This is a genomic window from Methylorubrum sp. POS3 (genome assembly GCF_043352485.1).
GTDB lineage: Bacteria > Pseudomonadota > Alphaproteobacteria > Rhizobiales > Beijerinckiaceae > Methylobacterium > Methylobacterium suomiense.
In genome coordinates this window covers 3,910,410-3,966,630 of the sequence record NZ_JAPRBT010000001.1, presented here as the reverse complement: position 1 = coordinate 3,966,630, position 56,221 = coordinate 3,910,410, and the positions used below count along the sequence as shown (strand labels likewise).

Sequence of the window (56,221 nt, the reverse complement as noted above, 5' to 3'; positions counted from 1 at the left end):
GTTGGTTAGGGGTGATGAGTTGAGTTGAGACGTGAAAATGAAGACGCATACGGCCGGTTCGTTCGAGGACCGCATGGCGACTTCATGGGGTTGTAGGGGACAATTCGATATTCAAGTCTGATCGCCCGCCTTCGAGTAGCGCGGCGAAGCCCCTAAACCCCTGTGCTGCATGATCTTTTGACTGGCGACTCGACCGCTCGCATCACGATTGCAACCGATCCGCTGCATCTGCAACCTTCATCAGGCGGCTAGACACGAGGGATGAGTGCCCGTCATGTTTTTGTGTGGGACAAATCGCGTCGCCTCACGGCACCCAGAATCGCGTTCTGTCATACAGTTGTAGGGGACAAATCAGTTCCTATTTGCCGAGCCCTGGGGGCACCAAGAACGGCCGAGGCGACATTTGGCTAGGGGTACAGCCACCTCAGCCGTTAAGCCCGTCAGCGGCGCTCTAATGCAAAAATCGTTATGCCTATGCCGTACAGGGGTGAGCCTCAACGGACCTTTGCACCCCGACTTCTGCATCGAGAGACCGTCTGGCGTCTTCGCCGATCTTATTCAGGAGGTTCAACGACGCCAAACGAAGGTCCAACAGGAAGTTGATAAGATCCAATCCCACCAAGTCGGTTGAGATTTTGATTCCAGAATGATTTGCGTCTTTGTGCCAACCAGTGACGACGGCACATGCTGTGTTGTTGACGACGATATGCATTGGTTCAGCCCCAAAGCCTCTATTGGAGGTGTTTCGCCCGGTTGATCCCGGCGACAGGAGCAATCTCACAAAATGAACTGCTTCGCCAGTGATTAAACTAAATAAACGAAGCTAACTGTTACTTCTGTATCGTAACTGTAGCGATCATCGTAGTAGTTACGCCACCGTATCAAACCATATCCCTAGTCAAAATTTCTTTCACACCGACATGACTGATTGAGATGCCTGTCTCCTGCACGGCCTCAGCGATCCCCCTTAGCGACTTACCCTCACCCTTCAACTCTCTGATCAAGGCAACGGCCTTCTGCTCAGCCTCGTGTTCAACAAGGTCACCCTGCTCCCCTACTCGGTACCCAAACGGCACCTTCCCACCGAGGTATCGCTTCCTGGCCTTCTGATCCTTCTTCACGTCGCTGATCCGCTCACGGATACGATCACGTTCAGCCTCAGCCACGGCACTCAGGATCGTGAAAACCATCTTGGCGATACCGTTGCCGGTCACGTCTCCACCGAGGTCGATCATGTGGAGCGATACGCCCATCTCCCGAAGCTGATGGAGGACGTTGAGGGCATCCCGTGCAGACCGGAACATGCGGTCCAACTTGGGGGTGATCACCGTGTCACCGGGCTTCAGGGCAGCTAGGAGTGCGGCGCCTTCCTGCCTCTCGCCTACAGGGACAGACCCGGACACACCCCGCTCAACGAAATGCCGATCCACGGTCATCCCGTTCATCATCGCGTAGCCTTCTACTCTCCGCTGTTGGGCACCAAGGCTTTCACCTTCGTCAGCCTGCCGATCCGTGGAGACCCTGGTGTAGCTGTAGACGGCCATGACACCCTCGACCCGTGTAAGGTTGTAAGCTTGTGGCATGGTCTAAGCTGTCTGTAAAGTCGTATTAGCAAGCTTACGGAATGAAGTGGCTTTGCTGGAGGAGAGACGATCCGCCTATCGTTGATGCGTGGGACAGCAGTCGAGGCAGGTGAGACCACAGGGAGCAGCATGGGGTGCGACCCTGGGCAGACGGTAGGAGAACGGCCCTGCCCTCTGAACCCCCCTCAATAGGACAGCAGAACCTCATTCCGAGCATGGTCGCTCCCCCGCCCCCTGCCCTTCGAATCAGGAGGTCCGTAGGGGGGCAGAGGGGGGAAGTCGCCGGAACCAGGTGTAAGGTAGGGCTCTCAGATTTTTGCGATAAATTCGGCCGACCTTCTGCGAGGCCGGTCATGCACAGCCTGCCCTCAAGGTCGTGAACATCCTTGACCGAACCATCTAAGCCGTGGCGTGTTCGCTATTCGTTCTTTTGTGGGAATCGCACACCATGCACCAGAGGGCATCTACCGAGCCACCCGACACGCTCTCTGGCTCCGTCGAAGAGATTGCCCTCTCTTACCTCCAGACCACCGAGGGTGATGCTGGGCTCGCACTCCGTTGCGCCATTTCTGATGCCCTAGCCGACCTCTGTGAAGCCGACCGTCGATCCCTTCAACGAGACCGACTTATCTCGCGTGGCTATGTAAGGGCTGCCCTTCACGAGGCTGTTCAGTAGTAGGTGCGACACAACCATAGGCGAGTTCCGCTTGCCCGGCTGCGCTCACCCGACCGCCTCAGCCGACCGAGCTGCCCGTGGTGCAGAGGCCGACACTGGGCTAACTTTGAACCTGGACTACCGCATGGGGGCCCATCAGATACTGAGCTGCCGACGCCTTGCCCGAGATCAAATCCAGACGATTGCACGACGGAACGGGCTGAGATAGCTTATAGGTAGATCGATAATGTTTTCGCACACAGACGTTGCTAAAATAATCGAGGAGTTGGAGAAGGATTGGTCAGCTACCGGGCCAATTAGGTGTATATCATTTAGATGTAGGTTTCAAAATTATACCTGGGAAGACGAGGACTTTGACTCTGAAAAAGAGGCGTTGGAATTAGAAAGATTCGCTATTCAAAATGGGTTCAAGGTTGTGCGTGGTCGTGGCTGTGGTGAGCAGATAGTGATATCATCGAGATACATGCAGCCCATAGCAAAAGATATTTCAGCTTGGTGTGACGCATTTCAGGAGAAAGCGAAAGGAGCGGGGTCGTCTTTCGATGGATGGAGTTACCCTGATCGGGAGACAATCGATTTCTGGCCTGACGATCCTGTTGGTTATCGCAGGGCAACGGTGAACAGAGCGAGAGTTCTTTTTGGTGAAACATTGCTGCGAGATCCGCTCGAGAAATCAACGAATGCTGATTTTCATCTTGTCCCGAGCGCTTTCCTGCACAAAGCGGCGCGTTGCCAACCAAGGAATCCGCAAGCGAACGCGTCTGCCTTCGCGCAATGGGTCTATTCACTCTATGCGAATGCCTCCGGTAGTGAGGATGACCAGCAACGTGGAAAAGATATCGAAAAGGATATATGGAGCTTAAAAATCAAGGCAGTGCGTTCGCTCGACAGTGATGTGCTTCGGAGGAGCTTCAGCATCTGGAATTTAATGCACAACGGACTTCATGTTGAAAAAAGAAATGAAGGGGCGTACTTCGACATATCTTCACTGAGAGTAAATGGGGTGCCGCTGAGAGCGTCGCCCGACCTGATATACAAAAACAAGAAAACTGGGGAGGTGCTTATCGTAGAGATAAAGAATTCCTACCTTGATTTGCCAAGGAACCTTTGGCCCAATGTTTGGGCACAGCTCTGGTGCTATTCGAAAGTCGACGTAGCAGCGCGGGCGGAAAAGGTGACTGCCGTCGCGGAAGTATGGGCTGATCGGTATGTTCGCATTCGTCGAGATAGCAAAAAGGTGGTTTCACTGCGTGCCTTAGTTAGGCGTGACCCACGAGCACCTGCTTACGATAAGTTCTTTCAGGAGTTATTTGATATATATTGTGGAAACCTGAAAAATTAATCATCGTAACTCGCTATAACAAAATTGGTAAATAAGTCAAAATATAATAAAATTTTTCCTCGGCATTTCACGGGCATTGATGTTAGTCTTCTACGGAAAAATCGGTCGGGCTCCACGTGGCGGGTCCAAGTCAGGTTTCAGCTCCCTTCTAGAATCGCTGCAATCCGGACCACTCAGCCCCTTCAGGCCCTTATCGGACATGTTATGAGGCACGCTCAGGCCGACATTCTACTTGACCATTCAAGCATCTGAATGTTCAATATCCCTGTACAACAGTCTCAGCGGACCCGCAGAAAATTCCCTTTAATTTCAATGCTTGAATGCCCTTAGGCCAAAGTCCTTTCCTGGGCACCATCAGCTGGCTAAGCCGCTGAGTTACCAAAGCAAACAACAGTATCAGCGATTTAGGGCTGCCCGAGTAGTACTAACGGGTGGTGCAAATGGCGTTGGTGACGACGCGTTCTTGGTAGCATCCTAAAAATGGCGTCTACCATCTGCGGCGGGCTGTGCCAGCGGATTGTATAACGCGCGTCGGCAAGCATCAGGGCGTGCGTGACGTGCCCCTACTCTCACAGCTTGTCGAATTGGGGTTTCCGACATTCTCGGAGGCCACACCGAATGAGCGGCTGTTCTTCGTCCCATACGTAGAGGGCGGGATCGCTGGCTTGAGCGAACCTTAGCCGTTCAGATGCGTTACCGGCCGACGCCTGAGTTCGTGGGCGGTTGGACGATCGTGCGACGATGCCCTGGATCGAGTTGATGACGACCGTGCGTGCCGAGATTGCGGCTGCAGAGCACAGGGCATCCATACAAGCCGGGACGGTGCGGACCTTGTTGGTGACCGAAAGCGACACCGCAAGGGCCGAGCAAGCGTTGTTCCACGAATTGGACGGCTTGGCGCGCCTACGCGGGCGGCTACAGACCCTTGAGGCCTTGAGGGGTCGCCCTCTCAACGCCCGGAAGGTCGTTTCACCGGATGGCGTCGGCGCCGTGAGATCTTCATGATGGGGTGGAAAATGGTCAAGCGCTCCTCACCTGTCTGCGAGGTCAAGGTCGAGGGCACGTGGCTCCGCGTCCCTGCCGATGAGGCGCATCGAAATCATCGGGAAAGGCCGAAGCGGTGTCCGTGTTGCCACGGCATGGTCATCACCGCCGGCAGCTACACGAGCGAGCCCAGGATCAGCCTGCAGCATCGCAAGCTGCATGACGGTTGCCGCCTGATACCGCGCCGTTTCAACGGGACGGAGGCTCTGCACCCTGAAGCTTTGGCATAGGGCGTGTACGGCTCCTTGGACAGATTGGGCATCCTCGAGATGATGACGGCCGCGGGGTAGAAATGGGACGCGCGGGTTGGGGCAGGGTTGATCCCCGGCTAACCCATCCTCGGCATGGTGGCACCGAGCCACGTCGCGTATCGGCTCAGCGTCGTGCGGACACGACACGCCCCGCCAGCCCGTGAGCGGATCGGGCGGCGGGGCTGGGGCTTCCATAAGGCGCAGTTAGAAGGCAGCGGCCTGCTTCACCCGATCGTCGGCGGCCGGAACCTTCCACTGGACGGCGCCGGGAAGGGCGTAGCCACCCTGACGGTGCACCGAGCCGGTGTCAGTGGCGAGCCCCTGGGTCTCCAGGGTGAGGGCACCAACCGTCTTGGTGTTGTCGACGCTCGCCGGCTCGCCCGCCAAGGCGCCGGTGGCGAGGAGGGTCAGCGCCAGGCCGGCGGCGGCCCGCGTAATGATCTGCTTGGTCATGACATTCAGCCTCTTCATTTTCTTGCGGCGGGGCGCCGTCGCTTCGTGAAGAGGAATGTGCTGACAGTAGCCTCATGAATCAAATTGGCAGTTTTCATAATATGGATCGATATGCTGCATAATCAGCGGTCGATAAGGTCCATAGAGTCGAATGGGATGCGGTTCGGCCCGTGTCGTTGAGACCGCCCACGAAAAAAGGGCCAGCCTCTCGGCTAGCCCTTTGCGCGCTGACGCGGTGCGACGCCTTATTCGGCGGCGGTCATCTCGGGGGTGTAGTGCCCGCACCAGTCAGACGAGCCGACCACTGGCCACAGGCCGTGGGCATCCGGGCCAGGCTGGTTGACCGGCGGGTTGAAGCGGCACAAGCCCTCATCGTGCTGTGCGACCGCGCCGTTGACCTTGTGCTCGTCGAAAAACTTGCAGCTCTCACACTTGGCGTTCGCCATGGGGATGCTCCGGGAGTTGGTGGGCGGACCTGCCGCCGCAATGCGAATTAGAACAGATCCAATCTGCAGATTTAACCGACAAGCCGTCGGTCGGTTCCCGCGCCTGTCCTTGCGAAGCGAACAGAAGATCGGCCTAGGACCGATCCGCTCCCGGTGCGTGGTCCGCCCTTGCGGCATGGCTGCTGGGCCAGGACGAGAGCGGACGGATGGGAATGCGGCAGCATAAGCCTGAAGGTGTCATCGCCAAGCTGCGGCAGGCACACGTGCGGATCGCGCAGGGTCGGAGCGTCGTGGGAGAATGGCTACGACGAAAGCATAACGCGCGTCAGCGGAATGGAATCTCAGGTGGCGAAGTGTTCTGCACCCTGATGGAGGCGCAGATCCTGACCGAGATTTGGCGGCATCACGACAACACAGTCAGGCCGTACGGCGCGCTGTGTTGCCGCCCGCCGGCCCCGGAGAGATTGCTGCCCGCTTCCACGCCTTGGCCGGCTGCGCTCACCCCATCGGCTCCGCCGGCCAAGCGGCCCGTGGAGCACGGACCAGCCCTGTTTTAGCTCTGTGACACGGATGGCCCCGAGGGGACCGATCACGGCCGCTCCTCAACGCGTCTCGAGGCGACTGGCAACCGTAATATTTGCCGAAATACCGCGATCGTCTCGATGAATATCGCGCAGCATGCCTGTCGTCACTTTGGCGCCGACGTGATTGTGATAGAGCCATATCCCGTCCAGCCGCCGCCGGTAGCTCGGTTCTCCGCCGACTTCGGTGCCGATGCTCATGCCGGAGCCGAGGCCGAAGGCAAACAGACCGTGGATGACGCGTCCGTCGTCGCGCATCGGGCGCCCGACATCATCGGTCGTCAGGCCGTGCTCATCCTCCGCCAGCCGCAACGGCGCGCCGGCAGAGTCCCATAGCAGCGGGAGCCGCGGCCGGTAGCCGAAGCAGGTGATGATGGCCGCCACGTCGCTGAGATCGCCTGTGGCGCCGGGGTCGCTGCGTCCGATGGCGACGTGCCTGGGCTCGATCGCGATGCGGTGCCGGTCCAACCGCTGCGTTTCGAAGACTTGGCGCGCCACGTCGGCGGTGCGGAAGCGTAGGCCGCCGAGTCGGTTCACCCGGCCGCTGAGGGGGCAGACGTCCTGCTGGACATCGATGTGCTCGCCGAAGGCCTGCGCCTGCGCGACATCCCGGTAGTAGAAGCGCGGGGGCGAGCGATGGGCGAGGACGATGCGCCTGAGGCCCAACCTCTCGGAGACCGGCGCCAGCCGCTCGATCACCGAGAAGGCGCTGTGCGAGCTTCCGGCGACGACAAGGGTGCGCCGCGCCCCGATATGGGGTGAGAGACGTGCGAGCAGATCGGCTTCGGAATACTGCAAAATCGGGTCGGAATGCAGGACCGGCACGTTGCCGGGCGGGACGCCGTGGAGAAGATCCCGCAGACTCGCGCCGCTCTCGTCGGCCTGCGTCCCACCGAGGTTTAAGACGAGGGTAGCGACCCGCGCGCTGACTTGCTCGCCGGAGCGCGACCGCAGCACGAGATCGAACATTCCATCATCGCGCACGGTGACGGCCTCGATGCGATGCTCGCGCCGCAGGGCGATCCGGTGGCGCTGCGAGAGGTCGGAGACGAGCAATTCGGCCGCGTCCGACAGACACTCGGAAACGAGATCGAGGTCCGGTGCCTCTCCCCTCATGCGTTCGAGCCGCGCGATGGTGGAGGATCGCTGTCGCAGCCGCGTCATGGCCGCCGGAAGGCGCTCATCGCAGACGCATTCCAGGATGACGTCCGCGAGCGTGTTCGACGGGATCTTGTAGCGTGACAGGCTCCCGCTGCCGAGCGAGCGACCGCGCTCGATGATCAGGACGCCCCGAGGGGCGACAGCGGTGAGAGTGCCGCACTTCGCCAAGCTGAAGAGCAATCCCGAATTCGCCGGCCCGAAACCGCACAACGCCAGGGAAAAGTCTATGGGCTGCATGGCTGGCCCTCTGTCGAGAGATGGATTTGGCGTGGAACCGGTGTTCGGTTGGGGCGAAGTCAGGACCAAGCGATATTGCTCCCGGTCCGGGGCGTAGCATGCGATCGTTATTGTTATTATGGGAACAGGTTCTTCAAAGTGGCATCTTTTACAATGCCTACAGACAGTTTGGTGTCTGACCTGAACTCTACGATCGCTCACTGCGCGATACGAAATCGATAAATCATTAGTCCGGTATGTGGGGGTAAATATTGGATATCAGTCGCGCAAATTGGTTGTAGCCAGAATTTCCACCGAGCCTAGGGCGATGCCCTCTCGCTGGTGCGCCCAGTGTTGGCCGCTATGGCGCTGACGATCCGAACACCAACGGATTCCCGTTCTGAAAGCATTAGTACGCAATGGTACATTTCCAGAGCAGTAGCATCCTGAAGCATCCATTGCAGCTTGAACGATCATCACTAAAAATCGATCGAAGTCGAGGTGGCTGATCTCTGGATCGCGCATCGTTGATCGGGCTGCTTGCGAGTAATCTCGATATCGAAAATCGATCTGCATTTGAGGATCATTCTCGATCGGCTTCAAAGCTGGGAGACTGGTTATGGCGAAGCGTGTTCTCGTGACAGGTGGTGCGGGGTTCATCGGCTCGCATCTGTGCGAGCGGCTCCTGAGGGAGAAAAACGAGGTACTCTGCGTCGATAATTTCTATACGGGCTCGCGCAGCAACGTTGCGGAGCTTCTCAAAAATCCTTCCTTTGAAATTCTCCGGCATGACGTGACTTTTCCCCTCTACGTCGAGGTGGACGAAATATACAATCTCGCCTGTCCGGCATCTCCAATTCACTACCAGCGCGATCCGGTCCAAACGACGAAGACGAGCGTGATGGGCGCCATCAACATGCTCGGGCTGGCCAAGCGCCTCCGCGTGCGGATCCTTCAGACTTCTACAAGCGAGGTCTACGGCGATCCCGACGTCCATCCGCAGCCTGAGGAATACCACGGCCGAGTGAACATCACCGGCCCACGGGCCTGCTACGATGAGGGCAAGCGCTGCGCCGAGACCTTGTTCTTCGACTATCAGCGGCAGCACCGGCTGCCGATCCGGGTCGCCCGCATCTTCAACACCTACGGACCGAACATGCATCCGCAAGACGGGCGCGTGGTGTCCAATTTCATCATCCAGGCGCTCACCGGGCAGCCGATCACCCTGTACGGCACTGGTCGCCAGACCCGCTCGTTCTGCTACGTCGACGATCTGGTCGAGGGGCTCGTTCGATTGATGGCGATGGAGTGCCAGACGGCTGCGCCGATCAATCTCGGCAACCCGATCGAGATCACCGTCGAGGAACTGGCGCAACGCATCATCGCGCTGTGCAACTCGCGTTCGGTCGTGGAATATCACCCCCTCCCCCAGGACGACCCGATGCAGCGGCGCCCCGACATCGCGCGGGCGACCGAGCTGCTGCAGTGGAAACCCAGGGTGCCGCTGGACCGGGGATTGCAGCGCACGATCGCCTATTTCGAAGCCTTGCTGACGCGTGGCCGGTCGGCCGTACTCCCGCTCCAGCAGGCCAGCTGATGAGCGCGTCGATCTCGTCCATACGCGTCAACATCCTCGGCGTCGGCATCAGCGCGATCGACATGGGGGATGCGGTCGCCACCATCGATCGCTGGATCGATCAGCGGCAGCGACAGTTCGTCTGCATCACCGGCGTGCACGGCGTCATGGAATGCCGGCGCGACATCGAGCTGAGGGGTATCCTGCGCGCGGCCGGGCTGGTCACTCCGGATGGGATGCCCTTGGTCTGGATGGCGCACCGGCTCGGGTTCGATCGGGTCCGCCGGGTCTACGGGCCGGACCTGATGCGGGAGGTCAGCAGGCTCTCTCCGGAGCGCGGGTACCGGCACTTCTACTTCGGGGGCGGGCCCGGGCTGGCCGACGCACTCGCGGTGCAGCAGCGCGCGGCCTATCCCGGCATCCAAGTCGTCGGGACTTTGAGCCCCCCTTTCCGGCCCGCGAGCGAGGCGGAGGACGAGGCGATGGTGCAGGCGATCAACGCGGTCAAGCCCGACATCGTCTGGGTGGGTCTCAGTACCCCGAAGCAGGAGCGGTGGATGAGCGCCCACCGCGACCGCATCGAGGCTCCCGTCATGATCGGCGTCGGGGCCGCCTTCGACTTCCTCGCCGGAACCAAACGGCAGGCGCCCCTCTGGATGCAGAGGAGCGGTCTGGAATGGGCCTTCCGGCTCGCCTCCGAGCCGCGGCGGCTTTGGCGCCGCTACGCCACGATCGTTCCGAGCTTCCTCGTTTTGGCCGGGGCGCAACTGGCCCACCGGCGTGGCGCGGTCCGCATCAGAGGTTAGGCAGCGGTGCCGGCAAGGCGACGTCGGCTGCCCGCCGGAGGGTCGCGCGCCCTTCCACCACGGGGTTTCTGGGGGAATTGCGATTCCCGTCCAACGTGGCACCCAAACCTGTCTTCCGTAGAGCAGGCGTACCACCCCAAAAGCCGACGGTATTACGCTCAGGTGCGGAGAGTAGCGAAAATGGCTTACTACCCCTAATCCATAGCAAGGCGCCAATGATTATAGATACATAGTCTTGTTATTTGAGCCCGAGGAGATGCCAAATGTCTGATAGGCGAGCACTCGTAACCGGCGCTGGTGGATTTATTGGGCACCACCTAGTGAAATTTCTCAAGAGCAAGAATATCTGGGTTCGAGGTGTCGATATTAAGCGACCTGAATACGAAGATTCGGCCGCGGACGAGTTTTGGGTCATGGACCTTCGCCAAGCGGAATCCTGCGCCATGGCGGTTGCCGGTGTCCAAGACGTCTATCACCTCGCCGCCGACATGGGGGGCATCGGCTACATCACCGGCTCTCACGCCGACATCACTCTCAACAACACCAAGATCAACGTTCATATGATCGATGCGGCGTGGCGGTCAGGCGCCGAGCGGTTCCTGTTCTCGTCCTCAGCCTGCATCTACCCCCAATACCTGCAGCGCGATGCCGATGTGACGCCGCTGAAGGAAGACGATGCCTTTCCGGCCGATCCAGAGGAGGGATACGGTTTGGAGAAGCTGTTCATGGAGAAGATCTGCCAGTACGTCACTGAAGATCACGGCTTCGAGACGCGGGTGGTGCGCTTCCACAACGTCTACGGCTCGCTCGGGACCTATGACGGCGGCAAGGAGAAGGCGCCCGCCGCGATCTGCCGCAAGGTCGCCCTGAGCCCGGACGGTGGCGAGATCGAGATCTGGGGCGACGGCCTTCAGACACGCTCGTTCATGCATGTCGACGATTGCGTTGAGGGCATCTATCGGATCATGGAATCCGGCTACCATAAACCGCTGAACCTCGGGACGGACGAGCTGATCTCCGTCGACGGCCTCGTCGATCTCGTCAGCGACATCGCCGGCAAGCACCTCTCCAAGCGCCATGACCTGTCGCGCCCCCAGGGCGTGCGTGGGCGCAACAGCGACAATGGACGGCTGCGGGAAGTCCTGGGGTGGGAGCCGCGCATCCTGCTCGCGGAAGGGCTTGTGCCGACCTACCGCTGGATCGCGTCGGAACTCGGCGTACCGTCCGAGCCCGCCCAGGCGATCTCGGCCGTCGCGGCGGAGTAGCCGCGCCCGCATCGTTCGGCGCGGCCTCATGCACGAAGCTGGCGCCCAGGTCCGGGATTCCGGTTCCGGGCCGCCCGCCACGAACGCCGCACGCGTACGGAGATGTCGTGACATGAGCACGTCCGCCGCGAAGTCGCAGATGGACGCCGTCGTCCGCCCATTCATCGTGCCGGATCGGCAGGCTCTCGCTGCGCGGGCACCGCCAGGATTCGCGCGGCGCCTTAAGGTGATCGCCGTCCTGGCGGCCACCGACGCCGCGGCTGCCGCGGTCGCCGTCCTCGCCGGGTCCGTCCTGACGGGAATGGACTGCTTCGGCGGGTGGGACGTCGTTGCAATGCCTGTTCTCGCCTGCGTAGCCTTCGCAGCCGTCGGGCTCTACGACGGCTACGGGCCTGGTCCCGCCGAACGGCTGCGCCTTCGCACCCGCTGCGTGTTCGCCCTGACGATGGGCTGCCTCGTTTTCTCGGCTGGGCTCGGAGCGACATCGGCGTCGGTCGCAGGCCTCGCTCTGACCGGGCTTCTCCTTCTCGTCGCCGGCTTCTACGCCGAGGTCGCGGCCCGGACGTTCCTGATCCGGCGCGGGCTGTGGGGCGGTCGGACCGCGATCCTCGGCACCGATGCCTGCGGCGTCGTCCTCGCCGATACGCTGCTATCGCAGCCTGAACTCGGTTTGAAGCCGATCGGCTTCGTCCTCGATGCGTCGGGCGACCCGGGTGAGGCGGCGCGGACGAGATTGCCGATCCTGGGATCGATCGGCGACGCGACGCAGCGCGACGACATCGAGGTCGCGGTCGTGTGCTCCTGCACCGAACTCGTCCTGAACGATCTCGCCGGCTCCGGCCCATTGCCGTTCCCCCGAGTCGTCGTCGCTCAACAGACGCAGGATCTCCAGAGCCTCTGGATACAGACGCGGACGCTGGGCAGCGGGCTCGGGCTCGAATTGCGACGCGATCTCTATCGGCACCGCAACCGGCGCATCAAGCGGATCGTCGACCTGATGCTGGCCTGGCCCGCCCTTCTGATCGCTGCACCCGTGATCGCGGCGGTCGCGGTGACGATCCGGATCGTCGATCCCGGTCCGGCCTTCTTCACGCATCAGCGGGTGGGGCGGCAGGGCCGTCTGATCCAGGTTCTGAAGCTTCGCAGCATGTACGGTGATGCGGAACATAGGCTGCGGGACCATCTCGCCGCCGACCCCGAGGCGCGCAGCGAGTGGCAGCGCTACTTCAAGCTCACCCGCGATCCTCGGATCCTCCCCGGCATCGGCCATTTCATCCGCCGCACAAGCCTCGACGAGCTCCCGCAGCTCTGGAACGTCGTGCGCGGCGAATTGAGCCTCGTCGGACCGAGGCCCTTCCCGTCCTACCACTACGAGGGCTTCGACGCCCCTTTCCAAGCGCTCCGGCAGAGCGTCCCGCCGGGCCTGACCGGACTATGGCAAGTGTCCTCGCGCAGCAATGGCGACCTTTCCGTACAGAAGAACCAAGACAAGTTCTACATTCACAACTGGTCGATTTGGCTCGACTTATACATCCTTCTCGAGACGATCCCCGCCGTCATCGGCGGCTCCGGCGCGCGATGAATCGGTTCGCGCAAGGCGCGGCCTCTCTCCTGGGAGACGGTGATGAAGATCCTGATGAGCGCCTTCTCGTGTGGCCCGGGCCAGGGTTCGGAGGCCGGCATCGGCTGGAACTGGGCCCTTGAGACGGCGCGGTTGGGCCACGCGGTGACGGTCGTCACGAGCACCGAATTCAAACCGCTGATCCGGGCCGAGATCGCCTCGGGCCGGCTGCCGCCGAACCTCACATTCGAGATTTTCATGCCGGGCTGGCTCACGCGATTGCGCGACCTCGGCCTGCGGAGCCGCTTCAAGCCGATGGCGTGGTTCTTCACCAATCTCCTATGGCAATGCGCCCTGCCGTCCCACATCCGGAAAACCTATCCGACCCTCGACTTCAACCTCGTGCATCACGTGACCTTCGGGACGATCCGGCATCCGACGCGCCTCGGCGGCCTGGGGTTGCCCCTGATCTTGGGGCCGCTCGGAGGCGGCGAATCCGGGCCTCCCAACCTGCGGCGCGGCCTCGCCTTCCTCGATCGCTGGGCGGAGCGGATACGCGCGACCCACACATGGACGACGCGCTTCGACCCGATCTCGCGCGGCGCGTTCGCCTGCGCCTCCCTGATTTTGGTCCGCACCGACGAGACGAGGGCCGTGCTACCGGCCCACCTTTGGTCCCGGGTCGTGTGCAATCTGGGGATCGGCGTCGAGTCGAGGCGCGGAGTCGAGCCCGTCGCCCGCCGCGACGGCGAGCCGTTTCGCGTTGTCTTCGCGGGCCGGCTCCTTGCCTGGAAGGGCCTGCATCTCGGCCTCGAAGCCCTTGCCGGAGCGCGCCGGGACGGGGTCGATATCCGACTGACGGTCGTCGGCGACGGGCCTCAGCGGCAGCGGCTCCAGGAGCAGGCCGACCGGTTGGGCCTGGGCTCGGCGGTCGAGTGGCGCGGCGAGGTTTCCCGCGGCGACTTGCTGGCGATCTACGAGCGGCAACACGCTGTGTTGATCCCGAGCTTGCATGATTCTGGCGGCATGGCCGTTCTGGAGGGGCTGTCCCGGGGGCTTCCGGTGATCTGCCTCGCGCTGGGAGGACCGGCAGTCGTCGTCACGGACGCCTGCGGTCGGGCGGTCCGTGCGGACGGTCCGCAGGCCGCGGTCGTCGAGCGGCTCCGGTATGCCCTTCTCGAACTTGCACGCTCCGAGAGCCTGCGCCTGCGCCTGAGCCGGGCCGCGCTGGAGCGCGCCGACGAGCTATCCTGGTCGAATCTCGTGACGAAGGCTTACGACGAGATCGCGGCGAGGCTGGCGTCCCGTCCGCCGCGGCCGACCTCCGCGCACGGGTGACGGAGACGCCCCTCACGCTTCGAGCGGAGCGTAACGCCGAGGCTGGCAGCTCTCGCTCCGTTTCACGGCGGAACCACCCCGAAGGTCAGGCGCCCCTTCCTCTCCTGCCCAAGGCTCTGAAACGCCGCGAAGGTGAGCGCGTCGCGGCCCCAGACGAAGCCCGGCAGCGCGTCGAGCGGTGCAGTGTAGGTGTTCGCCTCGAAGCTGTTGGCGCCGGCCTCGATGATCGATCCGTTGGGTGAGAGGCGATCCGTATCCGTGACGCCGCCCGCGTCGCCCGACCCCGTGAAGACGATCCGGTTGCCGTGAACGCGGTTGCCCGTCGTGCGATAGAGGCTGCCGTCCTCCTTCCGCCGACCTTGATCAATCAACATGATCGCCCGCCCGCCCGGCCGCACCGCGATGTCGTTGTCGGCGACCTCGACACCTTGCGATGCCGCGACCTGGATGTCGGCGTCCCAGTACCACGGCGCGTTGTTGACGCCGTTGAAGCGGAGTGTGTTGCGACGGACGAGCGCGTCGAATGAGATCTCGTAGAAGATGCCGGCGCCGCGATTGAATTCGACCGTGTTGTCTTCGATCACGGCGTCGCGACAATCGATGTCGCACCAGATCCCAGGACCATCGTTGCGATAGACATGGTTGCCCCGCACCGTGACGCCGCGACTCTCGGTGATCTTCAGGCCGCCGGCCTCCCAGCCAGAATCGAAGGCGGCGGTGTTGTTTTCGAAGATGCGGTTGTTTTCGAACCGGACCCTCAGGCCGTGCGCGGCCCCGCCAAGCTGGCCGTTGTGATGGATCACGCTCTCGCGCACGACACCGTCGGTGCCGACCGAGACGCCAAGCCCCATGTTGAAGCGGATTTCCGTTCGCTCGACGCGCCAGCCGACCGCCTGATCGCCCCGGATCGCCCCGATTTGGGGGGGCGAGGAGTATTTCTCGATGACGAGGCCGCGGATTCGCACGTCGGGTGACCGACTCTGGAACGCCGTGGCCAGGGTGCTCGCCTCCACCGTGCGGCCTGTCGGATCGTCCGCGATGACGAGGCGCGAGGACATCGGCTCGAACCAGAAGCGCCCGGGGCCGAGACCGTCCCGCGACCCCACCCGGCGCAGCGGCTCACCGTCGAGGAACAGCCACGGCAGGGGCGAGCACAGCGCGCCCGCGCGGCACGTCCCGGTCGCCGTCCAACGCGGCAGGGTGACCGAAGCCGACCAGACCGTCCCCCGGCGCTCGAACGGGCCAACGATCTGCGCGCCGTTGAGGACGCTGCCGGGCTCACCGAGGAAAGTCTGTCCTGCCAACGGTGCGATCTGCTGCAGCCGGTGCAGGCCCGCTTCGATGCAGATCGTCCCGCCGGGGCCCGCACGGAACGCTGCGCGCTGGATCGACTCCCCCGGCGATACGCGGATCGCCGTGGCGGGGCAGAGAGCGTCGTCGACAGTGTCGGCGTTGGCGCAAGGAGGATGGGCGGCGACGAGGACGGCGACGAGGCCGGACAGCGCGCCCAGAACCGTCTCTATCTGAAACGTCATGTTCGATCGGGCCGCTCGCGCGGGCGCTCCGCAGAAAGCTCCGGATCCGGTCAAACTGCGTCAGAGCCTGGGTCCGCCCAAGCCTTAACATGGTGCTAACACCTTTTTCCCGCGTGACCGCAGGATCGGCCGGCACCCCTTCGAACGACCTTCGTGCCGTACTCCGCCCTTGGTGACACCGTTGGGCGGAGCAACCTGCGAAAGGTCGATGAGCCACACGCGATGATCCACCCGAACATTGGGGGATAGAAATCGACTACTCTGTTCGGAAGGGCGCCGCTGTCGGGCTAGTCCCGAATCGCCCGTTCCCATCGGATGCAAACTCAGTTCGAATGCAGTCTCGATCGTATGACCGGCGGTTTACTTGACCGATTTCGTCGCGGCCAGTTCAGGCGCTGACGTTGAAGGGCTCGCCCGGCGCCTGATCAGGACGATACGCGGATGAACCGGACCGTGGAGCAACCGAGCCGTGGCGTCAGCCTCCTGCTCCGCCAGACATACGAACACCATACGCTCGGGCTCCTCACCGCGCTCAGACGGCGCTGGCTCCTGATCGGAGCTATCATCGCGGCGGCGGCCGCCGTATCGGCCGGGGTGAGCCTTCTGCTTTCCGACAAATATACCGCCGAGGCGCTGGTCCAGGTCGAACTCGGCAGGCCCGGTCCGCAACCATCGGCTCAGGCAGGCACGGCGACGCTCGAAGGCTCCGTGATCGTCGAGAGTGAGGCGCGGGTGCTCCGCTCCGCTTTCATCGCCCAACGGGTTGCCCAGGATCTCGGCCTCGAACGGGATGCGGCCTTCGCGCCCCGTCCGTCGATGCTGTCGCGCCTGTGGTCGTACTGGGTATCCCGGCGGGAGGTCATCGAGACGGGAACAAGCGCCGAGAGGATCGCCCGGGAGCTTTCGCGCAACCTCAAAGTCACCAACGACGCGCGCGCCTACCTGATCTCCGTCGCGTACACATCGGGTGACCCCGACCGTTCGGCGCGGATCGCGAACGCCTTCGTCGATGCCTACATGCGCAACCGCCTCGAGATCGGCGTCGCATCTGCCGAGCGGACCAGCGCCTGGCTTCAGGAGCAGGTGACGGCGACCCGCGCGTCCCTCGACGAGGCCGAGGCCGCGATAGAGCGTTTCCGCCAGCGGACGGGTACCGTCGAGGGGAGTGCGGGGGCTCCGAACCTCGCCCAGCAGGAGTTGCGGGACGCCACGACCCGTCTTGGGACGGCCGTCCAGAACCGCCTCGCCGCGGAGGCCCGGCTGGCACGGGCCCGCGACGCTTTCGCCGCGGGCAGCGTCCCGTCCGCCCAGGATCTCGCCGGGGCGCCGGTGATCCAGCGGCTGCTCGAAGCGGTCGAGACGGCCAATCGCGACCTCCAGACCGTGTCTGCGACGGGGCCGCGTCACCCCGGCTACCTCACGGCCAAGGCGAGCCTCGAAGGCGTGCAGGAGCGCCTTCGCCGAGAGATCGAGCAGGCGATCGGCAACCTGGAGGGCGACCGCCGCACGGCGCTCCAGGAGGAAGCCCTTCTCGCAGCCCAGGTGGAGACGCTGAAGAAGAGCGTGATCGAAGCGATGGGGCACGAGACCCAGTTGCAGGGTCTGCAAGCTGGTGCCGCGGCGATCCGCGAGCGCCTGAAGCTGTTGAACGACAGTTTCGCCCAAGCGGTCGCGCTCGCTGGGATGAGGTCCTCGACGACGCAGGCCATCATGCCCGCTCAGCCCGATACCGTACCGAGTGGTCCCAACCGCGCTTTCATCGTCGGCCTGTCAGTCCTGGCCGCGAGCGGCGCCGGACTCTGCGCGGCGATCATGCTGGAGCGACACAGCACGGGGTTCCGCTCGCCCGGGGATCTCGTCGAGGATACGGGTACGCGCTGTCTCGGCATGCTGCCGAAGATCCACCGACGCTCGACCGCGGGCGAGCGTCGGATGTTCGACGAGGCGATCGGGCTGGTTGGCGCGTCACTCGGGTGGTCGCGCACCTCCCCTACCCCGCAGATCCTGCTGGTGGCTTCCGCGGTTCCGGGCGAAGGCAAGTCGCTGCTGTGCGGTGCGTTGGCGAACGCCCTGACGGAGCGCGGGCTGCGCGTCCTCCTCATCGATGGCAATGCCGACGCGGATCCGCCGGACGATCGGCCCGACCTCGGCAGCGTTGTCTTGGGCGATGTCTCGATGTTCCTGAGCGCGTGCCCCGCTGCGGGACAGACGGTGCTGCGCGGCCGAGTCGCCGGCAGCCGGTGCGACCTCTACGCCACGCCGGCCTTCGCGCGCTTCATCGATCTCGCCCGGGAGGCGTTCGATCTCGTGCTGATCGAAGCGCCGCCGGTGCTGCTGTTCCAAGAGGCGGTCACCCTCGCCCACCATGCCGACGCGACGCTTCTGGCCGCGCGCTGGAAACGGACCCCGCGCGAGGTCGTCCTCACCGCGCTCCAGCGCCTGCAGGACCAGACGGTCCGGGTGCGCGGGATCGTCCTGACTGAGGTCGACCTGAAGGACCACCGCCGCGACCGGATCATCGATCAGTGCACCCTGTACGGCCGGTACCGCCAGCTGTTCGAGACCCGTGCCGCGGTCTCGCCGCTGCAGCGGGAGACGTGCCCGCGGCTCGACGCCAAGGCTTCCTGACCGCAAGCGTCCCGACCGGAGAGGCGTGGCCGGATGAGAGCCTGTGGTCGATCCGCTCGTGCGCGAGACAGATCACTCCTGAAACTGGGATGGTTCGATGGGAAGGACAGCGCGCGCCACCGCTGCGAATGACAATCCGGCCCGGCGGATGACGGCGGAGGCGGGGCGCATCCTGTGGCCGGTCATCGATCAAGGGATCGCCAGCCTCGGCGGCTTCCTTCTCACGATCGCGCTCGCGAGGACGCTGGCACCCAGCGAATACGGCGTGTTCGCTCTCTTCGCCGGCATCCAGATGCTCCTCTACACGGCGATCGCGTCGCTGCTGTTCTATCCGATGGTCGTTCTATCGAATGTCTCCGGCCCGGAGCGCGGTGCACAGCTCATGCGGGCCAGTCTCGTCATGCTGGTCGTGCTCTGCGTCCCGGCCGTGCTCTGCCTCGGCCTGATCGGGCTCCTGATGGGGCGTACCGACGCGATCCTTCCCGTGGTGACTTACTTCGTCGTCTGGCAGATCCAGGAGACCTTCCGGCGCTGCCTGTTCGCGGAGCTGCGCTTCGCCGCGGCGGTGCCAGGCGAAATCATCAGCTATCTGGGCCAGATTCTCGTCCTGTTCTGGCTGTACCGGCATGACGGCATCACTCTCTCCAGCGCGCTCTATGCCATGGCGGCGACCTCCGGGCTGGCCGCGATCCTCCAAGCCGTCCAATCCGGCGTCGTCCGGCCCGGCGCGCTCGATCTCCAGGGGACCGTAGGAAGCTTCTTCGCCCTCGGGCGATGGTCGCTCGCCGGAAACCTCGCGGCGGCCCTGCGCCAGCAGGCCGTGTTCTGGTTCCTCGCGATCCTGTCGGGCGAGGCGTTCCCCGGCCTGCTTCTGGCCGCGATCAACATCGTCAACATCCTCAACCCGCTCATCATCGGGCTCAGCAACGTCATCCCGCAGGTGACCGCGCGCGCACATCTGCGGGGCAAGATCGCGGCCCTGCGCGCGGCCCGCCCCTTCGCCCTAGCGGGGCTCCTGACGGCGGTCGCCTTCCTGGCGGTCATCGCTGCCGTACCGGAGCGGGTGCTCGGCGTCATCTACGGGTCGGACTCGGTCTATGCCGATCTCGCGACGCCGGTGCGGTTGCTCACCGTCGGCGCGGTGATCTCCTACGTCGCCGACATGACCTGCTCGTACTTCCACGGCGTCTCAGCGGTCCGGCAGGCCATGATTGCCAACCTCGCCGGGATGGCCGCCTCCGTCATCACCGCCGCACCGCTGATCGTCGGCTTCGGGCTGAACGGGGCCTGCGCCGGCCTCTGCATCGCGAACGCTGCGCGGGTCGCCGTCTCGCTGCTTCTCCTGCACCGTCTTGTCGGCGACGAGGTGGACGCGGTCGAGCGTGGGACAGCCGAGCCGGGCGTCGAAGCCGTGACGTGATTCGCCGGGCTGTGGCCCTCACGACATCCGATTCCTACGACCGTTCGGGAAGGCCGAAGGATCCGTCGAGGACGGTTGCGGGAAACAACCCTGAGCGAAACATCATACTGGCCGCGATCCCCAGGCCGAAGAGGCACCAGAACCAGATGCCCACCATCGGCCCCTCCAGCGTCACGTTGAAGGATGCCTCGATCAGGATCGCGGCGCCGTAGCAGGCGATCCAGACGAGGATCTTCGCCCAGCGCGCCTCTTTGCGCCGCCGCGCCAGCAGCATGCTGTGGACGAGCATTGCGAACCATGCGGCGAACAGCGTGACCCAGAGGGCGAGACCGGGCACGCCGGCGCGGGCCAGTACCGTCATGCTGGCGTTGTGGGGGCTGCGCAATCCCTCGGAGATGGCCCAGAGCTGGTAGCCGTCCTCCATGGCGATATTGACGCCGAACCCCTTGCCTGACCAGAAGTAAGGGCCTGCGAAGGTGTAATCCTGGATCGTCGCCCACCAGCGGGTCCGGAATTCCTTCGTTGCCTCGAAGTTCGACGCGTCGCTCACGCCGAGGATGCTCTTGAAGCCCTCGATGATCTGATCTGGCCCGATAACACGGCTGTCGGGCGTGAACTGAACCTTCACGCCAATGAGCGACACGACCAGCAGCGCGACGACGCCGAGAGCGATGACGGGCGCGACCTGCCGGACGCGGCCGCCCAGAACGGTGGCGGCCAGGATGGCGAAGACGCAGGCCAGCATCGCCCCCCGGCTCGAGGTGACGGCGACCATGCCGACGAGGAGCGCCGCCATCCAGAGCCGTGAGAACCGGCCGAGCCCGAGGACGGCGAACGCCGCTGCGCCCGCCAGATGGGTCGCGATCGCCCCGGGGCTGAGGTCGACCACCTGAAGCGACGTCCCCGGTATCATGACCTTGGAAAGGGCCAAGGCCGCGCAGCCGCCGCCAATGAACCCGTAGACGCGGGCGAAGGCGTGATAGGAGGCGAGCACGCGCTCGAGGCGGGCGGGCTCCTCGATCACCAGCGCGACGACGATGAAGCAGAAAGCCCCATAAGTGACGATGACGCTGTCGCGCAGCGCGTCGGCGCCCCAGAGCCCGAGATACGGCAGCGTGCGCGCGACGACCCAGGCGATCAGCACGAGGAGCAGGCGAGAGGGGAGCGTCGCCATGGCGGCCAGCCCGCAACCCGATCGGCCGAGGGCGACGAGGCCGGCGGCGAGGAGGATCTCGCCAATATACAGGGGTGGGACACCGATCGACGCGAAGGTCTTGCCCAGGATAGCGTATCCCGCGAGCGACAGGCAGACCGCCCCCACATAGACGTCGCCGAACACCCGCGGGGCGGGAGGCGCAAGCGGGCGGATTCCGACGGCGGATCGTGTCACGGCCTGGTCCTCCTGCGCATGTCTGCCCCGGAAGCCGCCCTGCGCGGCGCCCCATCCGGATCGGCTTCCCCTTCCGGGGCCAGGCGGAACGGCGGGTGCCTCGCGAAGAGCCTTCAGGCGAGGGTCAATTCCGGGGCGCACGCGCCGGCTGAGGCAGCCCGCGTCGTCGCGTGCGAGGCGACGGCCTCGTCGTAGATCGCCAGGAGTTGGCGCGTGGTCGTAGCCTCGCTCCAATCCCGCTCGTATTTCCGCCTCGCCGCCTCGCCCATCCGGCGCGCCGCGACCGGATCGCCGAGCATGCGATCCATGACCCGCGCCAGGTCGGCCGCGTCGCCCGGTTCGGCATGGAGGCCGGTCACGCCGTCCTCGATGACTTCGGCGAGGGAGCCGATGCGCGAGGCGATCACGGGCGTTCCGGCGGAGAAGGCCTCGACGATCACCATCGGCAATCCTTCGTACCAGACCGAAGGAACGACGATCGCGACGGCCTGGGCGATGGCCGCGCGGACGGTGCGCGGTGTCTGATGGCCGAGGGAGACGAGCCCGGCGGAAGCCTCGACGAGCGGCTGCAGCGGCCCTTCGCCGAGCACCTCGACCGTATGGCCCGCCCTTTCCGCGGCCTGCGCCAGGACATGGACACCCTTTTCACGGGTCAGCCGACCGACGAACAGCAGACCTCGGCACCGGGCGGGACCGGGGCCGTTGTCGGACAATCCGTTGGGCTTCAGCTTGATGCGCTCCGCCGGGAGGCCCGCTGCGACGAAGCGCGAGCGCTCGAACTCGGTCAGCACGATGAACCGGTCGACATGTTTGGACCACGTGCCGAGGCGCCGGTGCTGCCGGACCGAGTGCGCGACGGCCAGCGATCCGAGGAGCGAGCCGCGATAGCACCGGTGCACCACCGCATGGTAGGGCGAGCGGGTGATGCAGATCTCGCAAGGCGAGCCGTTGCGGTTCAGCGTCGCCCCGGCGCAGATCACACGGTAATTGTGCAGGGTCTGCACGGTCGGGACGCCGATCCGCTGCAGGGCCGCGTGCACCATCGGCGAGATCATCGGGAAGAAATTGTGGATGTGGACGAGGTCCGGCTCGAATGCCCGGACCGCGTCGAGGACGAGGCCGATGTTTCCCGGCGCGTTCGACGCCGTGAGCGCTGCGCGCATCTTGTCCGAGAAAGACGTGATCGTGGTGTTGCTGAGCGTAAACAGCTGCACCTCGCATCCGGCCCGCCGCAGCGCCGCCTCCTCCTGGGCGACGACCGTGTCCTCGCCTCCGTACTTGCGATACGCGTTATGGACGAGGAGTACTTTCCGTATCATCCCGAAAGCCTCGTTTGATCCGCGCCCATCTCCGGCCGTTCGGGCCGCCCGCCTCGGACCGGCCCGGCGCATGAACGCCGCCACCGTTGCGCGCCGTCCCCCCGCGCCGTCCCGCCCGTGATGAAACGGCGTTCGAGCCGGTAGTGCGGCCCGCACCGGGCCGTGGACGCGCGACCCGCCGGAACGCGGGCACACCCGTCACCCGCGCCCCGTGCCGACCCAAGGCCAGTGTCTGACGCAGCTCACACTGGCCGGCTTTCATGCATGGCAAATTCGCACACCACCCGCACTACGATCTTCTGGACTACGACTTTGGTATGCGGCCAAGCGATCTGTGTTGTCTAATGTTAGAAATCATCATTTCTGATTAATGCCATCGATTGTTTGTTATTGATCTTACAACGCGCTTAATAAATCGTCTTGAGTTGTCGCATCGTGATTTGCCTGGGATCACCTTGCAAATCGGCATGTATCTTCGAACCGTGGGCGAGATTTATGCGCGAGAAGATCGCTGTGACTGGATCGGGCGGCTATATTGGCTCAGTCTTGATCAGGGACCTGCTGAAGAGCGGCTATCGCGTCAGGGCGATCGATACGTTCTTCTTTGGCGACGAGCCGCTGGCGCGATGCGCCCGGCATCCCCGACTGGAGATCCTGAAGCGGGACATCCGGTCGCTCACCCCCTCGGACCTTGAATCGTGCGACGCCGTCATCGACGTCGCTGCCCTGTCCAACGATCCCTCGGGCGATCTCGACCCCACCCTGACGAAATCGATCAACGAGACGGGCCGGATCCGGGTCGTGACGGCGGCCAAGCGGGCCGGCGTCCGGAAATACTTGTTTGCGAGTTCCTGTGCTGTCTACGGTGCCGGCCAGGACATGTTCCTTGCCGAAAACGCGCCGCTGCGTCCGCTGACGATCTACGCGCAGACCTGCGCGCGGGCAGAGGAGGCGGTGCTCGCCCTCAATGATCGCCACTTCGCCACCACCGCGCTGCGCAACGCCACGGTGTTCGGCCTGTCGCCGCGGATGCGCTTCGATCTCGTCGTCAACCAGATGACGCTCGACGCGACGAAGCACCGCCGCATCAGCATCGGCGGCGACGGATCGCAGTGGCGTCCCTTCGTGCATGTGCGCGATGTCGCCAAGGTCGTCCTCGGCCTGCTGCGCGCACCGCGTCCGGACGTCGCCGGCGAGGTCTTCAACGTCGGCTGGGACAACCGCCAGATCCTCGATGTCGCCCTGGCGATCAAGGACCGCTTCGCGGGGGAATGCGCAGTCGAGTTCCTCGATACCAGGAACGACAAGCGGGACTATCACGTCGACTTTTCGAAGATCAGGAACGTCCTGCACGGCGGCCCCGAGAAGACCATCGAGCACGGGATCGCCGAGGTCGCGGCGGCGCTCGGCAGCGGTCGGGTGGTCGAGACGCCGACCTGCTACACCGTCAAGTGGTACGCGCGGTTGATGCAGGAGGCTCCCCACCTGCTGCGGGCGCCGGTCGAGGAGGTGCAGGCCCTGACCCCGATGAAGGAGGTGACGGCGCGCGCCCCCCTCGGCGCAGTCGTTGCGAATGCCGGCCTTCGATAGGGCGCATCCGGGCGAAGCGACCGCAGGGTTCGCCGGTTGCAGGCGGGCCGACCAAGACCCCGGCGCCCCGGTCGCCGGGCGCGGCATCCGCTCTCAGATCGGACAATCAGGAGGTGATGAATGGCCGTCCCGTTCTATCGCCACGGCCTCACTCCTGAGGCCGGCGCGCGCATCGCCGAGGTGTTGGCAAGCCCGTTCTTGACGAGCGGCCCGCAGGGGGCCCGGGTCGAGGAGCGGCTGCGCGCCTTCTTCGGCGTCACCCACGCCAAGCTGACGTCGAGTTGGACGCAAGGGGCGATCGCGACACTCCTCGCCTACGGCATCGGTCCGGGCGACGAGGTCATCGTGCCTGCCATGACTTTCGCCGCGACGGCCAATGTGGTGCGACTCGTCGGGGCGACGCCCGTCTTCGTCGATGTCGATCCGGCGACCTTGCTCATCAGCCAGCCCCTCGTCGCCGCGGCGCTCACCCCACGGACGCGCGCCGTCATTCCGGTCCATCTCTACGGCCAGATGGTCGACATCCCCGCCCTGCGGCAGGTGCTCCCGCCCGCGGTGCGCATCATCGAGGACGCTGCGCATTGCTTCGAAGGGAGCCTGTTCGGGCGTCGCCCGGGGCAGGACGGTGATGCCGCGATCTTCTCGTTCTACGCGACGAAGAACGTGACCTGCGGCGAGGGCGGTGCCGTGGTCACAAACGACTCCGATCTCGCGGCGCTGCTGACGCAGACGGTTCTCCACGGCATGTCCGCGGGCGCCGCCCAGCGCTTCCAGGGCGGCACCTACCGGCACTGGGACATCGACCGCCTGGGGACCAAGGCCAACCTTCCGGATCTCCTGGCGGTGCTGCTCGAACCACAGATCGATACCGTGGAAGAGCGGCTCGCCCAACGGGAGGCCCTCAGTCTGCGGTACGAGCGGGCGCTCGCCAGCACGCCCTTCACGTGGCCGACGATCGCTCGGGGGGCCGTCTCGGCGCGCCACCTTTTCCCGATTCATGTTCCGGACAACCGCCGCGACGCGGTGCTGGCCGCGCTGGGCCAAGCCGGTATCGGCGCGACCGTGAACTACCGCTGCGTCCCCTCGCTCACCTACTACCGCAAGGCCGTCGAGACGCCGCTGGTCCCCGTCTCGCGCGCATGGGGCGAGGGAACCCTGTCGCTGCCGCTGTTCCCCGATCTGCGCGAGCACGAGCAGGACGAGGTTCTGGCCGTGCTGCTCGCCGAGGCCGACGCGACACGCAGGTATGAAGAGGATCACAGGGCCGCAGCTCCCTGAGCGGCGCGCCCACACGCCGCTTCCCCGAAGATCCCCCTGACCGATCGCTCGGTCAGGGGGCCGTCGCCAGGGGGCATCCGTCGCGACGAAGGCGGGCACCGACATCGCGACCGGCCGCTCGCAACACACTCAGTCTCCCGGCAACCGTCAGACGTTGCAATTCCTCTTCCGAGCTAATCACAACGCCGTACGGAGCCTCGACGGGCAGGCCGGAGGTCGGGCGGGGCCAGGCCGAACCCGGTCTCCCGTAAGCGCCAGCCTCGGTCGTCAACGTTGCTTCGCGCCTGGGCGGGCATCCATCGGCTCGCGATAGGACGGCGGATCCGACGGAGCCGATCCGCCGGCCTGGCTGCGCCTGACTTGGCTCGGCGGCATGCCGGTCCATCGGCGAAAGGCCGCGACGATGGCGCTCGCCTCCCGGTAGCCCAGGTGCCAGGCGATCTCCGAAATCGGGAGCCCCCTGATCCTGATGTAGTGGATAGCGAGTTCCGCCCGCAGCTCGTCCAGGATCCCGCTGAAGGTCTTCCGCTCGTCCCGCAGCCGGCGCGACAGGGTGCGCGTACTCATCCCGAGATCCCTGGCGATGTTGGCCAACGTCACCGTCCGGTGCGGCAGGCGCGGCGCCATCGCTTTCTTCACCCGTGCCCACACGACCGCCGGCTCCCAGCGCATGGCCTCGACCGCGCGCTCGAAATGCGGGAGCAGGGAGGCGTGAAGGTAGGGTTCGGCGGTGGGAAGCCGGATGTCGGCCAAGCGGACCTCGAAATCGATCCGGTCCTCCGAGGCTGCGAACGCGACGGGCGCGGCGAAGGCGCCCTGCGTCACCTCGGCCGTATCCCGCTGCGGCTGGCTGACGCTCACGCCGATCGGCACCGCGTCCCCGGCGGCGAGTTCGGTAACGAGGCGCGCGATCGACACGAGCCAGAACTCGGCCAGATGGCGGTCGAGGCACCGCCCGGCCTCCGCAGACCCGACCGCGACCGTCACGGCGATATCGGAGATCCGGTACGAGCCATAGATGCTCGGATCGTCGAGGGAGCTGAAACGCTCGAAGCAGCTCAATGCCTCGCCGACCGTCTCGGACGAGCCCATCAGGTAGAACAGCAGGCCGAGTTTGCGCAGGTCGTAATCCTGACCCAGGTGTAGGCCGAAGGATGGATCCTGCAGCATCTCGGCCGCGAGGTTCAGGAACGCGGCTTGGCCTTCGGCGCCCGGCAGATCGAGGTCGGCGGTCGCGACATCCGCCAATCCGGCCTCTCGCAGCAGCGGCTCGGGACTGAGCCCCGCCTGCGCCAGACGCTCGACCGTGAGTCGGACGACGGTGCTCTGTCCCGAGAGGCGCGGCGGGAGAATCGGGGTGGGCAGCGTCATCGCCGCCCCCTCTCTGACCGCGGGCTGCCGCCGTCTCGGCGCCAGGCACCTGAGCGTTGGCGGGGGGCCGCAAGGGGGCGAGGCTGAGCCGGATCGGGGCGGCGCGCTGGCGCGAGCATCTGGCGGGCCGGAGCAAGACAGCGCACGCGAAGTACGCGTATCAAATCAGCCGGCCGCATTCAGGCTTATCCCTATCAAACCTCAGTCCAATAGAGCGCTTTAGGCAGCATAAAATCCCAATACGGATTTGATCCTGCCGACAAATTAAGCGGCAATCTTACTCGGAGTACAATGGTGGCAACTCAGTCATTTGGTACTAAGCCGATCAGTAAGCCTGTGGACGCGATTCCGGTCGCCGTCGGCGCGGATCTTCAGTCGCTAGTCGACGCTGCGCCTGCGGGATCGACGTTCTGGATCGAGGCCGGCGTGCACCGCATGCAGTCAGTGACGCCGAAGGACGGCGACCATTTCATCGGCGAGCACGGTGCGGTGCTCAACGGCGCGCGGCTGATCACCGAATTCGACCGCGAGGGCCACAACTGGGTCGCGACCGGACAAAACCAGGAAGGCTTCCGGAGCGGGACGGAATTCGGCGCCCGGGGCGCCGAACGCCCCGGCTATCCGGAGACCTTCTTCATCGACAACAAGCCGCTGACGCCGGTCGACTCACTCGACAAGGTCGCCCCGGGCAAGTTCTATTTCGACTATGGACACGACAAGATCTACTTCCGTGACGATCCTGCGGGTCACCGGGTCGAGGCCGGTGTCAGTCCATTCGCCATTGCCGGGCAGGCGAAGGATGTCCATGTCGAGAACCTCGTCGTCGAGAAGTATAACGTCCCTACTCAGGCCGGCGCGATCGGCTACAATTCCTCGGCCGAGGGTTGGACGATCCAGAACAACGAAGTGCGCCTGAACTACGGGGTCGGCGTCTATGCCGGCTCGAACAGCCATGTGACAGGCAACTATGTTCACGACAACGGGCAGATGGGCCTCGGAGCCAGCGGCGACAACGTGCGCGTCGAGGGCAACGAGATCGCTCACAACGGCTACTTCTCCGGCATCGACCGGGGTTGGGAGGGCGGCGGCACCAAGTTCGCCGAGACCGAAAACCTGATCGTCCGCGACAATTACTCCCACGACAACAATGGCTACGGATTGTGGACGGATATCAATAACATCAACACGCTCTATGAGGGTAACACCGTCGCCAACAATCTATCCGGCGGGATCAACCACGAAATCAGCTACGCCGCCACGATCCGCGACAACGTCCTCACAGGCAACGGCGGCGAGGGCGTCGGTTGGCTCTGGAACGGCGGAATCCAGATCCAGAACTCGAAGAATGTCGACGTCTACCGCAACTACGTCGATGCGTCCGAGGGTGGCAATGCGATCACGATGATCCAGCAGGATCGCGGGACCGGGAGCCACGGAGCGTGGACGACCACCGGCAACAGCGTGCATGACAATGTCATCGTCGACCGGACGCCTGGCGAGGGGGCCTCGGGCGCCATCGCCGACTACAATCAGGCCGGACTGGCCGCGGGCGGCAACAGCTTCGACCACAACCACTATCACAATTCCCATCCGTCCGACGAGCGATGGGCCTGGACGGACGGCTTCTACAGTTGGGACGCGTACCGACACGCCTCCGGTCAGGATGCCCACAGCACGATCTCGACGGATATTCCGGACGCCCCGGCGATTCCGGTCTCGGCCGCCCTGGCTGCGGTGGCAACGCATGTCGGCGCGGAGCAGTCGGAGGCGAGGCCGGTCGTGACGCACACCGACGAGGCCACGCCGCACGAAACCGCTGCGCCGAGGGAGCCGGCGGTTCCGTCGGAACCCGCCGGCGTGGCGAGGCCGGTCGCAACCGCGCCGGAGGCTGCCGGGTCGGATGTGCCCACCGTGGCCGAGCCCGGCGTATCCAAGCCCGTGACTTCCGCGGCGCCCGACGTCCCTTCGCCGCATGCCCCGATCGCCCCGGTCGCGAGCGCGCCCAGCCCCGTGGCATCGGAACCGGAGCCCTCAACCGCCGGATCCGGGAGGGCGGAAGGCCACGCGCCCGCCATCGAAGGCGCAAACCCCTGGAGCGATCTCCTCGGCGGGCATTCCGGGGCGTGGATCCTGGACGCGCTCACGGAGCCTCGCTCTCCCGGTTCTCATCCCGATCTCGCCTCGCCATCGATCGAGAACGCCCTCCAGCACTACGTCGATCTGGCCGAGCAGCATTGTGCTGGACAGATTGCCCTCGACGCCGGGGTGATCGGCGACTGGCTCGATCAGTTCCATCACGCGAAAACCGGTGAGCATACCGGCTTGGCGCTCTGAGCAGCGCCGCGCCTCCCTCCTCTCGGACCGGGGCGGCGTGGCCTTGACTCTCTCCTCTGACGGCCGGCGACGACCGCCCTATCGCCGGCCGGCCCCCCTCCCCTGCGGGACCATCGCACGCGCGGCGTAGGCGTACCCCCGTGGCGCGACGATGCGCACAACCTCCCCGTTTTCCCAGGATCCGAACGCCCGTGCTGGCCCCCCATCGCGCTTCAGGATTGGCGCCGATCCTCGGCGGCTGCCGTCGAGCGATCGTCGGGCTCGCTCTCATGAGCGGCCTCGTCAATCTTCTCTACCTCACCGGCTCGTTCTTCATGCTTCAGGTCTATGACCGGGTCATCCCGAGCCGCAGCGTCCCGACCCTGATCGGATTGTCGGTTCTCGCCCTGGCCCTCTACGCCTTCCAGGGCGGGCTCGAGATCCTGCGGGCCCGGACCCTCGTCCGGGTCGGCGGGATCGTCGACGAAGCGCTCGGCCCCCGCGTCTTCGACGCTGCGGTCCGCGCCCCCCTCGTCGGAACGATGCCCGGCGACGGCCTCCTGCCGGTGCGGGATCTCGATGCCCTGCGCAGCTTCCTGAGCGGACCGGCGCCGGGCGCCCTGTTCGATCTGCCGTGGATCCCATTCTACGTCGGCATCTGCTGCGTCTTCCATCCGCTGATCGGCATCGCCGCCCTCCTCGGCGGCGCGGCGCTCGTGGCGCTGACGCTTCTCACCGAACGCCTGACCCGCGCACCGACCCGCGAGGCGAGCGGTCTCATGGCGCGTCGCAACGGCCTGATCGAGGCCGGACGACGCAACGCCGAGAGCTTGGCGGCGCTCGGCATGCGAACGGTCTTCATGAATCGCTGGTCAGCGGCCGGCCGCGACTACCGCGCGTTGCAACAGGTCTTGGCCGATGTGGGCGGTGGGTTCGGAGCCGCGTCGAAGGTCTTCCGCCTTGCGCTGCAATCCGGGGTCCTGGCCCTCGGGGCCTATCTCGTCATCGAGGGCGAGGCCTCGTCGGGCGTCATCATCGCCGGCTCGATCCTCGTCTCGCGCGCGCTCGCGCCGATCGAGCTGGCAATCGCCAATTGGCGCAGCTTCGTCGGCGCCCGGCAAAGCTGGACCCGCCTCGAAAGCCTCTTCGCCGCGCTGCCGCCGCAGCCGGAGCGTCAGGAATTGCCGCCACCGTGCCGGACGCTGCGCGTGCAATCCCTCAGCCTCGCCCCTCCTTCGATTCAGCGCGTCGTGCTGCACGACATCGGTTTCGCGCTCGAAGCGGGTGATTCTCTCGGCATCATCGGGCCGAGCGCCTCGGGCAAGTCGTCGCTGATGCGTGCCGTTGTCGGCGTCTGGGCGCCGATGCGGGGCTCTGTCCGGCTCGACGGCGCGACGCTCGACCAATGGTCGAGTACGGCTCTCGGTCGGCACATCGGATATCTGCCGCAGGACGTCGAGCTGTTCGACGGGACGATCGCCGAGAACATCGCGAGATTTCAGCCGGACGCCGCACCGGAAGCGATCATCGCGGCGGCGCAGGCGGCCGGCTTCCACGAAGCGATCCTCGGCCTGCCGGATGGCTACAATGCCCTTATCGGCGACCGCGGCGCCCGGCTGTCCGCAGGTCAGCGCCAGCGCGTCGGGCTGGCCCGGGCGCTCTACGATGATCCATTCCTCGTCGTACTCGACGAGCCCAACGCCAACCTCGACAGCGCGGGCGAAGCCGCCCTGGCAGCGGCAATGCTCGGCGTGCGCCGGCGCGGCGGGATCGTCGTGGTGGCGACCCACCGACCCAACGTGCTGTCGAGCGTCGATCTGATCCTCGCGCTGGCGGATGGGCACACCGCCGATTTCGGCCCGAAGGACGAGGTTCTGCGGCGCCTGCTGCGCACAGCCTCCGTGCCGCCGGCGGCGGACGCTGCCGGCACGGCGAAGATCAGACAGGTGCGCGTATGACCGCTTTTCGCCGCCTCACCGGGCCCGAGACGCGGTGGCGGTGGCCCGTCGGCCTGGGGATCGAGCGGATCTGGACCGCCCGGGTGCCGGCACCCTCCCCTCGCGGTGTACCGCCTGCGGCCCCTCGCGCCGACGCGAGTGCCTTGTATGCCTCCCTGGACCGCCAAATCCGCGGCGCTGCCATCCTGGCCGGCATCCTGGTGTTCGGGATGGGCGGCTGGGCCTGCCTGACCTCGATTGCAGGCGCCGTGATCGCGCCGGGACGCATCGTCGTCCAATCCGAGGTCAAGAAGGTTCAGCACCCGGTCGGTGGGGTCGTGGGCGCCCTGTTCGTGCACGAGGGGGACAGAGTGAAGGCGCAGCAGGTGCTGGTGCGACTCGACGACACCCAGATCCGCGCCAATCTCGAGATCGTCCTGAAATCCCTCGACGAGCTGACGGCCCGGCGCGCGCGGGGCGAGGCGGAGCAGCAGGGGGGCGATCATCTCGCCTTTCCATCCGACTTCCTGGCCCGGGTGAAGACCGACGCGACCGTCGCCCATCTCGTTGAGGGGGAGACGACGTATTTCAAGGTCCGGCTCGCCACGCGCGAGGGGCAGAAAGCCCAGCTCCGCGAGCGGATCGCACAGCATCACCTGGAGGTCTCTGGGCTGGAGACACAGAGTGCCGCCAAGGAACAGGAAAGGGCGCTGATCCAGGACGAACTCGTCGGCCTGCGCGAACTGCGCCAGAAGAATCTTGTCCCCCTCTCCCGCCTCACGGCGCTGGAGCGAGAGGCCGCCCGGCTGCAGGGCGAGTGCGGTCAGCTCCTGGCCTCGACCGCCCTGGCGAGGGCCAAGATCAGCGAGACGGAACTGCAGATCCTTCAGATCGAGCAGGACATGCGCGCCGAGGTCACCAAGGATCTTGCCGAGATCCGCGCCAAAACGTCGGAACTCGTCGAGAAGCGCGTCGTCGCCGAGGATCAGCTCCGGCATATCGACATGCGCGCGCCGCAGGACGGCGTGATCCATCAGATGAACGTGCACACGGTCGGCGGCTTGGTGACGCCGAGCGAGCCGGCCATGTTGATCGTGCCGCAGGCCGACACTCTCGCGATTGAAGTCCGGATCCAACCCCAGGACATCGATCATGTTCATCCTGGGCAACAGGCGCGGTTGCGCTTTTCGGCCTTCAACCAGCGCACGACGCCGGAGGCCAACGGGGTCGTCGACCGCGTCTCGCCCGATGTCGTGCAGGACGGCAAGACCGGATCGTCGTTCTACACCGCACGCATCGCACTGTCGGACTCCCAGCGTCGGAGGCTCGGCGACGTGAGCCTGCTACCTGGAATGCCGGTCGAAGCGTTCATTCAGACCGGCGAACGCACGGTCCTGTCTTATCTGACGAAACCGCTGGCCGATCAGGTCGCCAAGGCGTGGCGCGAGAACTGATACCCAGGTCCGGTCAGGAAAGTTGGAGCGCGGTGCCCGCCTGCTTCGATAGCCACAGATGCGTGGGCGCGACGTCATTTTCTGACCATGCGTGGGACGGCTCGACCACCTCGTCCAGCCCAACTTCGGCCAAGTGGTTGAGCGCCCAGATCGCCGCTTGGGTCCGATTTTGCACTCGGATCTTACGCAGGATCGCTTTGACATGAACCTTGACCGTTGCTTCGGCAATGTCGAGGTTTAGTGCGATGATCTTGTTGGCCTCGCCATTGAGCAGGCATCGCAGGATCGCGAGTTCGCGCTCAGAGAGGTGGCTGCCACCGTTGCCGTTGCACGGTGGCGATCGGGGCTGCGGCTTGGGCTCCGACGAGGGTGGGTTCCGGCGCACGGGCGAGATCGGCTCTGCGTGATGACCGAGGTTCATCGTTGCGGCCGGGATTACACGTTCTCCGAGCATCACCAGCTCGAGCGATTTGATGAAGGTGTCTGCGCTGATATTTCGGAGCAAAATACCGTCAGCCCCTGCCCGGAGCAATTCGATGACCTCCTCGGAACTGTAGCTCGGCCCGCTACAAATGACCCGACAGTCAGCGCATCTCTCTTTCAAGCTCTTGATATCCAGTTGTACCGATTTGTCGCCGCTGGTTGTGCAAAGCACGACCATATTAAGCCGCTTGTGTTCCAGCGAGCGACTTTTGATTTCGTCGACGGTATCGGCCTCGTTCATGACGCTAAACCGCGTCTGAGATAGGATGTACTTCAGGCCTTCGCGAAACAGGACATTCGGCTCGATCAACGCGGTCGGAATCTTGGGTCTTGACCTGTGGCGATGGCTGGGCCGGCCCTTCGATGCGGGAGTTCTCGCTTTGATGCTTCGGGTCCTCATCGGAGCCCCCTCAATGCTTGTTCATCCGTCATCCTAACCGCTTCGAATCAGATGCGTCTTTCTCATCCGATCGATCGAATTGTATATAAAGTATTAACATCGATACCAAATCAGAGTTAGTTATTCAACCTTAGATTGCAAAACCGGTGGTATTGATCCGACAGGATACGGTGATTTTTTTTATCGCTAGCTTTTGGAGTTGCTGTTCTGCCCGTAACATAAGAAGAAAGATGCTGCTTTGATATAAATACGCTCCATGAAAGTATCATTGTCCGTTGCTCAGACTATCCCCAACGGACTGAGGCCATATTTGCACCATCGCCGTAGTCGTCGCTGCATTACGATCGATGCGTAGTCCAAGTTCGTTTCGAGCGCGGCACTGAGAAGGATTAGTACCGGAGCGAGTTCGCATAATCCATAAGCAGATTACTCCCCGTGAGCAAGCCTCGGCTACAGTCGCTCATCACTTAACAACCGATATCCCGGTGAGTCGATGTGCGGTACGACCGGACTGGCTTCTCGATCACGTCCGCGAAGCCTTAGGCGTCTCACTGGCGTGCTTGTTGCCATCGCGGGCCTTACGGGCAGCGTCGCGGCGCAGGACGCGGAGTATCGGCTGGCGCCGGGCGACCGTGTGGCCCTGTCCGTCTATGGACAGGCCGAATTGTCGGGCGAATTCGGGATCGGCGGCGGTGGCAGCCTTCTGCTTCCCCTCGTGGGAGAGGTGCCGATTTCAGCATTGACCCTCTCGGAGGCGCAGAGGGCGATCACCCAACGCCTAGCGGACGGGTTTCTGCAAAAGCCCCTCGTCAGTCTCCGCATCACCGAGATGCGGCCGATCTACGTGCTCGGTGATGTGCGTAACCCCGGAAGCTATCCCTTCCGTTACGGAGCCTCAGTCCTCAGCGGCATCGCCCTGGCCGGAGGCTATGGCGTTCCGGAGCAGGCTCAAACTTCTCTGCGGACGGAGTTTCTCGCGGCCGAAGAGCGGGTGCGGGTGTTGGAGGCCAGCCGACGGCTGTTTCTGATCCGGCGGGCACGGCTTGAGGCGCAGCAGGGCGACCGCGCGACCTTCGAGCCGCCTTTCGATCTGCAGAACGGACCCGAACTCGTTCGCCTCATCAAGGAGGAGCGTTCGATCCTAGCCATCCAGCGGGACGCTCTGGCGCAGGCGGTGGAACAATTGCGTGCGCAGAAGCCGCGGATCGAGGCCGAAATCGCTGGCGTGCGCGCGCAACGCACCGCGGAGGAAACCCAACTTCAGCTCATCCAGGATCATATCGAGGATTATAAGACTCTGATGAGCAACGGGCTTGCCCGCCGCTACCAGGGCATCGAGTTCCAGCGTGAGGAAGCACGCAACAAGGGCGCGATCGCCCGCATGAACTCGGACCTCGCTCGCCTCGACCTCGCCCTCGGCGATCTCGAACTGCGCATTCAGGAAGCCAGGAGTACCTATCTCCGCAAGGTCATGGCTGACCTTCAGGATGTGACGACCCGACTGATCGAGATCGAAACTCAGCTTCCCGCCGCGCGCGAGATCCGCGAGGCCCGCCTGCAGAGCGGCGGTGCGCTGACTGGGTTTGGCAACAGAGTTCGGCGAAAGGTTTTCATCACCCGCGTTCGAAACGGTACCACGGAGATCTTCGAGGCTGCCGACGGCACGTCCCTGGCGCCGGGCGACATCGTCGATATTCGGCGGGAGGTCGCGGACCGGATCGCGCAAGCCGATATCTCGTCTCCGCCCCCTGCAGGCGAGGACGGCGGCAGGCGACATCTCTCTGCCATGCATCCGTGACCCTGTCTCGCACCGCGACGACCGGTCTTCCGGCGCCGCGGCATGGATGAGGCTCCGAAGTCCTCAGCGAACGCTATCTTGCCAACGGATGTGTTGTTTCCAAAGACGTCTCTGTCGGAACCGGATGGGCGAGAGCCCAGATCGCGGCCTGTGTCCGGTTGCGAACATTGATCTTCCGCAAGATCCCTTTGACATGGATCTTCACTGTCGCCTCGGCGATGTCGAGTTGGCGCGCAATCATCTTGTTCGAAACGCCATCGACGAGGTATTTGAGGATGTCGGCCTCCCGATTGGTCAGCTGCGAGCACGGTAGCGAGGCAGGCAATTCCCCCTCGTCGTTCCCATCAACCGCAGTGTGCGCGACGCTCATGGTCGGCCGGGTGCCGATGTGAGGCAGGAAGCTATCCGACAAAACTCCGACATTGCCCAACACCACGTCGATGGTCCTGATCAACACTTCGGGCGAGATCGTGTGATCAAGTAAGGCATGAGCCGATAGCCGGATCGCCGCGTCGCCGACCGCGCATTCGCGCATATCGACCAGCACGACGATCCGTGCCTCCGCATTGGCCGCGCGGACGGCCAGTATGGCTTCGTCCAAACTTTCATCGGGCGATAGCTCGGTGATGAGGAAGAGCTGGGGCTTGCCGTCAACGATCACCCCCGGGTCCAGCAGCGACGGAATTTCATGGACATGGCGAAAACCATGTCCGGTGAGAATGCAATGCAAGCCCAGATTTTCGACGCTGCGACTTCCAACGATGAAGATCTGCGCTGAACACACATAGGCAGATTTAACACTGTTCAGCGAATGATTGGTGAGTCCCTCGTAGGGCGGCTTACCAAGCGATCCCTCGGGCCAGCTGCTCATTTTGGTCTCTCCCAACTCAAAAACTGTACGCCGATTTAAAGAATTCAGGTTGTTGATAACAAGATTGTGAGGCAAATGGCAAAAATTTTTTATCGAGTGTGACTTCAAGTGGGAATCGTTCCAACTCGACCATTGAAAATCGACTGGAAGCGTCTGACGGCAATCTCTTTCCGGCTGACCGAACCAGCTGCGGCCAAAGTTCTTGCCTTCTGTAGACGCAGTCTCACTCGCCTGCGCAGAGTATTAGAAACGTCCGTGACGCATCGCTGTGTGCATGACCGGGCTGTCTTCCCGATCAATCTGCAAATTATATGCCGGTTTTAGAAAGACTGTGCGACAGGACAAGGGGTTGAAGCAGTGGTCCGGTCCGGTGTGGTTGGCGCTATTGTCGAAATGCCCGTGTCTTTAGACAGCCGGATCGACTCAATCGAATAAGCGCTTCATCTCGGCTATTTCACCGGCGGCAACGTGTCCCTTTGTCGCGCCGTGTGACGCCCTGACTGATGATCCCCTGCTCTCGATCCGCAGAGCGGACCACTTCGACTGGGGGGCAGCAGCTCAAGACGTGGAACATGAGGCGGCGAGAGGCAGGTTCTCGCCAGCCTGGGAACAGACCTGATGTTCAAATATGACAATATGCTGTCTTGTTGACAAGTAGTTTCAAAATGCTATCTCGCTGTCATGAGCAGCGATCATCACGACGTCCCGCCAGACCCGACCCGCCTTCGTCGGGCGTGGACCGGTCTCGTCATCGAGATTTTCCGTCTGAACGGCGATCTGCTTGTCGCAGGCGATGCGCTGGTCGGCGACCTCGGGCTCACGAGCGCCCGCTGGCAGGTACTCGGCGCCATCGCGCTTTCGCCCGTTCCCCTGCCGGTCGCTCACATCGCCCGCAACATGGGCCTGACACGCCAGGCCGTTCAGCGCCTGGTCGACGACATGCGGGGCGACGGCTTCGTCCGCTTCGCCCCGAACCCCCATCACCGAAGGGCCATGCTGGTCGTGGCGACGGAGCAGGGGGACGCCGCTTATCGCTCGGCCATCGAGCGTCAGGAGCGCTGGGCCGACGCTCTCACGTCCGGCCTCTCACCGGAGGCGTTCGAAGCCGCCAGCACCCTGCTGCGCGAGATGCAACGGCGGATCGACCGATCGGAGCCAGCCCTCGCCGCGCTCGGCCAGTCTCAGTCGACAGGAGCCTGACATGCCCAAGTTCATCGAGATGGATCAGACCGTCACCCTGGCGGACCAATTGAAGGACGAGGGCGGCCCCGTCGTCCTGATCAACACCTTCGTCGTCCCGCCGGCGGACGCGGACAGCCTGCTCGCCGCCTGGACCGCCGACGCTGAGATCATGACGCGGCAGCCGGGATTTGTGTCGACGCAGCTGCATCGCGGCATCGCCGGGAGCGGCGTCTTCCTGAACTACGCCGTCTGGGACAGCGTCGCCGACTTCCGGGCCGCCTTCGCCAACCCCGAGTTCCGGGCCCGCCTGTCGGACTATCCCGCGAGCGCGACGGCGAGCCCTCACCTGTTCCGGAAGATGGCCGTACCCGGCATCTGCGACGCCTGAACCCGTCCGCTCTCCAGCCGAGGTGTCTTCCATGTCACGAAAAGCGGCTTCCGAGTCCTACGATGCCGATGTCATCGTCGTCGGCGCCGGCCCCGTCGGCCTGACCACCGGCTGCGCCCTACGCCATCACGGCGTCGATTGCCTGATCCTGGAGAAAAGAACCGAGGTCCGTGCCTATTCGCGGGCGAACAACCTCTGGGCGCGACCGCAGGAGCTCCTGGCCAGCATTGGCCTGCGTGACGCCCTGGCGGAGCGGGCCTACCCGATCCGGCTGGTGAACTTTTCCATGAACGGGACGCCGACGATTCCGATCCGGATCGACGATGTCGACAGTCCCTATCCTCAGGTCCTCTATAGCGGGCAGGACGTCATCGAGACGACCTTGATCGAGACCTACGCCGAGCGCGGTGGCCGCCTGGAGCGCGGCGGCAAGGTCGTCGCCGTCGCCCAGGATGAGGACGGCGTGAGCGTCACGGTGCGGCGTGGCGACGACGGGCCCGAGCAACGCCTGCGCTGCCGTTACCTCGTGGCCGCCGACGGAGCCAAGGGCACGGTGCGGCCCCAACTCGGACTCGATTTCGAGCCCGAGCGATTCGAGGGCCGGATGAACCGTCAGGTCGATGCCAAGCTGTCCTGGCGGCGTTCGCTGGAGCCCGACCAGCTCTGGTTCTTCTACTACGAGCGCGGATTCTGCGGCGTGATGCCGGTCTGGAGCGGCTATCACCGCCTCTTCTTCCTGGCCGACGACGCGGACGTGCCGGATCGTGACCCGACGCTCGACGAGATCCAGGCGGTGGCCCGCGAGGTCACGGGCGACGCGACCCTGACGCTGACCGATCCGCAATGGCTCACCCACAGCCGCTTCCAGTACGGCGTCTCACCGGCCTACAGCCAGGGCCGGGTGTTCCTGGCGGGCGATGCCGGGCACCTGTCCCTACCCATCGGCGGCCAGGGCATGAATGCGGGCTTGCACGACGCTGTCGAGATCGCGTGGCGCCTCGCCGCGACCTTACGGGGCGAGGCGGCGCCGGTCCTGCTGGGATCCTACGACGCCGAGCGCGGCGGCGAGCATGCGAGGCTGAGCGCCCAACAGGCGAAGGGTTTTCGCCGCACGGTCTACCGTGGGCCGGTCACCGATGCGGCTCTGGGCTTGGCTGCCAAGGTGATGCCGGGCATCGGTGCCCTGCTTCAGGGCACGGACGACCTGCAGCAACTCTCGGTGAGCTATCCGAAGAGCCCGCTCAACGAAGACCATCTCTCCGGGGTGTCCCGTGTCCTGCGGCGCGGGCCTGGACCCGGCGAGCGGGCTCCCGAGGCGGAAGTGACCCATGACGGCCAGACGACCTCGCTGTTCCCGTTCCTCTACAATCCGGACGAGCGCACGACGGGGTGGGCTCTGCTCTGCTTCGACGGGCGGTCCCCGGAAGCCGGCGCCTCGCTGCGCGCCGCCATCGCGGCCGTCGCGCCTTGGGACTCGGTGCGACCGCGGCTCGTCCTCGCCGGCCCCGTCGTCGAAGCCGCCGGCACCCCCGTCCTCTCGGACCTCGACGGCAAGGCGCACGGCGCCTACGGCCTGGACGGCCAGCCTGCCCTCGTCCTGGTCCGCCCCGACGGACACATCGCCTTCCGCGACACGGCGGAGGCTCCCGATCGCTTGGCTGCCTATTGCCGGCGCGTCTTCTCCGACGAAGCCGAGGCTAGGATCTGAAGAACGGTGCGGTCGCCCGACGATGGGGCCCGGCCGCGCAGCAGGTCGGGCGGCTCGAACGGAATCTCAGGCGGCCCCTATGATCAGGGGGATGGCGCCCGCGATCATCAGCACGGCCGTCGCGCCATGAATGCCGAGCGCCCGCGCGGCCGAGCCACGCGCGGCCAGGATGAGCGACAGGTCGCCGGCCGGGATGAGGGCTTCCACCATCAGGACGATCCCGAGCACGCGCGACCCGCCCCACGCCATCACGGCCAGGACGACCAGCCCGGAGACGATGTCGCGCACGCCCTTGAGGCGAAGCCACCACGCGACGTTCGCGCCCGCCTCCGGCAACGGCAAGCCGAAGCTTCGCGTCGCCGCCCGCGGATCCGTCAGATACATCAGGCCGATCGCGATGATCCCGAGGGCGGCCAGCAACGCGACGCCGGTCGAAAACCAGTACATGCGCAACTCCTTGTCGTCTCCGGACGCGACCTCAGTACGGAGAGCGTTTCGGCGTCGGTCACCCGGGTATAACGGGTGAGCTCGGCGGCCGACGCTCGCGCTCGCCGCGCGGCGACGCCAGACCCGTCGATCGGCATAACCGATGTCCGAGAAGCGTCCCGCCCCTACCCCGTTATCGAGTCCGTTGCGCTCCCTGTCCCTGCGGCTGGCATTCACGGTCTCGATGTGCGGGGCCCGCGCTGGGCGGGGGGCATCGTCAGGAGCGAGCTGGACTTGAGACGGGTCTCGTCAACGCGATGTGGCCAGCGAAGATGCCAATGAGGCCGACCACGAGGCGATGATGGGGCCCGTGGTGGACCGCCTGCTCCTGCGCCGGGTCATCGCAGGCGGCGATGCGGATACGCGCCTGCGTGCTGGAAGCCTGTGCAAGGGGCCCCCGGGAGGACGTCGAGGGCCTTCATCATGGGCGTTCTGCCGCTGGTGACCCCGACGGGGGGCCGGATTGGAGATACGCAGCGCAACGGGTGTTGCGGTGTTCTCCGACATGATCGGCGTGACCGCCTTCGGCCTGTTCCTGACGCCGGTCTTCTACGTGCTGCTGCGCCGTCTGCCGGGTCACCGGCCGCTCAAGCAGCACGGCGTCGGCGCACCGGTCCCCGCGCGAGACCCGATCGAGCAAGCCGCGTAGGGGCTGGTTCCCGACCGCGTGATCTCGACTCCCGACGCTGCATCGCCATGCACCCCGACCTGCCATGCGCGGCGGTGCAGGTGACCGGAAGAACACCGGGCCTCACGGAGGGGCCCGGTGGTGAGGGCGCCGATCAGGCCGCCTGCGCGATCGGCGCAGGAGCAGGCGCATCCATCGCGCGCAGATACAGGTCCAGCAGCGTCTCCTGCTCGTCGCGCTCGTCCTTGTCCTGCTTGCGGAGCTTGAGGATTTCCTTCAGCACCTTGACGTCCAGCCCCTCGCCTTTGGCCTCGCCGAAGATCTCCTTCTTGGTCTCCATGAGATCCTTGATCTCCTCGTCGAGACGCTCGATGCGCTCGATGATGGAGCGGATCCGGTCGCCTGCGATGCCCACGGTGTCGGTCGTGTCGGACATGCTCACTCCTTGCGCTGATCCGGATCGGCAACCTGGCGGGTCAGGGTAAGCGGGCGGTTAAGACGGCGCGCCTCGTGAGGCAGGGTGAGCGGCAAGGCGAGACGATGCGTGTGTCCCTCCGTTGGATCGCTGCGACGGCCGGTGGCGTTCTGGTCGTTCTACTCGGCGGCCGGATCTTGGCTGGGCAGCGTGCCCGCCCGGGGCAGCCCACGCGCCTCGGACGGTTGGAGGCGCGATACGATCGCGTTGCCGGCATCACCCTGCACGCGCGTGTGTCGGTCGACACCGTACCGGAGGGCCGCCTCCCCGTGATTTTGGTCCACGGGCTCGGGATGTCGAGCCGCTACATGATCCCGCTCGCGGAGCATCTTGCCCCGCATGTGCGGGTCTTTGCGCCGGACCTGCCCGGCTTCGGCCTGAGCGACAAGCCTCGGCGGACGCTCACGGTAATCGAAGTCGCCGACGCATTGGCGGCGTGGATGCAGGTGATCGGAGTGAAGCGCGCGGCCTTCATCGGCAACTCGCTCGGCTGCGAGGTGCTGGTGGAACTGGCCATCCGGCACCCGCACCTTGTCGATCGCCTCGTCTTGCAGGGACCGACGCCGGACCCGGACGCGCGGAGCCTCGTTCGGCAGATTGCGGGGTTCTTCCTCATCGCGCCCTTCGAGCGCTGGTCGCTCGCCTGGGTGGCGCTCGTCGACTATGCCCGCGGCGGCATCGGACGCTACATCCGGACCCTGCACAGCATGGTCGACAATCGCATCGGCGGGAAGGCGCTTCGGGTCGCTCAGCCGGCGCTCGTGGTCTGGGGCAGGCGCGACTACATCGTCCCCTACCGCTTCGTCGTGAGCCTCGCCGATGCGTTGCCGCGCGGTCGTCTGGTCGTCATCCCCGGCGCGGCCCACGGAATCAACTATTCGCATCCGAAGGCATTCACCGCTGTCCTCCTCCCATTCCTGCTGAGTGCCTGAAGGAAGTGCTCAACTGGGTGTCGGTTTCGAGGGGGCGGATCGAGACACCGGCGGCGGCGGCGACAGGCCGGGTGAACGCATCGCCGCCCACCCCCCGGCCGCCGATCTCGCGCCATCGCGAAAGCCGGCCACCCCCTCGGCATCGTGGATCCGGCTCGTGCCTCAAGGCGTCTGCGATCCCCGCGCTTCGATGTCTTCGCTTCGATAGGCCATGGCGGGGGCGAGACGGGCGATGTGCGGCCACCATTGCGCGCGCAGATCGAGATAGGCCTGCGCGGCCGACTCCTCTCGGGCAACCGGAATGCCTGCCTCATCGAGGCGGGATACGGCGGTCTCCCAATGCGCGCGCCACCGTTCTCGCTCGGCGGGATCGACGGTGTCGGCGGTGGGCGGATCGCCGGGCAGGAAAGCCGTTTCGAGCGTGAGCACCAGCATCTGCGACACGCGCCAGAGCGTCTCGACCGCTGCAGCCTCCTTCAACCACGCGGCATCCTTGCCGGCGAGCGAGCTGCGGATGAGCGACGCCGTATCGAGGGTGAGATGGGCCTGGGTCGAGACCGAGTAGTAGGGCTGTTCGAAGCGGAAATAGAACAGCACCGGGTAGAAATGGTGCGTTTCCTTCATCGCGGTCATGGCGTCGCCGAGGCTGATCAGATGGCTGTATCCGGCGCTGAACTGTCCCCGGGCCCCGACCCGCGCCAGCAACTCGCCCGCATCGGAGGTCTCACCCGAGAGAACGTGGAGCCGCAGGCCGAGGGCATTGCGCTGCCGAAGAGCGCCGTAGACCTGCATGATGTAGGTCAGGACCAGAGAGGTCGCCGTCATCCCGACCAAGGAATTCACCAGATACACGACGCGGTAACCGTCGCTCGTCGGCCGGAAGTCGCTGGCGCCGACGATCGCCATGCTGCTGCCCCCGGCATAGAGCGCGGCGAGAAAGTTCGTCGGTGTCGGGCCGTTGCCCGCCTGCACGCCCGTGCCGAGCCCGGGATGGATGATGAGCCCGGCACCGAGCGTCAGGCCGATCGCCCAGAGAAGGACGTAGAGAAGGAGGATGACCGGCCCGCAGAAGGAGAGGACGGTCCCGCGTCGCGCGCCGGCCGCCTCCGCGGCGCGGCGAAAGGCGCTCCAGACGACCTGTGCGGCACGCTCGGCCATCAGCCCCGTGCCGATGCGGGCGTAGAGGACGGTGAGGAACACGTCGAGCAGGACGATCCCCATCACGAGGGCCCCCAGGGCGCGTTCGAGGACGGACATCATGATCGACCTGCGGCCGGGAGGCCTCCTGCGCGGCCCGTGCCGCCCCATCATCGCGAACCGATCGCGATCGTCCCCGTTCCTGCGGTCGAGTCCCTAGGACAAGTCCTATCGGGACGGCGCAGCCTGGGAAGGGTTCAGGTTGGGCCTCGTGCCGGGCAGTTGCTGGGGCGGGGGATCCAACTGGTAGAACCGGTCGACCGCGGTCCAGAAGGCGCGCTTCATTTCGGGGCATTTCCGGTCGAGCACCGCCTCGATGGCTGTGGCGGCTTCGCGTGCGAAGGCATGTCGCTCCGCTTCCGATAGGCCGTCGGTCATGACCGTCGCTCCGGATCCGCGGCCGGGTCGGCCGCCCTGGGGAGATCAAGGGTGACGCGGCGTGGGTCGCGGGACGATCCGGATCGTTCCGTAGGTCGGCCACCGGATACCCGAACAGCGAGTGCGCCGGACGGACCCCAACCCGTCGCGCCGACCCGTCCGGCCCGACGACCGGGGCGCGGGCCGCGCGACCGCCTCTGCCGGCCAAGCGGGCATCGTACTCGAAAGCGTGCTGCTTTTTCAGAGAAGCAGCACGCTCTAACTACCTATGTCGCAAGATGATTTCGGAAAACCGGATCCCACTTTTCCGCATCATGCTCTAGAGCATGGGAAGGCGACGCGGTCGTGGGCCGAGCGGAAACGCCGCGTCGAGCCGGGCGATATCGGCTTCCGTCAGCGAGAGCGTGCCCGCGCCGGCATTGTCGGCGGCGTGCTCCGGGCTGGACGCTTTGGGGATCGTGAAGGTGGAGGGGCGCCGCACGAGGAATTGCAGCGCGACCTGGCGCGCGGTCGCGCCATGGCTCCCGGCGATGTCCGCCAGTACACGACCGCCCGGCATGCGCGGGTCGGGAAAGCTGCCGTGACCGAAGGGGCTATAGGCGACCACGGCGACGCCGTGCGCCTCGCACCAGGGCTGCACGGCGTGCTCGATCGCCCGTTCCTCCAAGTGGTAGAGGACTTGGTTACAGGCGATCAGGCCCTCCCCACCCGCTTTCCACGCGGCCTCGAGGTCAGGCACGTCGAAGTTGCTCACACCCCAGGACCGGATCTTCCCCTGCTCGCGAAGTCGCTCGAAGGCGGCGAAGGTGTCCTCCAGCGGATGCGGACCGGGCCAGTGCAGCAGATAGCAATCCAGCCTGTCGGTGCGCAGGCGCGCGAGCGAGCGCTCGCACGCCGCGACGGTCCCGTCGCGCGACGCGTTGTGAGGGAGGACCTTGGAGACGAGGAAAACCTCATCGCGACGTCCGGTGATCGCCTCGCCGATCACGATCTCGGCGTCGCCGTACATCTCGGCGGTGTCGACATGCGTCATGCCGAGATCGAGACCCCGGCGCAGGGCTGCGACCGCGGTGGGCCGGTGCGCGTCGTCGATGTACCACGTTCCCTGCCCGATCACCGCAACCTCGCGCGGCACCGGACCGAATGAACGGCTCTCCATGCCCTTCGCTCCTTATGAAGAAGGCGCCTGCTCCGCAGCGCCGGCTGGTTTCGATGGCTTGATCGCGAGCATCGATCCGAAAGGTGGGGGCTGGCTTCCGGCAGAAGGCCGATGCGGCACGAGCCGCGTACGGCTTGTCCTGAACCGGATGGTCAGGACAAGCCTCGCGGCAGGTCCCGTGACCTTCTGCCCGGAGCTCGCCGAGAGGCGGGCTACGCCGGCAGAGGCGCTTACGGCGCGAACACCGCGCGCACGCAACCGTCCGTCTTGTGCTTGAACATGTCGTAGCCGCGTGGGCCCTCCTCCAGGGAGAAGCGGTGCGTGGCGAGATAGGCCGGGTTGAGTTCGCCCTTCTGCGCATGGGCCAGCAGCCGGTCCATGTAGCCCTGCCCGTGCTGCTGGGCGCTGCGCACCGTCATGCCCTTGTTCATGATGACGCCCATCGGGAACTTGTCGATCACTCCGTAGACGCCGAGCACCGACAAGGTGCCGCCTTTGCGGCAGGCCATGATCGCCTCGCGGAGCGCCTGAGCGCGGTCCGTCTCCAGGCGCAGGGCCTGCTTCACGCGGTCATAGGCATATTGGGGCCCGGTGCCGTGCGCCTCCATCCCGACGGCATCGATGCAGGAATCCGGCCCGCGCCCGCCCGTCATCTCCTTCAACGCTTCCAGCACACTGTGCACCTGCGTGTAATCGAGGGTCTCGGAGCCGGCATGCTCGCGCGCCATCCGTAGCCGCTCGGGGAAGCGGTCGATCGCGATCACCCGCTCGGCGCCCATCAGCCGGGCGCTCTGCTGCGCCATCAGGCCGACGCCGCCGCAGCCCCACACCGCGACCGTGTCGCCCGGCCGGATGCCGCAGAAATCAGCGCCCATATAGCCCGTGGGCGCGGCGTCCGAGAGGAACAGCGCCGTCTCGTCCTCGACGCCGTCGGGGACCTTGAAGCAGTCCACGTCGGCATGCGGCACGCGGATATACTCGGCGTGGGACCCGGCATAACCCCCGAAGGCGTGCGTGTAGCCGTAGATGCCGGCGGTCGGATAACCGAGCAGCGGCTCCTGCAATTCCGGCTTCGGGTGCGTGCAGTCGCAGAGCGAGAACAGCTTCTCCTGGCAGTACCAGCATTCGCCGCAGGAAATGAACGAGGGGACGACGACCCGGTCCCCCTTCTTGACCTGCTTCACCGCCGATCCGACCTCGACGACCTCACCCATGAACTCGTGGCCGATCACGTCGCCGGCCTTCATGGTCGGGATGTAGCCGTCGATGAAATGCAGGTCCGAACCGCATGTCGTCGACAACCGGACCTTCAAGATGGCGTCGCGTGGGTTGACGATTTCCGGATCTTTGACGCTTCCGACGCGCAAGTCGTTGACGCCATTCCAGTAGAGCGCGCGCATGACCCAACTTCCTCAGCGGGGATCGCGCCGGGCCGCCGGCTGACGATCGGTGGTGGGAATCTCGCCGGTCAGGACGAGGCTCTTGAAGGCGCGAAGGGCCTTCGACGCGAGTTCCTTCGGCACGACACCGTCGAAGAAGCGGACGGCCACGTCGCCGAGCATGCCCCCGGGCGGATCGAACCGGACGCGCAACGTGGCGACCGTGCCGCGACCGGCTTGCGCCGCGCGGAAGCGAATCTCGATCTCCGTCACCAACGCGGCGCCGTCCGCGCTTGCGCGGATCAACGCGCCGGGCCGCTCCTCGCTGATCTGCATGACCCAGGCGTGACTTTGACCCAGCGGGCCGTCGGCCCGCCATTCGCTCCGTCCATCGCCGGACGGGCGAATATCCGCCAGGAATGCCAGAACCCGCGGGAGGGTCGCCGGGTCTCGCCAGACCCGATAGAGTTCGTCGGCGGAGCGCTCGATCGTGAGGGAATATTCGACTTCGGGCTCCGCATCCCGGCCATGGGCAGCGCCGGTCCCTCGCGCGCTCTCTCGACCCGGCTGAACGAGCCTCTGGGCGCCGAGGACGGCCAGAGCCGCCACGCCGGCTGCCCCGGCCAGGGCCCATCCGACCTCACCGAAGCTGGGCCCGGCGGCCTCTCGCGAGCCGGCCGAAGCGCGACCATGCTCCGTGCGGTCGCGCGTCCTGGCGTGGTCGTGTCGATCAGCCATGGATCGCCCCCTTCGGTTGATAGCGACACGGCGCAAACGCGCGTGCCGGTGAGGTGTCGGGTCTGGATGGGAGCCATCGACTCCGAGCCTTCCCCTCATCGTGATTGAAAAACCCCGGCTTGAGCGCGTTGGTTTGATAAGGGGTGTCCCTAAGGATGCTCTCGTCGCGTGTGCGAGCCGGACGCCGACACCATGTGATCACGCGTCGAGACGATCACGCCCTCGGAACGCTGGAACTCAGCGTTCCACCCATCGAATGTCGTAGCGGGCCGGGTGCTCGTCCGGCAGGCGAGCGCCTGACCTTTCCTGTTCTCGGGCAGCCGCGCGCTGGTCCCAAGCAAGGACAAGGACAGCCAATGCCGCGAGACGACCACCGAGCCTTCAAGGGCGGGATCACGTCCTTTTGCACCTGACCCGCTCGCACATGGACGCATGACGGCCCCAGACCGGTCCCGGAGAATGACGATGAAGATCCTGATGGTGCTGACCTCGCACGACCGGCTCGGCGACACCGGCCGCAAGACCGGGTTCTGGCTCGAGGAACTCGCCGCGCCCTACTACGTGTTCAAGGATGCCGGTGCGGAGGTCGTCCTTGCCTCGCCGAAGGGGGGGCGTCCGCCGCTCGATCCCAAGAGCGGCGAGCCGGATTCTCAGACAGACCTGACCCGGCGCTTCGAGGCGGACAGCGAGGCCAACGCTCTCCTGTCGAATACAGGCCGGCTCGACAGCGTCAGCCACGAGGGCTTCAACGCGGTGTTCTACCCCGGTGGGCATGGCCCCCTGTGGGATCTGGCCGAGGACCCCGCCTCGATCCGGTTGATCGAGACGACGCTCCAGGCGGGTAAGCCCGTCGCCCTGGTCTGCCACGCCCCCGGCGTGTTGCGTCATGCCAAGGCGCCCGACGGCAAGCCCCTCGTCGAGGGCAAGGCGGTCACCGGCTTCACGAACACGGAAGAAGAGGCGGTCGGCCTCACCAAGGTGGTTCCGTTCCTCGTCGAGGACGAGCTCAAGCGGAACGGCGGCGTGTTTTCCAAGGCCGGCGACTGGGCGCCGTACGTCGTCGGGGATGGCTTGCTGATCACCGGGCAAAACCCGGCCTCGTCCGGACCGACGGCCGAGCGTCTCAGGCAGTACCTCGCCGGTCGATAACCGGCCCTGCCCGATCACCCCGCGAGAGGCTTCCGCAGCCCTTTGCGGGTCCCTTTCGGGCCTGCCGCGACGGCGTGCGTCAAACACGACCTGCGACCGGATAGGGCGCTGCCCGCCCGGTCCCGTCGAACCTCAAGAGGCTGGAGCGAGCGGCTGACGGCTCCCATCCCGGCTCCTTCGGCAAGCGTGAGAGCGTCTTCGGCGTCGGCTCTCGGGACTTGATCGCGCTTTCGCTTCGCTCAACCCCGAGTGACCTGTGCCGGAGACAGGTGGCCGGCGCGCGTGCCGGTCGGCGACACTCTCGTTCGATGCGAGGAAGGATTCAGGCGGGCCGATTGCCTCCGCCTGCACCCGCGAACAGTGTGATCACCTCGCGATTGAACGCCGGTATGTCGTCGGGCTTGCGGCTGGTGACCAGATTCCCGTCCACGACCACCGCCTCATCCACCCAATCCGCCCCTGCATTTTGAAGATCTGTCCGGAGCGACGGCCACGAGGTCAGGCGTCGCCCCCGTGCGGCGCCCGCCTCGATCAGGGTCCAGGGTCCGTGGCAGATCGATGCCACGGGCTTGCCGGCCTCGAAGAAGGCCCTGGCGAACGCGACGGCCTTCTCGTCCATCCGGAGGGCATCGGGATTGATGACGCCGCCCGGCAGGAGAAGGGCATCGAATTGGTCCGGCTTCGCTTGGTCCAGGGGCAGGTCGACGGGCAGGCTGTCCCCCCATTCCGTGAACTTCCAGCCGCGAACCTGACCGTCTTTGGGTGATACGATCGACGTGTCGGCGCCGGCCTCGTCGAGAGCCTTGCGCGGTTCGGTCAGCTCGACCTGCTCGAAGCCGTCCGTGACCAGGATGGCGACTCTCAATCCGCTGATATCGGCCATAGCGTTGCTCTCCTCGATGGGATGGATGGGGGCGTCGGCCGCCGTTACTGGGGAAGCTTCGCGGCCAGCACGTCGATCTTCCCGATCGAAGGCGGCTCGGCGAACAGGTCGGGCGCCTGCGCTTTCAAGGCCTGCGCGACGCCGCCGGCGAGATGAGCTTGCCGGCCCGCCTCGTCCGGGAAGGCGTCGAAAATGCCGAAGGTCGACGGTCCCATCCGAACCGCGAACCAAGCTGTCGTCCCCGCCTCCTGCTCGACGATCGAAAGACCGTCGCGCAGAAACCGCTCCACATCGGCCTCTCGTCCGGCCTTTGCCTGCAATTGCACGAACAGCGCTTTGGTCACCATGGCGGGTCCTCCCCGATATTGAGGCTTTCCGGTCCCGGCCCGAGCCGCGCGTCGCACCGAGAGCGGCGACCAGGATCGGGGCCGGTGCGGCGCATCGGACGGCGCTCATCGCCCAGTCCGAGGTAGCGGGCCGCTCGACGAGAAGACGCGGCCGGTCGAAGACAGGGCGCTCGGGATCGGCGCCCGCCGCATGCAGCAGCCGCAGCCGGCGGGATGGCCCCCTCTCGCAGGGCCTGGGCGGCGCGCATCCCGCTCGTTCGAGGCGAGAACGCTGCGCCGGGTCGGGTCCATGCTGGCAATGGCGGGCGCGGTGAGGAAGGTCCGCGATGCCCCGCTGCCGCAGACCGGGCAGGCACTGGGCTCCCGGAACTCCGCCATCGGTCGCATCGCCGTGAACGGCCCGCAGGCCGAGCACGTGTAATCGTAGTTCGGCATGGGGACCCTCAGGCGCGCGACGGTTGCGAAAGCGTTGCTGGAGCGGCCGACGGAATTGCCGCGCCAGCCTTTCCGGTTACGCGGCGGTCTTGAGAACGACTTTGGTCCAGCCGTCGTCGCGGGCATCGAAATGCTTGTAGGCGTCCGGTGCCTCGTCCAGCGGCAGCTCGTGCGAGACGATGAACGACGGCTGCGCCCGCCCGGCCGAGATGAGGTCGCGCAGCTGGCGGTTATAGGCTTTCACGTTGCACTGACCCGTGCCGATGTGCTGGCCCTTGAACCAGCAGAGCCCGTAGTCGAACACGATCTCGCCCTGCTTGTAGAGCGGGTCCTGCGGCGCCGGGTCGGATGGAACGAAGACGCCGACGACGCCGATGCCGCCGGTGAATTTCACCGACTTCACGAGGTCGTTCATGGTCATGTTGGGGTGCTCGTGTCCCTCCGGATCGTGGGCTTGGTAGCCGACACACTCGCAGCCACGGTCGGCCCCGATGCCGTTCGTCAGTTCAAGCACTTGATCGACCGGGGAGCCTTTGGAATCGTCGATGGGCAGGGCGCCGATCGAACTCGCGAGGCGCAGGCGGTCGGGATGGCGATCGACGACCATGACCATGCTGGCGCCCTTGATCATCGCCGAATGGGCGGCCATGAGCCCGACCGGGCCGGCCCCGTAGATGACGATCGACTCGCCGGGACGCAGTCCGGCCAACTCGGTGGCGTGCCAGCCGGTCGGGAAGATGTCGGCCAGCATCACGTAATCGTTCTGCCGTTCCTCCGCATCCGGCGGCAGCTTCAGGCAATTGTAATCCCCATAGGGGACGCGCAGCAGATCGGCTTGGCCGCCCCGATACGGACCCATGTCGGCGAAACCGTAGGCGGCGCCGGCCATGTTCGGTACGACGCTCCGATCGGCCGTCGTCAGGCAGAACGCGCTTAAGCCGCGCTCGCAGTTCTTGCAGAACCCGCACCCGATGTTGAAGGGAACGGCGACCCAATCCCCCACCTTCACCCGGTCGATGGCACTTCCCACTTCGGCCACTTGGCCGAGATTCTCATGGCCGAACACGCCACCGCGCGGGAAATCGGTCCGGCCCTCGTACATGTGCAGATCGGAGCCGCAGATATTGGTGCTCGTAATCCGCACCAGCACGTCGGTCGGCCGCTCGATGCGCGCGTCGGACACGTCCTGTACCGCCACATCACGTGGACCATTGTAGACGACGGCTCTCATCGCGCTCTCCTGACCTGAAATCGGTTGTCAGGTCAGACCAGAGCATGTGGCTCATGGTCAGACTATCCGGTGGATACCTACGTCGTTCTCCGCAGAACGCTGGAAGACCATTGCAGCGACGTATTTCAGCGGATCGAGCCGAAGTGGTTCGGATCACGACTGTCGGATTTCAGCAGCCCTCCGGACCCTCTGAAGGGCCGAGATGCGGTGGGGGGGGCCGAGACGGCCGATCCCGCCCTCGACGCCGCGTCCCCGTTGCGAACAACGCTGCTGGGCCAGGCAATGACGCGGACATTGCGGTTGCAGTCGGCCCCGTTCCGCGCGGGGGCGGCCAGCGATGAGGCAGCGTCTACACCTGCATCATATTGTAAAAGTTCCATTTTGCTGAGGCAGCCGATAGCATGTGTGCATCGCCCCCGGAGAGGTACGGATGACGGTTTCACGCTACGCGCAGGCTGTGGTCGCAGGTTTTACGCTGGCTCTGGCGACGGGCCTTCCGACCATGGCCCAGGATGCTTCCACGGCCGAGCAGACCATCGACGTCATGAACACGCTGTTCGGCAAGCATGCCGGCAAACGCGCCAACCACGCGAAGGGGGTGGTGGCAGAGGGCAGCTTCACCCCGTCTCCCGAGGCGGCCAAGATCAGCAAGGCCTCCCTGTTTCAGGGGCCGGCTGTTCCGGTGACCATCCGCTTCTCGGATGCCACCGGCGTCCCGACGATCTCCGACGGCGCGGCCAACGCCAATCCTCACGGCATGGCACTCAAGTTCAAGCTCAGCGACGGCGCGGAGATGGATGTCGTCGTAAACGCGCTCGCCTATTTCCCCGTCGCCACCGGCGAGGAATTCCGCGACCTGCTGAAGGCCGTGTCGGAGAGCGGCCCCAACGCGCAGAAGCCCACGGCCTTGGAGCGCTTCGTCGCCACCCACCCGGCCGCCGCGACGGCCGGCAAGACGGCCAAGACCCCGTCGAGCCTCGCCCGGCAGACCTATAACGGCGTGAACGCCTTCATCCTCGTGGACAAGGACGGTCAGCGCCAGCCGTTCCGGTTCAAGTTCGTGCCCGTGGAGGGGGAGGAAATCCTCCCCGCCGATGAGGCGGCCAAGCGGGACCCGAACTTCCTGATGGACGAGATCGGCCCTCGCCTTGCCAAGGAACCGGCGAGATTCCGGGTTCTGGCGCAACTCGCCGAGGCGGGCGACCCGACCAACGATGCGACGAAGCCGTGGCCCGACAGCCGGAAGACGGTCGAACTCGGCACGCTGACGGTGACCAAGGCTGTGCCGAACAGCGCTGAGGCCGAGAAGGCGCTGCTGTTCATGCCGAACGCCCTCACCGACGGCATCGAGGTGTCGGACGACCCCCTCATCGACGCCCGGGTTCAGGCCTACGCGGTGTCGTTCGGCCGACGCTCGCAGTAGGGCCTCGCCGTCGACGGATCGCCCGTCTAACGGGCGGTCCCGGCAGCAGGCGCGGAGGAGCCTGCGGGGCGCGATGCGTCGGGCGTACCGGTGCGCGCGCCGTCTTTGGTCGCTGCCGAACCGGTCAGGCCGCCGGCGCCGAGGCTCCCGTTCGCCTTGCCGGCACCGGTCTGGCCCTCTGCCGGCGGCTTCGCCGGACTTCCCTTGGTCTCGGTCGCTCCCGCACTCCCTGCGAGGCAGATCGAGAGCGCGGCGCCGAGGAGAATGGTACGCTGAGTACTGCCCATAGCCCGTCCATTCATGACTGCGCGCGTGTCGCTTCCTGAGCAACGACAGACGATCGGCCGTGTTCCAGGGGCGGGCGTTGGACCGGGAGCGAACATCCGCTTCTTCCGCCCCCGGTCATTCGCAGATCGTCGCACTCTTGCCGCGCAGGCTGCGCAGACCGGCCAAGCTGATGTCTTCCGTGACGGCTTCGTGCCATTTGTCGAGCAGGCGGATGCTGAAGCGTCGACCGTTCAGGATGCGCTCGAGGACATCGCCGTCCAGTGAGATCGCCCCGGCCTCCTGCATCTGCGCCGTAGGGAACATGATGTTCGATACGGGCTCGTCGTCGATGCGATACTGATAATTGAAGAGGGAATTTCTGGGCAGCCCCGTCACCTCCAGGCGGTCGCCGACGATCTGGATGCGCGACAGGCTCTTCGGCGCCAGGATGCAGGCCGTGCCGCCGCCGGATGGCCGGTCGGTCTTCTTGAGGACCCAGTCGCCCTCACTCGCCAAATTTTGTCCGGTATCCTGGGCCGCAGCGAGAGAGGCGGCCAAGCAGGCCGCGACGATGCAGATCGTGGCTTTCATCACCGGCACTTTCTCCTCCCAGGTCGATGCGGACGGAGGGAAACATTGCTCACCCGGCGCTGCCGTCGATCTGAGACACATCCGCTCATCACGCGACTGCTTACCCCTCGGCGTGCCGGGGACTTGTGTTGCGCCCGCCGCGCGCCATCGGCTGCAGTGACAATCGCTTCTTCGTGAGTGGAGTGACGATGTCGTCGATCGAGGCTGGAACAGGATAAATCTACCAGCTCAAAGCCAATATTTTCAGTGGTTGTCGTAAGGGGTTCTCGTAAATAGGCAGGAGGTCCTCGCATCCACTCTAGTTCGTCGACCGCCTCAACAGCGGGGCGGCAGCATGGACGCTCCTTCGGTACAACGGGTGTGGTGCGGTGAGGCCCAGCAGAATCGTGATGATCGGCGTGAACACCCAGTGACCATACGGCGACAGAAGTGCTCGGCGTACTGATGCGGGAGTCTCCATTGGAGCGGGGCATACGCTGACCGGTTTCACGCATGGACGGTCGGAAGCTCGTCCACTCGCGTCGTGTAGCGCGGCGTCCGCATCTCGAACTTCGTCGTCCAGCCGCGCCGCTGCCGCTCCAGGCCAGCCCGGGCCGGCACCACGGTGCCGCGGCCCCAGCGGGCGTTGCAGGCGTCGAGCGCGCCCATCAGGCTCGCCGAGCGCTCGCGGTCGAGCCGGCCGATCAGTGCGCGCTGCGAGCCCGCCAGCGGCACGAGATCGGTGGTGACGATCCCGGCCTTGGAATAGCGCCAGGGCGGGTCGCCCTGCTCGCGCCATGTCCGGGCGACCCCGTGGAGCGCCGCCGGGATCAGCGCCAGCGTGTCGTTGGTGGCCTCCGGCAGCGTCACCACCGTCGAGACCGATCGCATCGGCTCGCCGCGGTCGTGCTCGCTCGTGTGGTAGAAGACCGTCACCTGATCGGTCCCGAGCCCCTCCCGCCGCAGCTTCTCGCCGAGCCGCGTCGCGTGGGCGGCCACCGCCTGCTCGAGCTCGGCCCGTTCCGTCACCCGGCCGGAGAACGAGCGCGTCACCGCGCAGCCCTTGCGGCGCGCCGGCACGAGATCGAGCCCGAGGCAGGACACGCCGCGCAGCTCGTGGATCATCCGCTCGCCCACCACGGTGAGCGCCTTGCGCACCGGCCGCGGGTCGATGTCGCGAAGATCGGCCACGGTGTCGATGCCGAGCGCTTCGAGCTTCGCCAGCGAGGCCCGGCCGACGCCCCAGAGCTCGCCGACAGAGATGCGACAGAGCCAGTGGTCGTAAGCTTGTGGATCGGTCAGATCGCACACCCCGCCGAGTTCGGGTACGCTCTTGGCGATATGGTTGGCGAGTTTGGCGAGCGTCTTGGTGGGTCCGAGCCCGACGCAGGTCGGGATGCCGGTCCAAGCTCGCACCGTCGCCCGGATCTCGCGGGCGAGCGCGACGCGGTCGCGCCGGGTGAAGGCGGTCAGGTCGAGGAAGCTCTCGTCGATCGAGTAGACCTCCACGTCCGGCGTGGCGTCGCGGTAGATCGCGTTGATGCGCGCCGACATGTCGCCGTAGAGCGTGTAGTTCGACGAGAACACGCGCACGCCCTGGCGCTGGCACATCTCGCGGATCTGGAAGTAGGGCGCGCCCATTTTGATCCCGAGCGCCTTGGCCTCGGCGGTGCGGGCGATGGCGCAGCCATCGTTGTTCGACAGCACGATCACCGGCACGCGGGCGAGCTTGGGGTCGAACACGCGCTCGCACGAGCAGTAGAAGCTGTTGCCGTCGATCAGGGCGATGGCGCGCCCGCCGCCGATCCGGTCGCGCAGCCGTTCCGCCGGCCCGCTCACCGGGACAGGCCGGTCTTGGCCACATGCCAGCGGATCGTGAAGCGCACCACGCCCCACACTGCGGCCTCGGCGAGTTCCTGGAGGGCGTAGATGGGCAAGTCAGCGTTGTCGAAAGCGAGGCGCGCCGTGTTGCCCTCGACCACCAGGCGCTTGATCGACATCTCGCCATCGACGGCGGCGACGACGATGCTGCCGTGGCCGGGCGCGAGGCTGCGATCGACGCAGGCGAGATCGCCGTCATGGATGCCGGCGTCGCGCATGCTGAAGCCGGCGATGCGCCAGAGGAAGGTCGCGGGCGGGTTCGGGACCAGCCAGCGCGGCAGCTCGATCGCCTGCTCCTGAAAATCGTCGGCGGGTGACGGAAAGCCGGCGCAGAGCGCCTGACCCATGACGGGCACGCGCACGGTCGCAACCCCTTCACCGGGAAGTTCCTCGATGCGGAAGACGCCGGCACCACTCATGCCGCACCGAGCCTACCGCGCACGAAGCCGTAGGAGACGACGCAGCGCGCCGCCCTCTCCCGTTGTTCGGCAGCGTCGAGATCGGTCAGGGCATCGGTGATCGCCGCCACCAGAGCCGCGCGCTCGTCGTCGCGATATGCGGAGCGGTAGGCCAGCGCGATAGCCTCCGCCTCGGCACGCCGCGTATCCGGATCGGGTGCCAGATCGTTGCGCAGCGTCATCCTGCGCCCGCTGAACGCGTGCATCGAGCCTCCGGACCGTATAGAACAGATAAGGAACAAAGCCGATCGCGGCGCTTGGTTCAACGAGGATCGCGGCCAAGCCGAAATGGCGTGGGGAGCATTGTGGACGCGGAGCGAAAAACGCAGTGACGGTCCAGCGTTACCACTTCCACTGCGTCGGCGGCGGGGGCGACGCCGTCTTCGACCTTGCCGGTCGATGGGTCCCGCGGCTGCAAGCGCTCAGTCCCCAGGCCGACCGCGTCGCCGCGGCGCTGATGGCCGCAGCGCCCGACACCGATTGGTCGGATTGGCTGGTCGACGTGCACGATGCGCGGGGCCGGCGGGCTCTCATGCGTCCGTTCGCGGAGGTGCGGTCGAGGGAGCGGAGCCTATGATTCCGGCGGGTCCGACGGCGGCAGCCGATGGCGCGGGATGGTGAGGCCCGCTCACGGTCGCAATCAAACTCTGGCCGGCCTCTCTGCAGGTCGCAGTGCCCGTGACGGCTGCCGCTCGCGGGTGCAACGCCGCAACCATCCGGATATCTCAGAGCTGCACCCCGTCCGAGCCCGGGAGTCGGTAACCGGACATTCCTGCGGCGCGCGCCCTCGCCAGCGCCATGAACGCGTCGAACACCGGGGCGGCCAGAGAGCGGCTCGCCG

The 56,221-nt window shown here is 65.4% G+C and carries 50 protein-coding genes and 2 pseudogenes (1 of these 52 running past the window's edge); 24 read left to right on the top strand and 28 right to left on the bottom strand.

Translation table 11 applies throughout. The annotated features are described in order from the left end of the window. Nucleotides 1-881: 881 nt before the first annotated feature. Nucleotides 882-1,544, bottom strand: coding sequence for a recombinase family protein (locus OWC43_RS18250; protein WP_393957710.1), 663 nt, complete (start codon nt 1,542-1,544; stop codon nt 882-884). Nucleotides 1,545-2,031: 487 nt separating this feature from the next. Between OWC43_RS18250 and OWC43_RS18245 the strand changes: the two genes are divergently transcribed. Next, nucleotides 2,032-2,259, top strand: a complete 228-nt coding sequence (locus OWC43_RS18245; protein WP_393957709.1) for a hypothetical protein — start codon at nt 2,032-2,034, stop codon at nt 2,257-2,259. Nucleotides 2,260-2,722: 463 nt separating this feature from the next. Then, nucleotides 2,723-3,601 (top strand): hypothetical protein, encoded by an 879-nt coding sequence (locus tag OWC43_RS18240; RefSeq protein ID WP_393957708.1) that lies wholly within the window; start codon nt 2,723-2,725, stop codon nt 3,599-3,601. 1,499 nt (nt 3,602-5,100) lie between these two features. On the opposite strand, the gene OWC43_RS18235 is transcribed toward OWC43_RS18240, so the two are convergent. Together OWC43_RS18235 and OWC43_RS18230 are read right to left on the bottom strand one after the other, a co-directional pair. After that, on the bottom strand, nt 5,101-5,349 hold the full coding sequence (locus OWC43_RS18235; protein ID WP_137831054.1) for a hypothetical protein: 249 nt from the start codon (nt 5,347-5,349) through the stop codon (nt 5,101-5,103). A gap of 245 nt (nt 5,350-5,594) precedes the next feature. Next, entirely contained in the window at nt 5,595-5,795 is a 201-nt protein-coding gene (locus OWC43_RS18230) for a hypothetical protein (protein WP_137831053.1), read from the bottom strand. 282 nt (nt 5,796-6,077) lie between these two features. Here OWC43_RS18230 and OWC43_RS18225 point away from each other — a divergent pair. After that, a pseudogene (locus tag OWC43_RS18225) lies at nt 6,078-6,352 on the top strand (integrase core domain-containing protein); the annotation flags it as partial. Between the two features lie 45 nt (nt 6,353-6,397). Here OWC43_RS18225 and OWC43_RS18220 read toward each other — a convergent pair. Together OWC43_RS18220 and OWC43_RS18215 are read right to left on the bottom strand one after the other, a co-directional pair. Next, nucleotides 6,398-7,975, bottom strand: a complete 1,578-nt coding sequence (locus OWC43_RS18220) for a hypothetical protein (RefSeq protein ID WP_393957707.1) — start codon at nt 7,973-7,975, stop codon at nt 6,398-6,400. A 57-nt stretch (nt 7,976-8,032) separates the two neighbouring features. Beyond that, the gene (locus OWC43_RS18215) at nt 8,033-8,329 is read right to left on the bottom strand and encodes a hypothetical protein (RefSeq protein WP_137831051.1); all 297 of its coding nucleotides are present in this window, start codon (nt 8,327-8,329) and stop codon (nt 8,033-8,035) included. Nucleotides 8,330-8,372: 43 nt separating this feature from the next. Here OWC43_RS18215 and OWC43_RS18210 point away from each other — a divergent pair, with 43 nt between their 5' ends. The 5 genes from OWC43_RS18210 to OWC43_RS18190 all read left to right on the top strand — a co-directional run bounded on the left by OWC43_RS18210 (nt 8,373) and on the right by OWC43_RS18190 (nt 14,299). Next, complete coding sequence (locus OWC43_RS18210) at nt 8,373-9,350, top strand: UDP-glucuronic acid decarboxylase family protein (protein WP_137831050.1); 978 nt, start codon at nt 8,373-8,375, stop codon at nt 9,348-9,350. Beyond that, nucleotides 9,350-10,135: a WecB/TagA/CpsF family glycosyltransferase gene (locus OWC43_RS18205; RefSeq protein WP_393957706.1), complete on the top strand. Its 786-nt coding sequence runs from the start codon at nt 9,350-9,352 to the stop codon at nt 10,133-10,135. The genes OWC43_RS18210 and OWC43_RS18205 overlap by 1 nt, the downstream gene beginning before the upstream one ends. A 263-nt stretch (nt 10,136-10,398) precedes the next feature. After that, on the top strand, nt 10,399-11,400 hold the full coding sequence (locus OWC43_RS18200) for an NAD-dependent epimerase/dehydratase family protein (protein WP_137831048.1): 1,002 nt from the start codon (nt 10,399-10,401) through the stop codon (nt 11,398-11,400). 112 nt (nt 11,401-11,512) lie between these two features. Next, nucleotides 11,513-12,982: an exopolysaccharide biosynthesis polyprenyl glycosylphosphotransferase gene (locus tag OWC43_RS18195; protein WP_393957705.1), complete on the top strand. Its 1,470-nt coding sequence runs from the start codon at nt 11,513-11,515 to the stop codon at nt 12,980-12,982. A 42-nt stretch (nt 12,983-13,024) separates the two neighbouring features. Further along, nucleotides 13,025-14,299 carry a glycosyltransferase gene (locus OWC43_RS18190; RefSeq protein WP_393957704.1) on the top strand — a complete coding sequence of 425 codons (1,275 nt, stop codon included), beginning with the start codon at nt 13,025-13,027 and terminating at the stop codon, nt 14,297-14,299. A 62-nt stretch (nt 14,300-14,361) separates the two neighbouring features. Here the strand turns inward: OWC43_RS18190 and OWC43_RS18185 are convergent, their stop codons facing one another. Further along, nucleotides 14,362-15,834, bottom strand: a complete 1,473-nt coding sequence (locus OWC43_RS18185) for a right-handed parallel beta-helix repeat-containing protein (protein ID WP_393957702.1) — start codon at nt 15,832-15,834, stop codon at nt 14,362-14,364. A 441-nt stretch (nt 15,835-16,275) separates the two neighbouring features. Here OWC43_RS18185 and OWC43_RS18180 point away from each other — a divergent pair, with 441 nt between their 5' ends. Beyond that, nucleotides 16,276-18,462 carry a GumC family protein gene (locus OWC43_RS18180; protein ID WP_393957701.1) on the top strand — a complete coding sequence of 729 codons (2,187 nt, stop codon included), beginning with the start codon at nt 16,276-16,278 and terminating at the stop codon, nt 18,460-18,462. 97 nt (nt 18,463-18,559) lie between these two features. Next, nucleotides 18,560-19,882, top strand: a complete 1,323-nt coding sequence (locus OWC43_RS18175) for a lipopolysaccharide biosynthesis protein (protein WP_393957700.1) — start codon at nt 18,560-18,562, stop codon at nt 19,880-19,882. Between the two features lie 34 nt (nt 19,883-19,916). Here OWC43_RS18175 and OWC43_RS18170 read toward each other — a convergent pair whose 3' ends face one another. Continuing rightward, nucleotides 19,917-21,272, bottom strand: a complete 1,356-nt coding sequence (locus OWC43_RS18170; protein ID WP_393957699.1) for an O-antigen ligase family protein — start codon at nt 21,270-21,272, stop codon at nt 19,917-19,919. Between the two features lie 113 nt (nt 21,273-21,385). Then, nucleotides 21,386-22,591, bottom strand: coding sequence for a glycosyltransferase (locus OWC43_RS18165; protein WP_393957698.1), 1,206 nt, complete (start codon nt 22,589-22,591; stop codon nt 21,386-21,388). 495 nt (nt 22,592-23,086) lie between these two features. On the opposite strand from OWC43_RS18165, the gene OWC43_RS18160 reads away from it, so the two are divergent. Together OWC43_RS18160 and OWC43_RS18155 are read left to right on the top strand one after the other, a co-directional pair. After that, nucleotides 23,087-24,181, top strand: coding sequence for an NAD-dependent epimerase/dehydratase family protein (locus OWC43_RS18160; protein ID WP_393957697.1), 1,095 nt, complete (start codon nt 23,087-23,089; stop codon nt 24,179-24,181). Between the two features lie 120 nt (nt 24,182-24,301). Further along, on the top strand, nt 24,302-25,459 hold the full coding sequence (locus tag OWC43_RS18155; RefSeq protein WP_393957696.1) for a DegT/DnrJ/EryC1/StrS family aminotransferase: 1,158 nt from the start codon (nt 24,302-24,304) through the stop codon (nt 25,457-25,459). Nucleotides 25,460-25,726: 267 nt separating this feature from the next. On the opposite strand, the gene OWC43_RS18150 is transcribed toward OWC43_RS18155, so the two are convergent. Continuing rightward, nucleotides 25,727-26,830: an AraC family transcriptional regulator ligand-binding domain-containing protein gene (locus tag OWC43_RS18150; protein WP_393957695.1), complete on the bottom strand. Its 1,104-nt coding sequence runs from the start codon at nt 26,828-26,830 to the stop codon at nt 25,727-25,729. A gap of 291 nt (nt 26,831-27,121) precedes the next feature. On the opposite strand from OWC43_RS18150, the gene OWC43_RS18145 reads away from it, so the two are divergent. The 3 genes from OWC43_RS18145 to OWC43_RS18135 all read left to right on the top strand — a co-directional run bounded on the left by OWC43_RS18145 (nt 27,122) and on the right by OWC43_RS18135 (nt 32,534). Further along, complete coding sequence (locus OWC43_RS18145; protein WP_393957694.1) at nt 27,122-29,164, top strand: right-handed parallel beta-helix repeat-containing protein; 2,043 nt, start codon at nt 27,122-27,124, stop codon at nt 29,162-29,164. A 191-nt stretch (nt 29,165-29,355) separates the two neighbouring features. Continuing rightward, complete coding sequence (locus OWC43_RS18140; RefSeq protein ID WP_393957693.1) at nt 29,356-31,101, top strand: type I secretion system permease/ATPase; 1,746 nt, start codon at nt 29,356-29,358, stop codon at nt 31,099-31,101. Nucleotides 31,102-31,244: 143 nt separating this feature from the next. Then, entirely contained in the window at nt 31,245-32,534 is a 1,290-nt protein-coding gene (locus tag OWC43_RS18135) for an HlyD family type I secretion periplasmic adaptor subunit (RefSeq protein ID WP_393957691.1), read from the top strand. A 13-nt stretch (nt 32,535-32,547) separates the two neighbouring features. On the opposite strand, the gene OWC43_RS18130 is transcribed toward OWC43_RS18135, so the two are convergent. Continuing rightward, nucleotides 32,548-33,327 (bottom strand): LuxR C-terminal-related transcriptional regulator, encoded by a 780-nt coding sequence (locus OWC43_RS18130; RefSeq protein ID WP_393957689.1) that lies wholly within the window; start codon nt 33,325-33,327, stop codon nt 32,548-32,550. A 646-nt stretch (nt 33,328-33,973) separates the two neighbouring features. Here OWC43_RS18130 and OWC43_RS18125 point away from each other — a divergent pair. Continuing rightward, nucleotides 33,974-35,215 (top strand): polysaccharide biosynthesis/export family protein, encoded by a 1,242-nt coding sequence (locus OWC43_RS18125; RefSeq protein WP_393957687.1) that lies wholly within the window; start codon nt 33,974-33,976, stop codon nt 35,213-35,215. Nucleotides 35,216-35,288: 73 nt separating this feature from the next. Here the strand turns inward: OWC43_RS18125 and OWC43_RS18120 are convergent, their stop codons facing one another. Further along, nucleotides 35,289-36,086 (bottom strand): LuxR C-terminal-related transcriptional regulator, encoded by a 798-nt coding sequence (locus OWC43_RS18120; RefSeq protein ID WP_393957686.1) that lies wholly within the window; start codon nt 36,084-36,086, stop codon nt 35,289-35,291. Nucleotides 36,087-36,767: 681 nt separating this feature from the next. Here OWC43_RS18120 and OWC43_RS18115 point away from each other — a divergent pair. From OWC43_RS18115 to OWC43_RS18105, 3 genes are read left to right on the top strand one after another with little or no spacing between them, the layout of a single operon-like run. Continuing rightward, nucleotides 36,768-37,286: a MarR family winged helix-turn-helix transcriptional regulator gene (locus tag OWC43_RS18115; protein WP_393957685.1), complete on the top strand. Its 519-nt coding sequence runs from the start codon at nt 36,768-36,770 to the stop codon at nt 37,284-37,286. Nucleotide 37,287: 1 nt separating this feature from the next. Then, entirely contained in the window at nt 37,288-37,656 is a 369-nt protein-coding gene (locus OWC43_RS18110; protein WP_137827622.1) for an antibiotic biosynthesis monooxygenase, read from the top strand. A 31-nt stretch (nt 37,657-37,687) separates the two neighbouring features. After that, complete coding sequence (locus tag OWC43_RS18105; RefSeq protein WP_393957683.1) at nt 37,688-39,364, top strand: FAD-dependent monooxygenase; 1,677 nt, start codon at nt 37,688-37,690, stop codon at nt 39,362-39,364. 66 nt (nt 39,365-39,430) lie between these two features. Here OWC43_RS18105 and OWC43_RS18100 read toward each other — a convergent pair whose 3' ends face one another. Further along, the gene (locus OWC43_RS18100; protein WP_393957681.1) at nt 39,431-39,811 is read right to left on the bottom strand and encodes a DUF4267 domain-containing protein; all 381 of its coding nucleotides are present in this window, start codon (nt 39,809-39,811) and stop codon (nt 39,431-39,433) included. A 444-nt stretch (nt 39,812-40,255) separates the two neighbouring features. Between OWC43_RS18100 and OWC43_RS18095 the strand changes: the two are divergent. Continuing rightward, nucleotides 40,256-40,499 (top strand): annotated as a pseudogene (locus tag OWC43_RS18095) (efflux RND transporter permease subunit); the annotation flags it as partial. 133 nt (nt 40,500-40,632) lie between these two features. On the opposite strand, the gene OWC43_RS18090 reads toward OWC43_RS18095, so the two are convergent. Further along, nucleotides 40,633-40,914, bottom strand: coding sequence for a DUF2312 domain-containing protein (locus OWC43_RS18090; protein ID WP_137827626.1), 282 nt, complete (start codon nt 40,912-40,914; stop codon nt 40,633-40,635). A 104-nt stretch (nt 40,915-41,018) separates the two neighbouring features. Here OWC43_RS18090 and OWC43_RS18085 point away from each other — a divergent pair, with 104 nt between their 5' ends. Beyond that, nucleotides 41,019-41,885, top strand: coding sequence for an alpha/beta fold hydrolase (locus OWC43_RS18085; RefSeq protein ID WP_393957680.1), 867 nt, complete (start codon nt 41,019-41,021; stop codon nt 41,883-41,885). A gap of 162 nt (nt 41,886-42,047) precedes the next feature. Here OWC43_RS18085 and OWC43_RS18080 read toward each other — a convergent pair whose 3' ends face one another. The 5 genes from OWC43_RS18080 to OWC43_RS18060 form a co-directional block, all read right to left on the bottom strand. Next, nucleotides 42,048-43,145: a two pore domain potassium channel family protein gene (locus OWC43_RS18080; protein WP_393957679.1), complete on the bottom strand. Its 1,098-nt coding sequence runs from the start codon at nt 43,143-43,145 to the stop codon at nt 42,048-42,050. A 105-nt stretch (nt 43,146-43,250) separates the two neighbouring features. After that, nucleotides 43,251-43,460 carry a hypothetical protein gene (locus OWC43_RS18075; RefSeq protein WP_393957677.1) on the bottom strand — a complete coding sequence of 70 codons (210 nt, stop codon included), beginning with the start codon at nt 43,458-43,460 and terminating at the stop codon, nt 43,251-43,253. Nucleotides 43,461-43,779: 319 nt separating this feature from the next. Beyond that, a complete protein-coding gene (locus OWC43_RS18070; RefSeq protein ID WP_393957675.1) occupies nt 43,780-44,619 on the bottom strand; it encodes an aldo/keto reductase in 840 nt (279 codons plus the stop codon). A 230-nt stretch (nt 44,620-44,849) separates the two neighbouring features. After that, nucleotides 44,850-46,019, bottom strand: coding sequence for a zinc-dependent alcohol dehydrogenase (locus OWC43_RS18065; protein WP_393957674.1), 1,170 nt, complete (start codon nt 46,017-46,019; stop codon nt 44,850-44,852). Between the two features lie 12 nt (nt 46,020-46,031). Then, entirely contained in the window at nt 46,032-46,736 is a 705-nt protein-coding gene (locus tag OWC43_RS18060) for an SRPBCC family protein (protein WP_137827631.1), read from the bottom strand. A 465-nt stretch (nt 46,737-47,201) separates the two neighbouring features. On the opposite strand from OWC43_RS18060, the gene OWC43_RS18055 reads away from it, so the two are divergent. Then, nucleotides 47,202-47,885 (top strand): type 1 glutamine amidotransferase domain-containing protein, encoded by a 684-nt coding sequence (locus tag OWC43_RS18055; protein ID WP_393957673.1) that lies wholly within the window; start codon nt 47,202-47,204, stop codon nt 47,883-47,885. A 322-nt stretch (nt 47,886-48,207) separates the two neighbouring features. Here the strand turns inward: OWC43_RS18055 and OWC43_RS18050 are convergent, their stop codons facing one another. The 4 genes from OWC43_RS18050 to OWC43_RS18035 form a co-directional block, all read right to left on the bottom strand. Continuing rightward, nucleotides 48,208-48,768 (bottom strand): type 1 glutamine amidotransferase domain-containing protein, encoded by a 561-nt coding sequence (locus tag OWC43_RS18050; RefSeq protein ID WP_393957671.1) that lies wholly within the window; start codon nt 48,766-48,768, stop codon nt 48,208-48,210. Between the two features lie 44 nt (nt 48,769-48,812). After that, nucleotides 48,813-49,115: a putative quinol monooxygenase gene (locus tag OWC43_RS18045; RefSeq protein ID WP_137827634.1), complete on the bottom strand. Its 303-nt coding sequence runs from the start codon at nt 49,113-49,115 to the stop codon at nt 48,813-48,815. 105 nt (nt 49,116-49,220) lie between these two features. Beyond that, entirely contained in the window at nt 49,221-49,550 is a 330-nt protein-coding gene (locus OWC43_RS18040; RefSeq protein WP_137827635.1) for a zinc ribbon domain-containing protein, read from the bottom strand. Between the two features lie 76 nt (nt 49,551-49,626). Further along, the gene (locus OWC43_RS18035; protein WP_137827636.1) at nt 49,627-50,781 is read right to left on the bottom strand and encodes a glutathione-independent formaldehyde dehydrogenase; all 1,155 of its coding nucleotides are present in this window, start codon (nt 50,779-50,781) and stop codon (nt 49,627-49,629) included. Nucleotides 50,782-51,211: 430 nt separating this feature from the next. Here OWC43_RS18035 and OWC43_RS18030 point away from each other — a divergent pair, with 430 nt between their 5' ends. Then, nucleotides 51,212-52,204, top strand: coding sequence for a catalase family peroxidase (locus OWC43_RS18030; RefSeq protein ID WP_137827637.1), 993 nt, complete (start codon nt 51,212-51,214; stop codon nt 52,202-52,204). Nucleotides 52,205-52,230: 26 nt separating this feature from the next. Here the strand turns inward: OWC43_RS18030 and OWC43_RS18025 are convergent, their stop codons facing one another. The 5 genes from OWC43_RS18025 to OWC43_RS18005 all read right to left on the bottom strand — a co-directional run bounded on the left by OWC43_RS18025 (nt 52,231) and on the right by OWC43_RS18005 (nt 55,586). Further along, a complete protein-coding gene (locus tag OWC43_RS18025; RefSeq protein ID WP_393957670.1) occupies nt 52,231-52,491 on the bottom strand; it encodes a hypothetical protein in 261 nt (86 codons plus the stop codon). 115 nt (nt 52,492-52,606) lie between these two features. Continuing rightward, the gene (locus tag OWC43_RS18020; protein WP_393957668.1) at nt 52,607-53,062 is read right to left on the bottom strand and encodes a hypothetical protein; all 456 of its coding nucleotides are present in this window, start codon (nt 53,060-53,062) and stop codon (nt 52,607-52,609) included. A gap of 486 nt (nt 53,063-53,548) precedes the next feature. Beyond that, nucleotides 53,549-54,880, bottom strand: a complete 1,332-nt coding sequence (locus OWC43_RS18015; RefSeq protein ID WP_393957667.1) for a Y-family DNA polymerase — start codon at nt 54,878-54,880, stop codon at nt 53,549-53,551. After that, on the bottom strand, nt 54,877-55,341 hold the full coding sequence (locus OWC43_RS18010; protein WP_393957666.1) for a LexA family protein: 465 nt from the start codon (nt 55,339-55,341) through the stop codon (nt 54,877-54,879). Before OWC43_RS18010 ends, OWC43_RS18015 begins: the two co-directional genes overlap by 4 nt. After that, the gene (locus OWC43_RS18005; RefSeq protein WP_393957665.1) at nt 55,338-55,586 is read right to left on the bottom strand and encodes a hypothetical protein; all 249 of its coding nucleotides are present in this window, start codon (nt 55,584-55,586) and stop codon (nt 55,338-55,340) included. Before OWC43_RS18005 ends, OWC43_RS18010 begins: the two co-directional genes overlap by 4 nt. Nucleotides 55,587-55,708: 122 nt before the next feature. Here OWC43_RS18005 and OWC43_RS18000 point away from each other — a divergent pair, with 122 nt between their 5' ends. Beyond that, on the top strand, nt 55,709-55,957 hold the full coding sequence (locus tag OWC43_RS18000) for a DUF6894 family protein (RefSeq protein ID WP_137827642.1): 249 nt from the start codon (nt 55,709-55,711) through the stop codon (nt 55,955-55,957). A 148-nt stretch (nt 55,958-56,105) separates the two neighbouring features. On the opposite strand, the gene OWC43_RS17995 is transcribed toward OWC43_RS18000, so the two are convergent. Beyond that, nucleotides 56,106-56,221 carry the 3' portion of a substrate-binding domain-containing protein gene (locus tag OWC43_RS17995; protein WP_393957664.1) on the bottom strand. 934 nt of this gene lie beyond the right edge of the window, so the window shows 116 of its 1,050 coding nt (coding positions 935-1,050); the start codon falls outside the window, past its right edge; its stop codon occupies nt 56,106-56,108.

Coding starts and splice junctions, on each gene's coding strand:
- OWC43_RS18035 (WP_137827636.1), bottom strand. CDS start 50,781: ATGAGAGCCGTCGTCTACAATGGTCCACGTGATGTGGCGGTACAGGAC.
- OWC43_RS18070 (WP_393957675.1), bottom strand. CDS start 44,619: ATGGAGAGCCGTTCATTCGGTCCGGTGCCGCGCGAGGTTGCGGTGATC.
- OWC43_RS18045 (WP_137827634.1), bottom strand. CDS start 49,115: ATGGTGACCAAAGCGCTGTTCGTGCAATTGCAGGCAAAGGCCGGACGA.
- OWC43_RS18200 (WP_137831048.1), top strand. CDS start 10,399: ATGTCTGATAGGCGAGCACTCGTAACCGGCGCTGGTGGATTTATTGGG.
- OWC43_RS18120 (WP_393957686.1), bottom strand. CDS start 36,086: ATGAGCAGCTGGCCCGAGGGATCGCTTGGTAAGCCGCCCTACGAGGGA.
- OWC43_RS18075 (WP_393957677.1), bottom strand. CDS start 43,460: ATGACCGACGGCCTATCGGAAGCGGAGCGACATGCCTTCGCACGCGAA.
- OWC43_RS18020 (WP_393957668.1), bottom strand. CDS start 53,062: ATGAAAGCCACGATCTGCATCGTCGCGGCCTGCTTGGCCGCCTCTCTC.
- OWC43_RS18110 (WP_137827622.1), top strand. CDS start 37,288: ATGCCCAAGTTCATCGAGATGGATCAGACCGTCACCCTGGCGGACCAA.
- OWC43_RS18190 (WP_393957704.1), top strand. CDS start 13,025: ATGAAGATCCTGATGAGCGCCTTCTCGTGTGGCCCGGGCCAGGGTTCG.
- OWC43_RS18085 (WP_393957680.1), top strand. CDS start 41,019: ATGCGTGTGTCCCTCCGTTGGATCGCTGCGACGGCCGGTGGCGTTCTG.
- OWC43_RS18150 (WP_393957695.1), bottom strand. CDS start 26,830: ATGACGCTGCCCACCCCGATTCTCCCGCCGCGCCTCTCGGGACAGAGC.
- OWC43_RS18240 (WP_393957708.1), top strand. CDS start 2,723: ATGCAGCCCATAGCAAAAGATATTTCAGCTTGGTGTGACGCATTTCAG.
- OWC43_RS18060 (WP_137827631.1), bottom strand. CDS start 46,736: ATGGCTGATCGACACGACCACGCCAGGACGCGCGACCGCACGGAGCAT.
- OWC43_RS18010 (WP_393957666.1), bottom strand. CDS start 55,341: ATGAGTGGTGCCGGCGTCTTCCGCATCGAGGAACTTCCCGGTGAAGGG.
- OWC43_RS18090 (WP_137827626.1), bottom strand. CDS start 40,914: ATGTCCGACACGACCGACACCGTGGGCATCGCAGGCGACCGGATCCGC.
- OWC43_RS18185 (WP_393957702.1), bottom strand. CDS start 15,834: ATGACGTTTCAGATAGAGACGGTTCTGGGCGCGCTGTCCGGCCTCGTC.
- OWC43_RS18145 (WP_393957694.1), top strand. CDS start 27,122: ATGGTGGCAACTCAGTCATTTGGTACTAAGCCGATCAGTAAGCCTGTG.
- OWC43_RS18180 (WP_393957701.1), top strand. CDS start 16,276: ATGAACCGGACCGTGGAGCAACCGAGCCGTGGCGTCAGCCTCCTGCTC.
- OWC43_RS18100 (WP_393957681.1), bottom strand. CDS start 39,811: ATGTACTGGTTTTCGACCGGCGTCGCGTTGCTGGCCGCCCTCGGGATC.
- OWC43_RS18155 (WP_393957696.1), top strand. CDS start 24,302: ATGGCCGTCCCGTTCTATCGCCACGGCCTCACTCCTGAGGCCGGCGCG.
- OWC43_RS18050 (WP_393957671.1), bottom strand. CDS start 48,768: ATGGCCGATATCAGCGGATTGAGAGTCGCCATCCTGGTCACGGACGGC.
- OWC43_RS18105 (WP_393957683.1), top strand. CDS start 37,688: ATGTCACGAAAAGCGGCTTCCGAGTCCTACGATGCCGATGTCATCGTC.
- OWC43_RS18030 (WP_137827637.1), top strand. CDS start 51,212: ATGACGGTTTCACGCTACGCGCAGGCTGTGGTCGCAGGTTTTACGCTG.
- OWC43_RS18115 (WP_393957685.1), top strand. CDS start 36,768: ATGAGCAGCGATCATCACGACGTCCCGCCAGACCCGACCCGCCTTCGT.
- OWC43_RS18040 (WP_137827635.1), bottom strand. CDS start 49,550: ATGCCGAACTACGATTACACGTGCTCGGCCTGCGGGCCGTTCACGGCG.
- OWC43_RS18230 (WP_137831053.1), bottom strand. CDS start 5,795: ATGGCGAACGCCAAGTGTGAGAGCTGCAAGTTTTTCGACGAGCACAAG.
- OWC43_RS18195 (WP_393957705.1), top strand. CDS start 11,513: ATGAGCACGTCCGCCGCGAAGTCGCAGATGGACGCCGTCGTCCGCCCA.
- OWC43_RS18165 (WP_393957698.1), bottom strand. CDS start 22,591: ATGATACGGAAAGTACTCCTCGTCCATAACGCGTATCGCAAGTACGGA.
- OWC43_RS18250 (WP_393957710.1), bottom strand. CDS start 1,544: ATGGCCGTCTACAGCTACACCAGGGTCTCCACGGATCGGCAGGCTGAC.
- OWC43_RS18065 (WP_393957674.1), bottom strand. CDS start 46,019: ATGCGCGCGCTCTACTGGAATGGCGTCAACGACTTGCGCGTCGGAAGC.
- OWC43_RS18215 (WP_137831051.1), bottom strand. CDS start 8,329: ATGCAGATCGATTTTCGATATCGAGATTACTCGCAAGCAGCCCGATCA.
- OWC43_RS18025 (WP_393957670.1), bottom strand. CDS start 52,491: ATGGGCAGTACTCAGCGTACCATTCTCCTCGGCGCCGCGCTCTCGATC.
- OWC43_RS18055 (WP_393957673.1), top strand. CDS start 47,202: ATGAAGATCCTGATGGTGCTGACCTCGCACGACCGGCTCGGCGACACC.
- OWC43_RS18160 (WP_393957697.1), top strand. CDS start 23,087: ATGCGCGAGAAGATCGCTGTGACTGGATCGGGCGGCTATATTGGCTCA.
- OWC43_RS18205 (WP_393957706.1), top strand. CDS start 9,350: ATGAGCGCGTCGATCTCGTCCATACGCGTCAACATCCTCGGCGTCGGC.
- OWC43_RS18245 (WP_393957709.1), top strand. CDS start 2,032: ATGCACCAGAGGGCATCTACCGAGCCACCCGACACGCTCTCTGGCTCC.
- OWC43_RS18175 (WP_393957700.1), top strand. CDS start 18,560: ATGGGAAGGACAGCGCGCGCCACCGCTGCGAATGACAATCCGGCCCGG.
- OWC43_RS18005 (WP_393957665.1), bottom strand. CDS start 55,586: ATGCACGCGTTCAGCGGGCGCAGGATGACGCTGCGCAACGATCTGGCA.
- OWC43_RS18080 (WP_393957679.1), bottom strand. CDS start 43,145: ATGATGTCCGTCCTCGAACGCGCCCTGGGGGCCCTCGTGATGGGGATC.
- OWC43_RS18235 (WP_137831054.1), bottom strand. CDS start 5,349: ATGACCAAGCAGATCATTACGCGGGCCGCCGCCGGCCTGGCGCTGACC.
- OWC43_RS18210 (WP_137831050.1), top strand. CDS start 8,373: ATGGCGAAGCGTGTTCTCGTGACAGGTGGTGCGGGGTTCATCGGCTCG.